At 51.8% G+C, this 57,671-nt stretch carries 52 protein-coding genes, 1 tRNA gene and 1 other RNA gene (2 of these 54 cut by a window edge); 23 read left to right on the top strand and 31 right to left on the bottom strand.

The window, feature by feature from the left end:
- The 4 genes from glyQ to ACEW81_RS09630 form a co-directional block, all read right to left on the bottom strand.
- Positions 1-658, bottom strand: partial view of a glycine--tRNA ligase subunit alpha gene (glyQ, locus tag ACEW81_RS09645; protein WP_373532772.1) — the 5' portion only. It extends 236 nt beyond the left edge of the window; 658 of the gene's 894 nt are visible here — the first part of the coding sequence; it begins with the start codon at positions 656-658; its stop codon lies beyond the left edge, outside the window.
- A gap of 203 nt (positions 659-861) precedes the next feature.
- Positions 862-1,743, bottom strand: a complete 882-nt coding sequence (locus tag ACEW81_RS09640) for a glycerophosphodiester phosphodiesterase (RefSeq protein ID WP_373532771.1) — start codon at positions 1,741-1,743, stop codon at positions 862-864.
- A 209-nt stretch (positions 1,744-1,952) separates the two neighbouring features.
- A complete protein-coding gene (locus tag ACEW81_RS09635; RefSeq protein ID WP_373532770.1) occupies positions 1,953-4,706 on the bottom strand; it encodes an ATP-dependent helicase in 2,754 nt (917 codons plus the stop codon).
- Positions 4,703-7,927: a PD-(D/E)XK nuclease family protein gene (locus ACEW81_RS09630; RefSeq protein WP_373532769.1), complete on the bottom strand. Its 3,225-nt coding sequence runs from the start codon at positions 7,925-7,927 to the stop codon at positions 4,703-4,705. Before ACEW81_RS09630 ends, ACEW81_RS09635 begins: the two co-directional genes overlap by 4 nt.
- 204 nt (positions 7,928-8,131) lie before the next feature.
- On the opposite strand from ACEW81_RS09630, the gene ACEW81_RS09625 reads away from it, so the two are divergent.
- Both ACEW81_RS09625 and ACEW81_RS09620 read left to right on the top strand, forming a co-directional pair.
- Positions 8,132-9,151: a polyprenyl synthetase family protein gene (locus tag ACEW81_RS09625; RefSeq protein ID WP_373532768.1), complete on the top strand. Its 1,020-nt coding sequence runs from the start codon at positions 8,132-8,134 to the stop codon at positions 9,149-9,151.
- A gap of 84 nt (positions 9,152-9,235) precedes the next feature.
- Positions 9,236-9,637: a DUF6812 domain-containing protein gene (locus tag ACEW81_RS09620; protein ID WP_373532767.1), complete on the top strand. Its 402-nt coding sequence runs from the start codon at positions 9,236-9,238 to the stop codon at positions 9,635-9,637.
- Positions 9,638-9,653: 16 nt separating this feature from the next.
- Here the strand turns inward: ACEW81_RS09620 and ACEW81_RS09615 are convergent, their stop codons facing one another.
- Genes ACEW81_RS09615 through der form a run of 3 tightly spaced genes read right to left on the bottom strand, consistent with a single transcriptional unit; the run spans position 9,654 to position 12,649 of the window.
- Positions 9,654-10,670, bottom strand: coding sequence for an NAD(P)H-dependent glycerol-3-phosphate dehydrogenase (locus tag ACEW81_RS09615; RefSeq protein ID WP_373532766.1), 1,017 nt, complete (start codon positions 10,668-10,670; stop codon positions 9,654-9,656).
- A complete protein-coding gene (plsY, locus tag ACEW81_RS09610) occupies positions 10,670-11,251 on the bottom strand; it encodes a glycerol-3-phosphate 1-O-acyltransferase PlsY (protein ID WP_373532765.1) in 582 nt (193 codons plus the stop codon). Before plsY ends, ACEW81_RS09615 begins: the two co-directional genes overlap by 1 nt.
- Positions 11,252-11,263: 12 nt before the next feature.
- Positions 11,264-12,649, bottom strand: a complete 1,386-nt coding sequence (der, locus tag ACEW81_RS09605; protein ID WP_373532764.1) for a ribosome biogenesis GTPase Der — start codon at positions 12,647-12,649, stop codon at positions 11,264-11,266.
- A gap of 245 nt (positions 12,650-12,894) precedes the next feature.
- On the opposite strand from der, the gene ACEW81_RS09600 reads away from it, so the two are divergent.
- Entirely contained in the window at positions 12,895-13,761 is an 867-nt protein-coding gene (locus ACEW81_RS09600; protein ID WP_373532763.1) for a BtpA/SgcQ family protein, read from the top strand.
- A 166-nt stretch (positions 13,762-13,927) separates the two neighbouring features.
- Positions 13,928-15,457, top strand: coding sequence for a carboxypeptidase M32 (locus ACEW81_RS09595; RefSeq protein WP_373532762.1), 1,530 nt, complete (start codon positions 13,928-13,930; stop codon positions 15,455-15,457).
- An 88-nt stretch (positions 15,458-15,545) separates the two neighbouring features.
- Here the strand turns inward: ACEW81_RS09595 and ACEW81_RS09590 are convergent, their stop codons facing one another.
- From ACEW81_RS09590 to argF, 3 genes are all read right to left on the bottom strand, one after another.
- The gene (locus ACEW81_RS09590; protein WP_373532761.1) at positions 15,546-16,385 is read right to left on the bottom strand and encodes a Fe-Mn family superoxide dismutase; all 840 of its coding nucleotides are present in this window, start codon (positions 16,383-16,385) and stop codon (positions 15,546-15,548) included.
- Between the two features lie 194 nt (positions 16,386-16,579).
- Entirely contained in the window at positions 16,580-17,356 is a 777-nt protein-coding gene (surE, locus tag ACEW81_RS09585) for a 5'/3'-nucleotidase SurE (protein WP_373532859.1), read from the bottom strand.
- Between the two features lie 402 nt (positions 17,357-17,758).
- Positions 17,759-18,721 carry an ornithine carbamoyltransferase gene (gene argF / locus ACEW81_RS09580; protein ID WP_373532760.1) on the bottom strand — a complete coding sequence of 321 codons (963 nt, stop codon included), beginning with the start codon at positions 18,719-18,721 and terminating at the stop codon, positions 17,759-17,761.
- A gap of 187 nt (positions 18,722-18,908) precedes the next feature.
- On the opposite strand from argF, the gene ACEW81_RS09575 reads away from it, so the two are divergent.
- From ACEW81_RS09575 to ACEW81_RS09550, 6 genes are all read left to right on the top strand, one after another.
- Positions 18,909-19,277 (top strand): hypothetical protein, encoded by a 369-nt coding sequence (locus ACEW81_RS09575; RefSeq protein WP_373532759.1) that lies wholly within the window; start codon positions 18,909-18,911, stop codon positions 19,275-19,277.
- Positions 19,278-19,351: 74 nt separating this feature from the next.
- Entirely contained in the window at positions 19,352-19,798 is a 447-nt protein-coding gene (locus tag ACEW81_RS09570) for a hypothetical protein (protein WP_373532758.1), read from the top strand.
- A gap of 162 nt (positions 19,799-19,960) precedes the next feature.
- On the top strand, positions 19,961-21,934 hold the full coding sequence (thrS, locus tag ACEW81_RS09565; RefSeq protein ID WP_373532757.1) for a threonine--tRNA ligase: 1,974 nt from the start codon (positions 19,961-19,963) through the stop codon (positions 21,932-21,934).
- A gap of 4 nt (positions 21,935-21,938) precedes the next feature.
- A complete protein-coding gene (locus ACEW81_RS09560) occupies positions 21,939-23,159 on the top strand; it encodes a family 8 glycosyl hydrolase (RefSeq protein ID WP_373532756.1) in 1,221 nt (406 codons plus the stop codon).
- A gap of 152 nt (positions 23,160-23,311) precedes the next feature.
- Positions 23,312-23,689: a hypothetical protein gene (locus tag ACEW81_RS09555; protein WP_373532755.1), complete on the top strand. Its 378-nt coding sequence runs from the start codon at positions 23,312-23,314 to the stop codon at positions 23,687-23,689.
- A gap of 294 nt (positions 23,690-23,983) precedes the next feature.
- Entirely contained in the window at positions 23,984-24,184 is a 201-nt protein-coding gene (locus tag ACEW81_RS09550) for a hypothetical protein (RefSeq protein WP_373532754.1), read from the top strand.
- Positions 24,185-24,285: 101 nt separating this feature from the next.
- On the opposite strand, the gene ACEW81_RS09545 is transcribed toward ACEW81_RS09550, so the two are convergent.
- The 6 genes from ACEW81_RS09545 to ACEW81_RS09520 form a co-directional block, all read right to left on the bottom strand.
- Positions 24,286-25,584, bottom strand: coding sequence for a TolC family protein (locus tag ACEW81_RS09545; RefSeq protein WP_373532753.1), 1,299 nt, complete (start codon positions 25,582-25,584; stop codon positions 24,286-24,288).
- Positions 25,585-25,784: 200 nt separating this feature from the next.
- The gene (locus ACEW81_RS09540) at positions 25,785-26,951 is read right to left on the bottom strand and encodes an ABC transporter permease (protein WP_373532752.1); all 1,167 of its coding nucleotides are present in this window, start codon (positions 26,949-26,951) and stop codon (positions 25,785-25,787) included.
- Positions 26,944-28,029, bottom strand: coding sequence for an ABC transporter ATP-binding protein (locus ACEW81_RS09535; protein WP_373532751.1), 1,086 nt, complete (start codon positions 28,027-28,029; stop codon positions 26,944-26,946). The genes ACEW81_RS09540 and ACEW81_RS09535 overlap by 8 nt, the downstream gene beginning before the upstream one ends.
- 74 nt (positions 28,030-28,103) lie before the next feature.
- A complete protein-coding gene (locus ACEW81_RS09530; protein WP_373532750.1) occupies positions 28,104-29,264 on the bottom strand; it encodes an HlyD family secretion protein in 1,161 nt (386 codons plus the stop codon).
- Between the two features lie 235 nt (positions 29,265-29,499).
- On the bottom strand, positions 29,500-30,186 hold the full coding sequence (locus ACEW81_RS09525; RefSeq protein ID WP_373532749.1) for a sigma-70 family RNA polymerase sigma factor: 687 nt from the start codon (positions 30,184-30,186) through the stop codon (positions 29,500-29,502).
- A gap of 30 nt (positions 30,187-30,216) precedes the next feature.
- Positions 30,217-31,290, bottom strand: coding sequence for an EscU/YscU/HrcU family type III secretion system export apparatus switch protein (locus ACEW81_RS09520; RefSeq protein WP_373532748.1), 1,074 nt, complete (start codon positions 31,288-31,290; stop codon positions 30,217-30,219).
- A 368-nt stretch (positions 31,291-31,658) separates the two neighbouring features.
- Between ACEW81_RS09520 and ACEW81_RS09515 the strand changes: the two genes are divergently transcribed.
- Together ACEW81_RS09515 and ACEW81_RS09510 are read left to right on the top strand one after the other, a co-directional pair.
- Entirely contained in the window at positions 31,659-32,024 is a 366-nt protein-coding gene (locus tag ACEW81_RS09515; RefSeq protein WP_373532747.1) for a hypothetical protein, read from the top strand.
- 98 nt (positions 32,025-32,122) lie between these two features.
- Entirely contained in the window at positions 32,123-33,964 is a 1,842-nt protein-coding gene (locus ACEW81_RS09510; protein WP_373532746.1) for an aminopeptidase P family protein, read from the top strand.
- Positions 33,965-34,000: 36 nt separating this feature from the next.
- Here ACEW81_RS09510 and ACEW81_RS09505 read toward each other — a convergent pair whose 3' ends face one another.
- The 4 genes from ACEW81_RS09505 to ACEW81_RS09490 all read right to left on the bottom strand — a co-directional run bounded on the left by ACEW81_RS09505 (position 34,001) and on the right by ACEW81_RS09490 (position 38,411).
- Positions 34,001-35,665, bottom strand: coding sequence for an amino acid permease (locus tag ACEW81_RS09505; protein WP_373532745.1), 1,665 nt, complete (start codon positions 35,663-35,665; stop codon positions 34,001-34,003).
- A gap of 196 nt (positions 35,666-35,861) precedes the next feature.
- Positions 35,862-37,331 carry an aspartate ammonia-lyase gene (locus tag ACEW81_RS09500; RefSeq protein ID WP_373532744.1) on the bottom strand — a complete coding sequence of 490 codons (1,470 nt, stop codon included), beginning with the start codon at positions 37,329-37,331 and terminating at the stop codon, positions 35,862-35,864.
- A 226-nt stretch (positions 37,332-37,557) separates the two neighbouring features.
- Positions 37,558-37,896 (bottom strand): cupin domain-containing protein, encoded by a 339-nt coding sequence (locus tag ACEW81_RS09495; protein WP_373532743.1) that lies wholly within the window; start codon positions 37,894-37,896, stop codon positions 37,558-37,560.
- 233 nt (positions 37,897-38,129) lie between these two features.
- Positions 38,130-38,411 carry a hypothetical protein gene (locus ACEW81_RS09490; protein WP_373532742.1) on the bottom strand — a complete coding sequence of 94 codons (282 nt, stop codon included), beginning with the start codon at positions 38,409-38,411 and terminating at the stop codon, positions 38,130-38,132.
- 186 nt (positions 38,412-38,597) lie between these two features.
- Here ACEW81_RS09490 and guaB point away from each other — a divergent pair, with 186 nt between their 5' ends.
- Positions 38,598-40,127 carry an IMP dehydrogenase gene (guaB, locus tag ACEW81_RS09485; protein WP_373532741.1) on the top strand — a complete coding sequence of 510 codons (1,530 nt, stop codon included), beginning with the start codon at positions 38,598-38,600 and terminating at the stop codon, positions 40,125-40,127.
- 111 nt (positions 40,128-40,238) lie between these two features.
- Here guaB and ACEW81_RS09480 read toward each other — a convergent pair whose 3' ends face one another.
- Together ACEW81_RS09480 and truB are read right to left on the bottom strand one after the other, a co-directional pair.
- A complete protein-coding gene (locus tag ACEW81_RS09480; protein ID WP_373532740.1) occupies positions 40,239-40,553 on the bottom strand; it encodes a hypothetical protein in 315 nt (104 codons plus the stop codon).
- A 97-nt stretch (positions 40,554-40,650) separates the two neighbouring features.
- On the bottom strand, positions 40,651-41,568 hold the full coding sequence (gene truB / locus ACEW81_RS09475) for a tRNA pseudouridine(55) synthase TruB (RefSeq protein WP_373532739.1): 918 nt from the start codon (positions 41,566-41,568) through the stop codon (positions 40,651-40,653).
- A 221-nt stretch (positions 41,569-41,789) separates the two neighbouring features.
- On the opposite strand from truB, the gene ACEW81_RS09470 reads away from it, so the two are divergent.
- The 4 genes from ACEW81_RS09470 to ACEW81_RS09455 all read left to right on the top strand — a co-directional run bounded on the left by ACEW81_RS09470 (position 41,790) and on the right by ACEW81_RS09455 (position 43,943).
- Positions 41,790-41,865 (top strand) — tRNA-Gly (locus ACEW81_RS09470).
- A gap of 164 nt (positions 41,866-42,029) precedes the next feature.
- Entirely contained in the window at positions 42,030-42,515 is a 486-nt protein-coding gene (locus ACEW81_RS09465) for an FKBP-type peptidyl-prolyl cis-trans isomerase (protein WP_373532738.1), read from the top strand.
- A 268-nt stretch (positions 42,516-42,783) separates the two neighbouring features.
- Positions 42,784-43,214, top strand: a transfer-messenger RNA (tmRNA) gene (ssrA, locus tag ACEW81_RS09460).
- Positions 43,215-43,355: 141 nt separating this feature from the next.
- Positions 43,356-43,943: a pilus assembly FimT family protein gene (locus tag ACEW81_RS09455; RefSeq protein ID WP_373532737.1), complete on the top strand. Its 588-nt coding sequence runs from the start codon at positions 43,356-43,358 to the stop codon at positions 43,941-43,943.
- Between the two features lie 542 nt (positions 43,944-44,485).
- Here the strand turns inward: ACEW81_RS09455 and ACEW81_RS09450 are convergent.
- From ACEW81_RS09450 to ACEW81_RS09435, 4 genes are all read right to left on the bottom strand, one after another.
- Positions 44,486-44,893, bottom strand: a complete 408-nt coding sequence (locus ACEW81_RS09450) for a DUF1398 family protein (protein ID WP_373532736.1) — start codon at positions 44,891-44,893, stop codon at positions 44,486-44,488.
- Between the two features lie 41 nt (positions 44,894-44,934).
- Positions 44,935-45,057, bottom strand: a complete 123-nt coding sequence (locus ACEW81_RS09445) for a hypothetical protein (RefSeq protein WP_373532735.1) — start codon at positions 45,055-45,057, stop codon at positions 44,935-44,937.
- A gap of 81 nt (positions 45,058-45,138) precedes the next feature.
- Positions 45,139-45,396 (bottom strand): MarR family winged helix-turn-helix transcriptional regulator, encoded by a 258-nt coding sequence (locus ACEW81_RS09440; protein ID WP_373532734.1) that lies wholly within the window; start codon positions 45,394-45,396, stop codon positions 45,139-45,141.
- 117 nt (positions 45,397-45,513) lie between these two features.
- Complete coding sequence (locus ACEW81_RS09435; RefSeq protein ID WP_373532733.1) at positions 45,514-46,797, bottom strand: sensor histidine kinase; 1,284 nt, start codon at positions 46,795-46,797, stop codon at positions 45,514-45,516.
- A gap of 341 nt (positions 46,798-47,138) precedes the next feature.
- Here ACEW81_RS09435 and ACEW81_RS09430 point away from each other — a divergent pair, with 341 nt between their 5' ends.
- Positions 47,139-47,645 carry a YcxB family protein gene (locus tag ACEW81_RS09430; protein WP_373532732.1) on the top strand — a complete coding sequence of 169 codons (507 nt, stop codon included), beginning with the start codon at positions 47,139-47,141 and terminating at the stop codon, positions 47,643-47,645.
- A gap of 46 nt (positions 47,646-47,691) precedes the next feature.
- Here ACEW81_RS09430 and ACEW81_RS09425 read toward each other — a convergent pair whose 3' ends face one another.
- Positions 47,692-48,474: an aquaporin gene (locus ACEW81_RS09425; protein ID WP_373532731.1), complete on the bottom strand. Its 783-nt coding sequence runs from the start codon at positions 48,472-48,474 to the stop codon at positions 47,692-47,694.
- 130 nt (positions 48,475-48,604) lie between these two features.
- The gene (locus ACEW81_RS09420) at positions 48,605-49,591 is read right to left on the bottom strand and encodes an acyl-CoA desaturase (protein WP_373532730.1); all 987 of its coding nucleotides are present in this window, start codon (positions 49,589-49,591) and stop codon (positions 48,605-48,607) included.
- Positions 49,592-49,905: 314 nt separating this feature from the next.
- On the opposite strand from ACEW81_RS09420, the gene ACEW81_RS09415 reads away from it, so the two are divergent.
- The gene (locus tag ACEW81_RS09415) at positions 49,906-50,265 is read left to right on the top strand and encodes a hypothetical protein (protein WP_373532729.1); all 360 of its coding nucleotides are present in this window, start codon (positions 49,906-49,908) and stop codon (positions 50,263-50,265) included.
- Positions 50,266-50,461: 196 nt separating this feature from the next.
- Positions 50,462-50,896: a hemerythrin domain-containing protein gene (locus tag ACEW81_RS09410; protein ID WP_373532728.1), complete on the top strand. Its 435-nt coding sequence runs from the start codon at positions 50,462-50,464 to the stop codon at positions 50,894-50,896.
- Between the two features lie 11 nt (positions 50,897-50,907).
- Here ACEW81_RS09410 and pseI read toward each other — a convergent pair whose 3' ends face one another.
- The gene (gene pseI, locus ACEW81_RS09405) at positions 50,908-52,002 is read right to left on the bottom strand and encodes a pseudaminic acid synthase (protein ID WP_373532727.1); all 1,095 of its coding nucleotides are present in this window, start codon (positions 52,000-52,002) and stop codon (positions 50,908-50,910) included.
- Positions 51,986-52,495, bottom strand: a complete 510-nt coding sequence (locus tag ACEW81_RS09400; RefSeq protein WP_373532726.1) for a GNAT family N-acetyltransferase — start codon at positions 52,493-52,495, stop codon at positions 51,986-51,988. The genes pseI and ACEW81_RS09400 overlap by 17 nt, the downstream gene beginning before the upstream one ends.
- 298 nt (positions 52,496-52,793) lie before the next feature.
- Here ACEW81_RS09400 and pseB point away from each other — a divergent pair, with 298 nt between their 5' ends.
- Genes pseB through ACEW81_RS09385 form a run of 3 tightly spaced genes read left to right on the top strand, consistent with a single transcriptional unit; the run spans position 52,794 to position 55,719 of the window.
- The gene (gene pseB / locus ACEW81_RS09395) at positions 52,794-53,780 is read left to right on the top strand and encodes a UDP-N-acetylglucosamine 4,6-dehydratase (inverting) (RefSeq protein ID WP_373532725.1); all 987 of its coding nucleotides are present in this window, start codon (positions 52,794-52,796) and stop codon (positions 53,778-53,780) included.
- Between the two features lie 26 nt (positions 53,781-53,806).
- On the top strand, positions 53,807-54,976 hold the full coding sequence (gene pseC / locus ACEW81_RS09390) for a UDP-4-amino-4,6-dideoxy-N-acetyl-beta-L-altrosamine transaminase (RefSeq protein ID WP_373532724.1): 1,170 nt from the start codon (positions 53,807-53,809) through the stop codon (positions 54,974-54,976).
- Positions 54,973-55,719, top strand: a complete 747-nt coding sequence (locus ACEW81_RS09385; protein ID WP_373532723.1) for a cytidylyltransferase domain-containing protein — start codon at positions 54,973-54,975, stop codon at positions 55,717-55,719. The genes pseC and ACEW81_RS09385 overlap by 4 nt, the downstream gene beginning before the upstream one ends.
- An 80-nt stretch (positions 55,720-55,799) precedes the next feature.
- On the opposite strand, the gene ACEW81_RS09380 is transcribed toward ACEW81_RS09385, so the two are convergent.
- A protein-coding gene (locus ACEW81_RS09380; protein WP_373532722.1) for a tetratricopeptide repeat protein crosses the window boundary here: on the bottom strand, positions 55,800-57,671 show its 3' portion. Its footprint extends 177 nt past the window's final position; the window shows 1,872 of its 2,049 coding nt (coding positions 178-2,049); the start codon falls outside the window, past its right edge; its stop codon occupies positions 55,800-55,802.

Here is a 57,671-nt window from a genome sequence, read left to right as displayed (position 1 = left end):
CCCGATACAGATCAAACAACTGCATCAGCGTTTGGGGGTTAGACACCTCAAAATTGTATTTAGACTGCTCAATTTCATTTTGCAGATAAATATCCCCGTAGGTCAGGGTATCGTTCCACTTTAGCTTGTACACGCTGTCTACATCTTGCAGATACATGGAAATACGCTCGCAACCGTAGGTAATTTCCACGGCAGTGGGGGAAATATCCAGCCCGCCTGCCTGTTGAAAGTAGGTGAACTGGGTAATTTCCATGCCATCCAGCCACACTTCCCAGCCCACGCCCCAAGCGCCCAGGGTGGGAGATTCCCAGTTGTCTTCCACAAAGCGGATGTCGTGATCTGCAATTTTAATGCCCAGCACTTCCAGACTGTTCAGGTACAAATCCTGAATATTATCTGGAGAAGGCTTCATGATGACCTGATACTGAAAGTAGTGCTGCAAGCGGTTTGGATTTTCCCCGTAGCGGCCATCCGTAGGGCGGCGGCAAGGGTCCACATTTCCCACATTCCAGGGTTCAGGCCCCAGCACTCTTAAAAAAGTGGCCGGGTTCATGGTGCTGGCCCCTTTTTCCATATCGTAGGGAAATTGCACCACGCAGCCCTGTTGGGCCCAATACTGGTTAAGGTTGGCGACGAGTTCCTGAAATGTGAGTGCCATGATGTCTGAATCTTTCTTTAGAAAACAGGGAAACGAATGCGTAAAGCCGATGGCTGACCAATCTCTCCGGGGACGACCGGGATTTTTCCTCAAAAGAGAATCCCAACGCTGGAAAGCAGGGCCAAGTGCCAACAGTGTAGCACAAGCCAACGTTTACGCATGAGGATTCTTGCCTTGCGGGGCGGACCCCGGTTCAGCCCGGTCTAATCGGGTTGTTTTTTAATAACCTCGTTCAGCAGATCCACGGCGTTGGTAATCAAGCCATTCACCCCCATGGCCAGCAATTTCGGAAATTTTTGGCGCTCTTCCTCACGGGTTTCACCGCTGGCCCAGGCCACCAAGGGCATACCCGCCGAACGTGCCGTTTGAACCAGCCCCGGTGTAACGTCGGAATAAGAGGGCTGTATGGCGTTGGCCTTTGCCAAACCCTTTGCGTAAACATTCACAAAGCCTTTCAGCAGCAAGGCGTTCTGCTTGATGAAGGGTGGAATGTCCACGTTGAGGGCCGTGTGGATTTTGGGGTTGTGCCGTTTGATTTTACGCAGGCTGACCGGCGAAAAACTCAGCACCGTAACCCGATCCTCCAGCTTTCTTTCCTGAATAATGCGGGCCACCTTTTTTTCCAAATCACCATTGCCGAAGGGGGCCACTGTTTTTAGCTCTATATAAAACCGGGCCTCGGGCAAGCGGTCTAAAACAGCCTCCAAGGCCGGTACCTGAAGCTTTTCAAAGGCCTGTGGACTTTTATAGGGGGTTGCCGGGCCCATTAAGCGGCGAATGGAGCGCTCGTGCTCTTTGGCGTTGAATTCAGCGTACTGCAATTCTTTCCAGGTGGTATTGCGAACTTTTTTCTGCACGCTGGGCAGCCGAAACATCCGGCCGGTCTTAAAGTCGTGATGTACCACCACCTTGCCATCTTGTGTGGACATCACATCCAGCTCAATGGCCGCCCCTTGCCGGTGCGCCTCTACAAAGGCGGGAATGGTATTTTCAGGCATCACTCGGGCGGGTTCCCGGTGGGTAGTGGCCCCCCGATGCCCCACCACCGAAACAGCGGGGCGGGTTGTCTCAAAATGTCCAAGCATGAGCTTTTCTCCAGATGAATCCGGCTTTCAGGCGCAGATAAGCGACTTTGCCGGTCTTGAAAGCACCGGTTCGGAAAGCCTGTTTTGTAAAATAAATGATTGAAACCCTTCAGGGCAAATCATATCCCAGTCAGGTTACAGTTTGATGAAAAAAAGGGGCGCTCAAAAATTGATGACGAACAAAAAATAAAAACAGTAATCCGGTCAGGCTAAACGGAAGAAGCGGCTGGCTCCTTGGCCTGCAAAGCCGCCATGGCCTGTCGAATCGGCGCCTTATCCGCCAGCCAGTAAGTGATAGACAAGTGATGCTCATGCTGAACCTCTGACAATGCCTCCACCCACTCGGAGGGATACTCCGCCGCTGCGGTCCAGTCGGCGGACTGATCGCTGCGTAGTACATACAGCTTACGCATAGCCCGTGTCAGGGCCACATAAAACACCCGCTGGGCTTCGGTGGCCGAACGAGGTCCCATCCAGCTTTTTTGATACACCTCTTTTTTCAGGTTATCCAGCCCGTTCAGCTTACCCAACACCAGCCCGAAACCGGCCTTGCCTGCATATTGGGGATCAAACAGCAGCAAGGTGTCATCCCCGCCCCGGGTTCCGCTTTTATCGGCGTAGGCCACAAACACCACCGGAAATTCCAGCCCCTTGGCCGCAAACACGGTCATAATCCGCACGGCGTCCTCACCCGATAATTCTTCTGACACCGGCAATTCCTGATTGGGGTTGGCCTCATACTGGTTCAAAATATCCAGCACCTCATCCAAAGTAGGCTGAATGGGCTTGTTTTGGCCAAACAGATACAGCAGCTTTTCAAAGGTTTTTAAGCGAATGCGTTGCTGCTTTTTCAACCATTCCGGCGTTTCAGGCGCAATGAGTCCCACCACCCCAGCCAGGGCCAAAAATAGCTGCACTGGCGATAAGCGGGCCTTGCGCTTGCGAATGGCCAGCAGTTGAAAGGCCAAATCGCCCACCGCCTCGGCCACCCCAGCCGATAGTTCCGGGCAGTGGGCAGGGTTGGATTTCAGGCTCAGGCAGGCGTCAAACAGACTGGGCCTGGCATGCCCCGGCGAATGAGGCAACCTTTTTTTCAAGGCCATTAAGGCCAGCAACTGCCGGTGATTCAACTTAACCTGCAAAATGCGGGTCAGGGAAAGCTCATCGCTCAAATCGCACATCAGGCGCAGCAGGGCCAGCGCGTCTTTAATCACCGATTCCTGAAAAAAGCCCAGCGTTTTGGACTTGATGGACGGAATGCCCAAATCCGCCAAGGCCCCCTGAATTTGCTCGGCTTTGGCGTGAGATTTCACCAGAATGGCCATATCGGAAAAGTGATAGTCTCCAGTCTGGGCCAGTCGGGCGATTTCTATGGCGATAAACTGGGCCTCTCGCTCTTTTTGCAAGGCAATGGGCTTTTTAGCCAGAGAACCATCGTCTTTTTCCACCGGCTCATCAAAACTCAGCCAGGTGACCAGAGGGGCCTGATGTGGGGCGTTCTTCTCGCTGGGGTTCAAGCGCTGATTGGGATAGCGGGTAATCTGATCGGTTAAATGGTTGGCCACCCCCAACACCGGCGGATAAGAACGGTAGTTGGTTTGCAGGTTCACCGTTTTATGGGGGTGATTGCCAAAAATAAGGCGTAAATTTTCGGGCTGGGCAAAGCGAAAGGCGTAGATAGACTGCTTTTCATCGCCCACCACCGTTAAATTGCGGGAACCCTCCCGAACCACCAGGCTCAGCAACCGCAACTGGCTACCGTTGGAATCCTGAAACTCATCCACAATAACCGCCTCAAACTGGTTCTGGTAGCGTTGGCGCAGGTCGGGGCGCACTTCCAGCAGCCGAATGGTATGGTTGATCAAATCATCAAAGTCGCAGGCCCCTTCTTTCAGCAAGCGATCCTGATACAAGGCGTAAATGGCGCTAATCATGCCTATCAGCTGCAATTCCACCGAGAGCAGGATATCCATCCCGCCGGTTTCAGGAAAAGCGGGCTCAAACGTTTTGGGCACCAAATAAAATTTGGCCAGCCCTTCCACCGGGGCCTTATAGTCGCTGGGGGTCAGTTTTTTTCCTTTTTTTTCGGCCTTGCGCTCAACATCAGCAATGGGGTTCCAATCCGCATGCGCCCACGGTTGTAGCGCAGACACCCATGCCTCCAGCTTGGCCAGCATATTATCCAGCTTGTCGCTGTCTTTATAGTGAGGGGTGGGCAACTGTTTCAGCGCTTCCGTTAAAGCGGCGGACTGGGCGCACGCCGTTTGGTAAAATTCCAGCGGAGACAATCCGGCGGTTTTAATGCGGTTAATCAGCCCATACACCCGCTGGGGCGATAAAGTACCTTCCACGTCCTCAATGCCACAGGCTTCTAAACGAGGGAGGGACAGCACATCATCGGGCAATACCTTGTTTAGCCGAGTTTGGGCCAGCAGGGCCGTTAAATCCCCGTTTTCACCCAGCAACACGCCTTGCATAACCCGGTTGAAAATCACCTGCTGCTCAAGCTGATTCAAGGTCACAAAATCAGGCGGCAGGCCCACTTCCCAGGCATGCAAACGCAGCAAGCGCATACAAAATTGATGAAATGTACTGATCCAGGCTTGCGGCCCCAATCCGCTTTCCCCGCTCTCCAGCAACCGGCCATGAATCCGCTCCCGCATGCCTTGGGCGGCATCCTTGGTAAAAGTCACCACCAAAACCGATTCTTCCGGGCGGGCAAAGCCCTTGTGGCGCAAATCCTTCACCAGCTTTACAAACCGCCGGGAAATCAACTCGGTTTTGCCGGTTCCTGCTCCGGCCAAAACCTGTAAGGGCATATCAATGGGGGTCATTACGGCATCTTGTTGCTGGGGGTTGAGGCCCGCCAAAAAGAGGGCGCTCTCCGCCGTGGCCGTTAAAGATTGGGCGGTGGCGGTCACAGGCTCCGCATCCGGGGCGTCAAACAAATCTAACTGGCTCAAGCGGGTTCTCCCAAGTCATCAGCGGTCTGACCCATTTCACAAATGCCAGCGTAAGCGCAGTAATCGCAGGCCCCCACCGCCGGGGTGGCCGCAAATTGCTGACTTTCCAGAATGGGGTTCACAATATAGGTTTGAATATCCTGAGTGAGCTGGGCCTGTTGGGCCGCCAGCGCCTCAGCGGAAATACCGAGCCGAATGGCGCCTTGCTCGGGATTATCCGGGAACTGAGGGCGAACCAGTTGCAGGGAAACGCCCGCCAACTGATTGCCATAAGCCGGATCACCCAAACAGGCCAGATAGTACAACGGCAACTGATAATCCAGAGGATAACTGCCATTCATCTTCTCCGCAAAGCGCTCCGCATGCGGCATGGCCTCCTCATCCGGCAAGGGGGCCAGCGTTTTCTGGAATTTCTCTTCGCACAACGCCCAACGGGTGCCGTATTTGCCGGGACCATAAGTTTTATAATCAATCACTTCCCACAGCCCGTCGGCCCGTTGAATGACCGCATCCACCTTACCTTTGAACCGGCAGCGGGCAATGCCCTCAATGGTCACCGAATTGAACGCCTTCTCAGCGTGAACCGCTTTCAGCGTGCCATAGCGATCGAAGTAGCCTTTTTCTTTTAAGTCCTCGATGGAGGCCAACAAACGAGATTTCAGAGCGCTTCGGCTCAAAGGGCTCATTTGGGACAACTCCCGCATTTCCCGCTCCCCAAAGCCGGACAGGTAGAAGTGATCGGGGTTCGTCTCAAAATCGAACAAGGCTTCCGCAATGTCAATCAGACGCTGGGGAGTGTATTCCCCCACCGGTGTTTGACTGTTGAAGACTTCCATGACCTTATGCACCAGCGTTCCCAAACTGGCGGCAACATTTCCGGCTTCTGGCAAACCCAGCAAGTGCTTGTAATAAAACTGTCGGGGGCATTTCATGTAATTACCAATAGCGGTGGGACTGGTAATCAGTTCAAAATCAGGGACAAACACCGGTTCATCCGGCTGGGATGGTAAGTCTGCCCACCGGGAAGACCCCTGATACGTCTCCTGAGGGCGTCTAGTTTCAACCTCAGCCTCAGCCAGCGGCGCCCAACTGCAAGCGTCCACTTCACAGGCTTTCCTGCTTTTGCGCTCGCCCCCCGTCTCACACCAACACACCACGGACTGAGAGGGCCGATTGAGCAACCGCCGCTTTTCAGCCAGCATGGCCGTATAAAAGGAGGAGGGCAGGATTCGCTCCGTTTCCACCTGCCGATGGGCGCTTAACAACAGTTGATGGGTGGCCCGACTGGCACCCACCGCAAACAGGCGCTTTTCTTCGGCTTCTGTTAATCCCCCGTTAAAGCCAGCGGGCAAACAGGCTTGTTCTGTCTGCCCCAGTAACTCGGGAGCCTCTCGCCCATTGGGAAATTCATCGCTCACCAAAAAGGGAATGGCCACCCACGCAAAGCTTTCCCCCTGAGCCTGGTGAATGCTCAACAGGCGAACCCCCTTGGCCGCTAAGCCTTTCGATCCCAAAGGCGATCCCGAGGGTTGCCAAAGTGTTTCGTATTGGCCCAGCAAGGTGGCTAATAAAATGGGCTTGCCGGTGGCCTGCTGGAATCGTTCCGCCAGTTGGCTCAGTTGCTCCTGAAATTGGGTGAGTTCCTCGCCCAAGGCAGCATCCGGGCCATCCTCACCGGGCAGTGCTTCCGAGGTGAGCGCCTGAAGGGCCTGCCGGGTGAGGGCCACCGGATCCCGATGGGCTTGCCAGCTGGCGTACATGGCAATTAGCGCCCGCAAGGCGGCCACAATATCGGGTGGACTGTCGGAGGCCTCCAGCCATTGGGGCAACTGCCATTCAAAATCGGCGGGCTTGGAGGCTTTTAAATGCTGAATGGCCTGATTTTTAGATCCCTCTTGCAGCACGGATTCCAGCCAGCGGGTGAGGTGGCGATTATCCGCCTGCATGAAAGCGGCGGTATCAGGCGTGGAAAGGCCACACTGCGCCAAATACGCCGTGAGGGTTTGACGGAGCGTAAAGTGTTCCGGTTGCAGGCCCAAACGCTCCCAGCCTTCAAAAACGTGCAGCAGGGAGTAAAAATCCCGCTGAAAGTGCCGGGAGGCTTCGGAAAGGGCCTCATCCCAAAAGGGAATGTTCTTTTGCCGCAATGCGGTTCTCAGCGGCTCCCGGTAATGAGAGGAACGCAGCAAAACGGCGCAGTCTTCCCAAGTGGCCGGTCGATTCCCCACCGATTGCTGAGCGACAAAGGCCGCTATTTGCTCGGCCAAAGCCAGCGCCTCAGCCTCAGGATCCCGGTAATAGCCGAATTGAACCAAGGCGTCGAGTTGCGCCAAGTCCGGGGCCTGCTCTTCCCATACCGGCTGGGGCAAAAACGCGTTTAGCAGGGATAGAATGGCGGTATTGCCCCGCATACAGGCTTGCAACACATGAGAAGTAACCGGTCGCTGACACGATTCAAAATAGGACTGAAACGCCAGCGGCTGAGCGCCACGATGGCTTCGCACGCTCAATTTTTCATTCCCAGCCATCACCAAAGCCAGCGGCAACTGGTTGAAAAAACGGTAATGGGCCTCAGACAGCTCTTGCGCCTCATCGATTAATATCACCTGGGGTAAAATACCCTGAGGCAAATTAATCAGGGCTTGGAGATCCAGCCCCGACACCTGATGAATGAGGGCCGGATAGGTTAACAAGCGGGCGGCTTGGCACTGGGCCTCAAACGCTTCATAAACCCCAGCCAGCCACTGCAAGCGGGGGGATTCGGCGGCCTGTTGCTGTAAATCATGCGGGGTCAGGTTTTGCAACTGACACTGTCGGATAAATCCGGCCACCATTCGGCTGAATGACGGTTGATGACTGGCGTAATACAGCGCATCGGCGGCAGTCATCCGCCCCCGGATACTCTCACCGAGGATGGCCTGAGTTTGCAGATCGCTGAGCAGTCTCCATTGGCTCTCTGCGGGCTGGCCCTGATTGATTAAGCCCAGCAGCCATTCATCCAGCGTATTCACAGCAATACGCAGGGCTGGTGCGTTGGCCAGTTTTGCTTCCTGAGACAAATCAGCGGTTAAGCGATGTTTATTGCCGCCACTCACCCCTAAAAGCAATACGCTGGAGGCTGAAATCCCCTCCTGCACCACCAGCCGGATGGCCTCACGGGCTAAAAACCGACTTTTTCCGCTGCCGGGGGGGCCTTCAACTCTGGTAATCGAAAATGGCATGGGCTTCAATTTCTTTTTAAAACGGGCTTTTTTACGGAAGACAATGCGGAACCCCTGACTATCAAGGCTTGCAAGGTCTTTATTGTCCCCTGATTCAGCCGGTTTGTAAAACCCGCATGTTTGACGTGGCCCCGGTTCTTTCCGATAATGACCCTAACCAACCGAAAAAAAGCAATTTGCTGCCGGAAGGAATTCAGTTTACCCATGCCTCCCTTGTTGTCTCCTGCGGTCCAAGACGCCTTTGATTTAGCCATAACCCCGTTAAGCGCGGTTAAAGAGAGTTTAAAAGCCATTATCCCCCCCGATTCCATGGCGTTGGCTGAAACGGTGGAATACTCGCTGGTAGGGGGCGGTAAGTACCTGCGCCCGGTGGTTACCCTGCTGTGCGGCCAAGCCAGCCAAGCCCAGGATGAAACCGGGGTTCACCAAACCGTGGAAGTGGCTGCCGTGGCCGAAATGATTCACGTGGCCACCCTGTTGCACGATGATGTGATTGATGGCTCCGAGTTGCGGCGGGGTAAAAAAACGGTGCGGGCCCAATGGGGCAATAAAATTTCGGTGCTTAGCGGCGATTATTTACTGGCCCAGGCCAGCGTAAAACTGGCCAAGCTGGGAAACCCACGGCTGGTTTCCATTTTTGCCCATGTACTGGCCGATTTGTGCGATGGCGAAGTGGAGCAGATGCACACCAGCTATCAACTGGAAGCCTCCTGGGACAGTTACTACAAAAAAACCATTTGCAAAACGGCGAGCCTGTTTTCCGCCGGTTGTGAATCCGCCGGGGTCATCAACGGGCTGCCCGAAGCGCAGATTCAATTGCTGAAGGCTTACGGCCACCACTTTGGCATTGCCTTTCAAGTGATGGATGACTTGCTGGATTACACCGCCACCGAGCAAGAAATGGGCAAACCGGTGCTGGATGACCTGCGAAACGGCCTGCTGACCGCCCCCATTTTAATTGCCATGGAATCACAAGCCTTGTCCGCCGAAGAACGTGCCGAGCTTCGCCAACTGGTGAGCGCCCTGTTTGAAGCCCCCGCCGAGGAAAGCCTGATTGCCCGCATTCAGGGGTATCTGGCTAAAAGCGCGGCTATTGAAGAAACCCGGCAACTGGCCAATGGCTATGTTGATCAAGCCAAAAAGGCTCTGGATTTCGTCAGCCCCGGCCCTGCCAAAACCGCCTTAATGGCCTTGGTGGATTTCATTCTGGAACGGCGCAGCTAAGTTTTGAAACCCCATTAAACTTTTCCTCACCTTGGCCGATAGCCCCAATATCCGCCGGATTTGAGTGTGAGGAAAACAGCCATTATGACAGCCGATTCCGCGCAGCCTGAAAGCAGCGCCAAAAGCAAACGCATTACCAGTAAAGATGCCGCCATTCCCATGGAAGTGGTGATTTTAACGCAGGATCACGAGGTGCAGGGCGTGATTCACGTCTCTCGCAACACCCGGGAAGAGCGCCGCATCAGCGATGTGCTGAATGACCCGGAACGCCGGTTTCTGGCGGTAACAGACGCCAAGCTGGTCAATCGCAACGGCCCCAGTTCGCCCCGCATTTACAGTTTTATGCAGCTGCACATTGATAACATCATCATGATCCACCCTTCCGCTCAATCGGTGCTGAGAAACACGGAGTACAGCAAGGATGAAGCCTTGCGCTTTGATGGCTTGCGCTCCAAATTTACCCGCACCGCAGGCAGCGCATCCTAAAAACAGGCCAAAGTCCTTAGCCGGACTGACTGGTTTCTTTTTGCTCGGATTTCAGCTTGCGGGTCATCAGGCTTTTCACGATCATTTTCTCTGAAAAAGGCCCGGAGAGACACATTTCAACCATGTCCACAATGGGGGTATCTAGTCCAATTTTGCGAGAAAGCTCGTAAACGGCGTGGGTGGTCTTCACCCCCTCGGCCACCACTTTTAAATCCGTCAAAATTTCGCTCAGCGATTCCCCTCGGGCCAAGCGAGCCCCCACCTGAAAGTTTCGGCTTAAGGGGCTGTTGGCGGTGGCCAGCAAATCGCCCAGACCGCTCATGCCATACAACGTTTTTTGATCGGCACCCAGGCCCACGCTAAAGCGGGTCATTTCAGCCAGACCACGGGTAATTAAAGCGCCCACGGCGTTATCGCCCAGCTGTTTTTCTTTCATATAGCCGCTGGCAATGGCAAAAATATTTTTTAAGGCCCCGCCCAGCTCCACCCCGGTTACATCGGTGTTGGAATACAGGCGAAACAAATCATGGGATAAATCTTGTTGAAGCCGCTCGGCAATTTCCAAATCCTGACAGGCAATGGAGCAGGCGGTGGGCAACCCGTTCAGAATTTCCAGTGCCAAGGTGGGGCCGGATAAAACCGCATACGGATTTTCCGGCAATTCTTCGGCAAACACTTCCGACATGCGCTTGAGGCTGGGGAATTCAATGCCCTTGGAAGCGTTGACCAACACCACTGTTTTGGGCAGCTTGATTTCATCTCGCAAGCGGTGCAGCACCTCACGGGTACCGGACACCGTAACCACCAGTAAAATCACGTCCGCATCCTGCACCGCCTCTGCCAAAGACGCGGTGAGGTTCAATTGTTGAGGCAACAAAACCGGCACCGGAAACAGCACCTTGCGATCCCGTTGCATGGCCTCTACTTTAGCCGGGTTGCGATCCCACAGCCACACGTTATGGTGACTGCCGCCAGTTAGCCAGGCCAGTGTCAGTCCCCAGCTTCCCGCACCCAGAATGGCCAGCTTTTTCATCAAATACGGTTCTCCGTGCCTTTCAACAGCCGTTGGATATTGGCCTTATGCAAATAAATAACATAAATGCCCGCCACAGCGGCATAAATCTGGTAAGGCACAGGGGCTTTAAAAATAATCAGCATTATGGGAGACAACACACTGGCCACCAGGGAACCTACCGATACCATGCGGGTGACCCGCATAATGACATAGGCAATCACCGCCAGCAGTAAACCCGCCACCGGATCCAGCCCGACAAAGCCGCCCAGCCCGGTGGCCGCCGATTTGCCCCCGGCAAACTTCAGGTAAATGGACTTGCTATGCCCCAGAACCGTGGCCAAGGCCACCAGCACATGCAACCAGTGCAAATCCGGGAACAGGAACCTACTGATCAGCACCGGGATGGTGCCTTTCAAAAAGTCAAACAGCAGCACAAACAGAAATGGCTTAAAGCCCGCGGCCCGCTTCACGTTAGTGGCCCCAACGTTACCGCTGCCGATTTGCCGGATATCCTGACCCGTTAACTGTTTCACCACCAAATAAGCGGTGGGAATTGAACCAATCAGATACCCCAGCAGGGCCGCAACCAGATAAACCATCGTATCTACCGCCTATTTTCCCTTCTTTTGCATTCTTTCCTTTTTCTCTTCACGAGAGCGAGGCACAATCACAATCGGCGTCCCGGAAAACTCGAAGTTCTCACGCAGCTTCTTCTCCAGATAACGACGATAGGAATCCTTCATGAGTTTAGCATCATTGACGAACACAATAAACGTGGGCGCGGCCACCCCAACCTGAGTGGCGTACAGCAATTTCAGGCGGCGCTGCTTAATGGGAGAAGGCGGAGACAAGGTAAACGCCTCGGCCATCACCTCGTTGACCAAGCTGGTTTTGATACGGCGACTGGCGTTTTCAAAAACGGTTTTGGCCAAATCAAAAATATTGTGCAATCGCTGGCCTTTGGCCGCACTGGTAAACAGCACCGGGGCAAAAGCGGCAAACGGCAACTCCTGATACAACTTTTTCTTGAACTCATCCACGGTTTTGGAGGTTTTATTGGGGATTAAATCCCACTTGTTAACCACCAGCACCAGCCCTTTGCCAGCCTGGTTGCTCATATCAATAATTTTTTTATCCTGATCGGTGACCATCCCGGCGACTTGGCTTTGAATGTTTTCGGTAGCGTCCAGCACCATGACGGTGACATTGGCGTCTCGAACCGCCCGGATGGAGCGATCCACGGAAAACATCTCAATGCCGTAATCCACTTTTCCTTTTTTACGAATACCGGCGGTATCCACCAGCACGTACTCTTCATCCTGATAGGTGACCGGAACGTTCAGCGAGTCACGGGTAGTGCCGGAAATATCGCTGACAATGGAGCGCTCTTCACCCAGCAGGGCGTTCAAAATGGAGGATTTGCCCACATTGGGACGACCCACCAGCGCTATATGGATGCGGGTATCCTCTTGCACGTCTTCCGGGGGAACCGGCAGGCGCTTGATGATTTCATCCAGCAAATCGCCCACGCCCACGTTGCCGTGCAAGGCCGACAAAGAGTAAGGCTCGCCCAGAGACAGGGCGTAAAACTCAGCGGCCAGCGATTTTTGATCGTGGCGATCAATTTTGTTAATGGTTAGCAAAATGGGCTTGCCACTGCGACGCAGCTGCTCGGCAATATCCGCATCCACGGCGGTAATGCCCGCTTGGCCATCCAGCAGAAACACCACCAGGTCGGCTTCTGCCAGGGCCACTTCTACCTGCATGTTGATTAAATCGGCGAACGGATGCTCCTCCAGATCCGCACCCGGCATCACCCCGCCGGTATCCACCAGCGTAAAGGCTTTCCCTTGCCAATCGGCGTCGTAGTAGGAGCGATCCCGTGTGACCCCAGGCGTATCGTCTACAATGGCCTTTCTGGATCCAATAATGCGGTTCACCAAAGTGGATTTACCCACGTTCGGGCGACCAATAATAGCGACAGTCGGTTTTTTCATGAGCTTATGTCCATTCTTGTGGGGAATCCGTTTCTCCAATAAAAAGCGGAGCGGTTTCCGGTTTGCGTTTTTGGCTCAAACCGAGCCTGTTTGGAAAAGATCAGGGTTTGGACGGGCGAACGCGAGGGCGGGGGAGGGTTGGTAATCAAACTAACGTAAAAAATAGAGGGTGGGTCGACGAGTCTCCAAAATATTTTCTGCGGGGGAAGCTGTGAACCAAAAAACTTCCGTATTAGAATATGGCTATGTTATCGGAAATATTTCAAAAACCCAAACCTATTATTGGAAGCGTTCAATTGCTGGCCTTACCCGGCTCCCCCGACTGGGATGGCCATTGGGATAGCCTGACCGCCCGAGCCGAGCAGGAAGCTACTGCGCTGGCCACCGGCGGCGTGGATGGGTTGATTCTGGAGAACCGGCACGACACACCTTTTAGCCGGGGCCGCATGGACGTGGCCGGAGCCATTGCCATGGCCCTGTTAACCCGTCGCTTAAAGCAGTTTACCAATTTGCCCATCGGTATTTCCGTTTTACAAAATGATCCTGAAACCGCGCTGGCCATTGCCATGAATACTGGGGCCGATTTTTTGCGCCTGTCGGTACTGAGCGGGGCCCTGATGACCGAAAGCGGGGTTATCAACAGCCGCCTGAACGAGCTTTTACACTATAAAAACCGCCTTAAGGTGGCATTGCCACCCATACTGGTGGATCTCTCCCATCAGCACCTATCCACCGGCGGCCCCAGTGTGGCCAACCCGGAGGAACAACGGCTGGCCCATTTGCTGCGGGTGGCGGAAACCTTGCCTCAGTCCATCCAGCGGCTCTCGCTGGTTATTTCCGATCAGGCCCTCAGCCCGGAACTGCTGCCCATTTTTATGGCCCAAGTGGCCTTTCCCGTTCTGGTAGTTCATCAAAACCCGCTACAAGCGCCAGATGCCTTGTTTGAGCAAGCCCATGGCCTGATTTTAGAAACCAGCATTCGCAAAGCCAGCGCCCTGCAAGCGCATGTGCCGCCCACCATTGACATGCCCAAAGTGGAAGAGGTGGTTAACCGCTTGCGAGGCATCAAATCGGTGGCCGAAATGGACCCCGATTTGTTTTTAAAGCGCTAGCATTCTTTTTTTGAAGTGCCGGCCATTATCCCGGCCATTGCGTTCAACATTGCCACTGGGCCGTTGACTCAATTCCCGCTACAATGGAAATCATCAGGGGATATCAGGGGCTAATTTTCTAATACCAAATTTTTTTAAAACGATTTTTTAAAACGAAGGAGAGGCAATGCAGACTTCCACCGCTACCACGGCTTCCATTATGGCGTTTCAGGCGCTGGTGAATGAAATCCACGACATTCAAGGCACACAAGCCCTGCTGGGTTGGGATCTGGAAACCTACATGCCGGAAAAAGGCGGCGCCTTCAGGGCCAAGCAAATGGCCACCCTGGCCAAAATTTCTCACAACTTAATGACCAGCCCGGAAATGGAAGATCACTTGCGGCACCTGCGCCAACCCGGCGTACTGGAAAAACTGGATACCATGAGTCAGGCCTTGGTGAGGGAAGTGGGCCGGGTGTTTGATAAAAGCAAGAAAACCCCCATTGAGCTGCTTCAGGAAATGGTGGAAACCACAACCGAGGCCCATAAAATCTGGGTAGAGGCCCGTAGCAATAAAAACTTCAAGCAGTTTGAGCCGGTGCTTCGCAAAATCATTTCCCTGAATCAGCGCATGGCCGAGGCCCAGGGCTATGAGGAATCGCCCTATGATGCCCTGCTGGATGAGTATGAGCCGGGATTAACCGTAAAGCAGCTAGACCCGGTTTTCGCCAAGCTAAAAGCTGATATTGTGCCGTTGCTGCAAGCCATTCAACAATCGGGGCACACCCCGGAAACCGGCTTTATCAACGAAGGCTTTTTCCCCGTGGAAAAACAGCTGCAATTTTCTCAAATGGTGCTGCGGGAAATGGGCTTTGATTTTGAGGCCGGTCGGCTGGATTTGGCCCCCCACCCCTTTTCATCCGGCTCCAGCACCATGGATGTACGCCTGACCACCCGTGTGGACGAGCGGGACGTGTTTTCAGCCCTCTCTTCCTCCATGCATGAGGGCGGACATGGCATGTACGAGCAAGGGGTCAACCCGGCCCTGAACCGCACCCCCCTAGCGGAAGGCACCTCGCTGGGCATTCATGAATCTCAGTCCCGGCTGTGGGAAAATCAGGTGGGGCGCTCCAGGGCCTTTTGGTCGCATTATTTGCCCAAGCTGCAAGCCACCTTCCCGGAGTTGGGAAGCGTGTCGCTGGAGAAGTTTTATAGTGGCATTAACCGGGTACGGCCCTCCTTCATTCGGGTGGAATCGGATGAAGTGACCTACAACCTGCACATTATGGTGCGCTACGAAATTGAAAAAGCCCTGATTGAAGGCACCATGAAGGTGAACGAAGTGCCAGAAGCCTGGGCCGCCAAAATGCAGGACTATTTAGGCATTACCCCGGCTCATGACGCCGAGGGCGCTTTGCAGGACATTCACTGGTCTCACGGCTCCTTTGGTTATTTCCCCACCTATACGCTGGGCAATTTGTATTCCGCCCAGTTTTTCCACACCGCCAAACAGCAAAACCCGGCGCTGGAGAGCCAGATAAGCCAAGGCAATTTACTGGCCCTAAAAACCTGGCTGAATCAGGAAATTCATGCCGTGGGCAAAATGGAATCGGCGGCCACCATTGTGCAACGCGTCACCGGCGAACCCCTGAACGCCAGCTACTTTGTGGATTACCTCTGGCAAAAATACGGCGAAATTTTTAACATTCAGCGTTAGAAAGCAAGCCTTGAGAAAAAACCCCGGCAACCTGAAAAGATGCCGGGGTTTTTGATCTGTTTTTATTAAAATTTCAGTGAATTCATTTCTATCCGTGCAGGATCATGGTTTTTAGGCGATCATCGACCACGGCCCAGTTTACGTTGTTCATGAAGGCTTCCAGGTAGGCGGGGCGCTTGGTGCCGAAATCGATCATGTAGGCATGCTCGTACACATCCAGCACCAGCAGCGGAATGACATTGACCGGCACCCCCTGATTGTGCAGATCCAGCCCGTAGTTATGTATGCGGTGATCGCGCATATTATAACCGGTCAAAGCCCAGCCCCGAGAGGATTTCCCCACCGCCAGCAGGTGATTGACGTAGTTATCCCAAGTGCCGAATTCCTGAGTAAAAATTTTGTGAACCATCTCGGTTTCAGTGGCTTTTTTCTTGGCGCCGCCAATGTTCTCAAAATAGTATTCGTGCAAAATGACCCCGTTCAGGGCGTAGGTTTGCTCGGCATGCAGCTCCCGGTAAGGGCTGTAGGTGGCGTTCATTTTTTCCAAATCGGGCTGCATGGCGTGAATTTGGGTTTCAATGTCGTTGATTTTACCCACATACCCTTTGTACAACCCCAGATGCTGTTCCAGCTGGTTTTGGCTAATGCCTTCCACCGTGGATAAATTGGGGAAGGTTTTAGCCTGAATGGCTTCCTTGGCATCATAAGCATGCATGGGGTGATCTGAGGGCATGATCAGGCCTTTGGCAGCGGGTTTGGCCGGGGGCTTAACGGGCGGGGCGGCATGGGCGCTTAACCCAAACTGGCTGAGGGCCAGGGCGCTTCCCCCCACGGCAGCGGCCATTTTCAAAAAATCCCGGCGAGCGATGGGTGGGTTGGGGGCCAACGGGGACGGATGGATACCGTTGTTGTCACTACTCTGTGTCATACAAACACTCCTCTACTCTTTCAACAAAGCTTTTTGCTGTGGGTCGAATACTCTCTGACTAATTTGCCATAAGCAACCAGAGAGATTAGCGCTATTTTGCAACAAACCCGGCCAACTGCCTATGCGCCAAAGCACACTCCAGCTCAGCCATAAAGCCAACCTTGCCGGTGAGGGCCAGTTGAAGGGGTAAGCGGTTACAGCTTGCCCAACACTTCCAGCTTCTCTTTCAACAGGGTGAGGGCGCTGTAGTTAGACAAATTGTAATGCACCGGGGACACGGACACCATGTTGTTGCGAATGGCCTCTACATCGGTGCCTTCGGCTTCGCCGGTTTCAATTACTTCGCCAGCCAGCCAGTAGTAAACGCCCCCACGGGGGTCTACCCGACGCTCGTAGCTATCCGTATACATCCGGGTACCAAGTTCCGCAATTTGCACCCCCGCAAAATGATGCCGGGACACTGCCGGAATATTCACGTTCAAAATACTTTTGGCCGGAATGCCCACTTTCATGGCCAAGGGTAAAAACTCGGCAATGAACTCCGCCCCATGGCTAAAATCGGCCAGCTTATCCGAGCCATTCACCAGCGAAACCGCGATACTGGGAATGCCGTGAATGGCCCCCTCTAAGGCGGCGCTGACCGTGCCTGAATAAATCACATCGGAACCCAGATTGGGGCCATGATTAATGCCAGAAACCACCAAATCAATCTTCACATCCAGCAAAGCGTTCAAGGCCAGTTTCACGCAATCGCTGGGTGTTCCACTGGTGGAAAACGCTTTGGCCACCGGAAACTTCATTTCAACTTCATCAATACGAATGGGCTTGTGCAGGGTCAGGGCGTGCCCCATGGCGCTGCGCTCCCGATCGGGGGCCACCACGTACACTTCGTACTGTTGGGATAATTTAGCGGCCAGTGTTTGCAGGCCCGTGGCAAAAATGCCATCGTCATTGGAAATCAGAATTTTCAGCATAACCCTAGTGTAATACGGCAAGGGCCTGCAAGGGAAGGGGAAAAAAGCGCCCTGCCTGTATGAACCCATTTGAGTGAACCAATCGTGAATCCATAAAGAAGTTAACGGATTTAAAACCGACCCATTAGTAACTGAAGTGAATCAACCATTTCAAACGGGTTCTCACCGATTGGCCTCTGCAAGTGAAAAAGTAGTTTTGAAGTTGATTGATCATAGTCATATTAACGTCCCCTTTGGCTTGGGTGGAAAACTGATACTCTCATCGTAACCAATTCGCCCGCCCCATTGCAGAGCCACATGGTCAAACCTGACATAGACCATCAGGTGAATCCGCATTGGAAAATCAGAAAAAGGCCATCGTATTCTGCAATACAATGGCCTTTTAAACACCCTTAAAGGCTACTTGATAATGGCTGCCAGCACCGCTTTTTGGGCATGCAGCCGGTTTTCGGCCTGCTCAAAAATAATATCGGCGTGTTTTTCCAGCACCTCGGCGGTAATTTCCTCGCCCCGGTGCGCTGGCAAGCAGTGCAGCACAATGGCTTCCGGCAAGGCCAGGGCCATGTTTTCCGCATTCACCTGATACTCCCTGAATACCTTCTTGCGGGCCTCGGCCTCGGCCTCTTGCCCCATGCTGGCCCACACATCGGTGTACACGGCAGAGGCGTTTTTCACCGCCGATTTCACGTCATCGGAAATCACCACAGTGGCCCCACTCACGGCGCCCAGTTCCTGCGCCTTTTTGGTAATTTCCGGCTGAGGCTGATAGCCCGAGGGGCTGGCAATGGTGACATCCATACCCACCATGGCGCAACCCAGCATCAAGCTGTGGGCCATGTTGTTGCCATCGCCAACGTAGGTGAGTTTTCGACCCTTCAGGTTGCCGAATTTTTCCTGCACGGTCAGCAAATCCGCCAGAACCTGACAAGGGTGATAATCATCGGTCAGCCCGTTGATAATAGGCACATCGGACCACTGGGCCAGTTCTTCCACATCCTGATGGGCAAAGGTACGAATCATGACGCAATCCACATAGCGGGCCAGGGTACGGGCGGTATCGGCGATGGTTTCCCGCACTCCCAAATTAATTTCCTCTTTCCGCAACATAAAGGGGTGAGCGCCCAAGTCAAAAATACCAACTTCAAAGCTAACCCGGGTGCGGTTACTGGGCTTTTCAAAGTACATGGCCACGCTGCGGCCTTCCAGCAGTTTGTGAGGGGTTTTGCTGCGCTTGAGTTGCTTGAGTTGCGCCGCTAAGGTTAATAACTCCTGAAGTTCCTCCGGGGAGTATTCCAGAAAATTGAGAAAATCCCGACCTTTCAGGTACGTGGGCAACACCGGGGCATCCAGGATGGCAGACATAGCAGCAGAAACTCCTCTCTCAAACAAAGGCCCCTTTCATGCAGGGACAATAAGGGCATTTTACCCGAAATTAGTGGGAAACAACGAAAATCCGAATCTCAGAAAACAAAACGTGAAAAACAAAGCATTCCATTAGACAATAAACTCGAACCTCATTTTCCCCATTGCCAAAGGAGCTTCTCGCCCGATGAAAAAAGCACTGATTGCCCTGAGCGTGGCCTTGATTTTACTGGGACTGTATCAGCAATCTCAAATCGCCAGCCTGAAGCAGGATTATAAAATGCTGAACACCGATCGACTGAATTTGCTCAGCCGGGTGCGGGCGCTGGAAGCCCAAAATCAGCAGGTACTGACCACTCTGGAACAAATGGATTCCCGAGTGGGGTATATGGACAGCAAGGTAAAAGGGGTGATTGATACCAACGCCCAAAGGCCACAACATGCGCTGGAGCGGGTCAATGAACCCAATCAACCGGCAGACCCGGTCGATCCCACTCAAGCCCCCGATTCGGAAGAAGGTGGCGTGCTGAATACCTTGCGCCGGATTTTCCGCTAAACACGCAGCACAAATTGGTGAACGCCGGGGTTTTCATTCAGGGTAAAATACAAGCAATAACAGGAGATCTTTCCATGCCCGACCCACAACCCTTCACCGAAACCACCGCCAGCAATCTTAACCCGAACCCCAGCGCCCAAACCGTAACACCCACTGCCTACGCTGCCAACCCGGATCTCAAACAGGGTTTCCCTAGCAAAGCCATGCAACCCTATCTGGTGGGAGGCGTTATCGTGGCCCTTATCCTGTTTCTGGCTTATCAGCAAACCCAAATCAGCCATCTCAGCTCAGAGTTATCCACCGTAACCGATAGCGTAAAAAGCAGCGATGTGAAAACCCGGCTGGAATCGCAAGAGCATACGCTGGATGAACTGAACACCCGGCTGGCTTATCTGGATTCCAAAATCAACGCCACCGACCAAAAAGCGCAAAGCGCCCTCAGCCGAATTAAGGCCCACGAAGACAGTGATGTCATTGGCAATATGATTAAGGGCCTTAAACAAAGCCTGGGCATCAAATAGAGCGTTCTCAAGCGGGTTGGCCCACCGGTGCGAGCTGTCTGCTTCACCTTTGCAAGCGGGTGAGCCTCGGCATATAATGGCACTGATAGACCCCATGTAAGTCCCCAGTATCAAGTCTCCCGTGTGAAGTCCTCCGTATTCAAGGCAAGCGATTAGATTGGAATGAGTATGATTACCGTAAAACTCCCCGATGGTACCGAGAAATCCTTACAGGATGGAGCCACCACCGAGGATCTGGCCCAATCCATTGGCGCAGGGCTGGCCCGTGCCGCCATGGCCTCCGTTGTAAACGGTGTGGTAAAGGACTTGCGAACCCCTTTAAGCAACGGGGATACGGTTCGTATTTTAACCAAGAAAGATGCCGAATCCATTGATGTTTTGCGCCACTCGGCCGCCCATATTCTGGCTCAGGCGGTTCAAAGCCTTTGGCCCGGAACCAAAGTGGCCACCGGCCCTTCCATTGAAAACGGCTTTTACTACGATTTGGACATTCCCGAGCATAAACTCAGCCCGGATGACTTTCCTAAAATTGAAGCCGAAATGCAGCGCATTGCCAAAGAAGCCCAGCGCTTTGAGCGCTTTGTGATTCCCGATGTGGAAGCCCGCATTGCCGAATTTAAAAGCACCGGCGAGCGTTATAAAGCGGAAATTCTGGAAAAATATAAAGACGCCCCCGAAAGCACCCTGTACATTAATAAAGACGCCAAAACGGGCGAAGATCTCTGGTTTGACTTGTGCGAAGGCCCCCACTTGCCGGACAGCTCATGGCTGAAGGCCTTTAAAATTCTGAGTGTGGCGGGCGCTTACTGGCGAGGGGATGCCAATAACCCCATGTTGCAACGGGTCTACGCCACCGCCTTCTGGGATCAAAAAGAAGTGGACGCCTACCTGCACCAGATGGAAGAGGCCGATAAACGGGATCACCGCAAGCTTTCCAAGGAATACGACCTGTTCAGCATTGAAGAGGAAGTGGGTTCCGGCCTAATTTTGTGGCACCCCAATTTAGCCACCGTGCGAGAAGAGCTGGAAAATTACTGGCGCAAGGAGCATCGCAAACGGGGCTACGATTTGGTGTACACCCCGCATATCGCCAAACGGGACTTATGGGACATTTCCGGCCACACCGGCTTTTACATGGAAAACATGTACACCATGGAAATCGACGATCAGGAATATATCGTCAAACCCATGAACTGCCCCATGCACGTTTTAATTTACAAGGGCCGCATTCGCAGCTACCGGGAATTGCCGTTGCGCCTGAGCGAGCTGGGTACCGTGTATCGTTACGAAAAATCGGGCACCATGCACGGATTGAGCCGGGTACGGGGCTTCACGCAAGATGACGCCCACCTGTTCTGCCGCATTGATCAAATTCGCAGCGAAGTAGTAGAAGTGATTCGCTTTGTGGATGACACCCTGAAAATGTTTGACATGAGCTTTGAAGTGGAGCTGTCCACCCGTCCTGAAAAATGCATTGGCGATATCGCCATCTGGGATCAGGCGGAACAGGCCCTGAAAGAGGCGCTGGAAGAATACGGCCTGAAGTATGAAGTGAACGCAGGCGACGGCGCTTTTTATGGCCCCAAAATTGACTTCAAGCTGAAGGACGCCATTGGCAGAACCTGGCAATGTTCTACCGTTCAGCTGGATTTCAACCTGCCGGAACGCTTTGACCTGAAATACACCGATAAAGACGGACAGGGCAAGCGCCCCATTATGATTCACCGGGCTATTTTTGGTAGTCTGGAGCGCTTTGCGGGTACCCTGATTGAGCATTACACCGGCGCGTTCCCCGCATGGCTGGCCCCCCAACAGGTGGCCATTCTGCCCATTGCCGATCGCCATGTGGAATACGCCCAACAAGTGGAAGCCAGCTTACGGGCCGAAATGGTGCGAGCCAAAACCGATTTGGCCAACGAGGGCATCGGCCACAAAATCCGTCAGGCCCAACTGGCTAAAATTCCCTACATGCTGATTATTGGGGACAAAGAACTGGAAGCCAATCAGGTGGCGGTGCGTAGCCGCTCGGAAGGCGACTTGGGCGCAGTGGCGGCCAGCGAGTTTATGGCCCAAATCAAGGCCGAAATTGAATCCAAGGGCAAGCAGATGGTACACGTCCCTCAAAAGGTAGGTTAGCTGAATGCTGCGTTGGTTGACCCGAACCCGATGGTTCCCACTCCTGCTAACCCTGTTGCTATGCCTGCCCAACGCCTTTGCGGCGGGTAGCCTGAGTGATTTGGAAGTGCGGGCCCTGCTAAAAGGCAGTTGGCAGCAGTACAAGGATACCTTTGTGCAAGCCGACGGGCGGGTGATCGACTACAACGGCAACATCAGCACCTCGGAAGGGCAGGCTTACGCCATGCTGCGGGCCTTTTGGCTCAGAGACAAAACCACTTTCGATAAAACCTACCAGTGGGCCAAGGACAATTTGCAAATTCCACGGGGCGATCATTTGTTTTCATGGAAATGGGGACAAAAGGCCGATCAAACCTGGGGCGCTTTGGACACCACCAGCGCCACGGATGCCGATCAGGACATTGCTTTGGCCTTGCTGCTGGCCCATAAGGAATGGAACGATCCGGCTTATGAGCAAGACGCCCAGCTGATTTTAGATGAAATCTGGGATCGCCTGACCATCAACGCCCCACTGGGTCGGGTGCTGCTGCCCGGAGACTGGCCCAAAAAGGGGCGCACCTACCAGATTAACCCTTCTTACTTTGCCCCCTACGCTTACCGGGTGTTTGCGGAAGTGGATGACGATCATGACTGGACGCTGCTGATTGATTCCTCCTACGAAATTATGACCCGTTCGGTGGCCCAGACCGATACCGGCCTGATACCGGATTGGGTGGAAATTTCCATGGATAACGACAATATCCGGCTTTATCAGGACCCTGCCGATGAGCGCAGCGATTTTGGCTATGAAGCCATTCGGGCCTATTGGCGGGTGGGGCTGGACGCCCTGATGAATCCGCTGGAAAAGCGGGCCACCTTGCTTTTAAAACAAAAAAACATGCTGCCCCGCTACTGGAAAATCCGTAAGGATATGCCGGTTTCCATTACCTGGGATGGCATTGTGCGGCACCCTCAATTACAATCGGGGGCCATTTACGGGGCGGTTTTCCCCAGCATGTACATTCAGGATCAGCGCCTGGCCGAAGAGATGCTGCAAAAGAGAATTGTGCCTAATTTAAAACCCGGTGGGGAGTGGAACACCAAAAACGATTACTATGCCCAAAATTGGCTGTGGTGCGGACTGGGGCTTTATAACGTGTATCTGGAGCCGCCCCGCTTCAGTCGAGGCTCTGCCATTGGCCGCCTCACTCGTCTGCTGTCGCTTAGTCCCACCGAGGTTTACTAAACACAGGCCCTAAGCGGTTTTTGGTAGCTGAAGCGCTGCCATGTTTCTAATTGTTAAAATCGCGCATTAAAACCCTCAACTTCTCAGGCTTTCTGCCGATACCCAGTTATTACCTGTTTCCGCCTGTCAAATCGTTGGGAGCTCACTCGCCTATGCAACATCGCTGGTACGATAAAAACCCAACGCTTTCTATGGCCATCAGCCTGCTGCAAAACGCCTCTCATCTGCATCAGGAAATGGCCGCTCAGTATTTGTTTTCGGTCATGAAAAACCAGGGCATCCTGGATTCAGCGGCCCTCAGCACCCAAACCGGGCGCATTCAGTTTTTATTCCCTACTTTTCGGCGCAACCGCTTTGAAATTCATGCCAGACATTTGGTAGAAGTGATTAAGCATTTATCCGATGAGCATCAACAGGATCTGGCCGTCCAGCTCATTAATTATATTTATATGCTGGATTGCGGCATGAGCGATTTTCCTTTACCCGAGCGGGAAGAAGCCCTTTCTATTCAGCAGCATGAATTGGGGTAATAAAGCCCAGCCAGAATAGGCGTTGGGACAGCCTTTGATTGGCCCCCAGCGTTATTGAATCAAAAAACCAGAGCCTGATTGAATGCAATCAGGCTCTGGTTTTTTGTTTGGGGAAAATCATGGGGGTTCAAACGGTTCTGAGCGTGGGCAAAATGCCTTGCGTGTCGCTTCGTAACAAGATCGGGAATCGAGGCAATTCCTCTCTTTTGTTTGTTTTTTTATAAATATAACAATCGAGATGAGTGTATCAGCATCTTGCGTGATTGTCTCTGGACAGAAAGAGAGAAAGACTCAATGACTGAAATTGAACTGTCTTTAACATTAGGATTAACCATAGAGCCCGAGCAAAACAAAGTACAGATGGACCCCCTCATTCAGGCTGAAATTATGTACCTGAAGCACATTTTTATGATCAACAAAATGCAGACTCTGGAAGTGGGTCGTGCTAACCCCGATTTCTGGGCCGATTTGCTCCCCTGGCACAGCGCCAACTAGGCTTCAATCGCTTTATTTTGCAGCATCCGCCCAAGCCGTGGATTTTAATATCAAAAAAACAGCTCGCCGAGTATGCGAGCTGTTTTTTTGAAGCCTGCTTTTTACAACGCGTTGAGCGTTAAGGGATGAGAGGGTAAATCCTCTTGCAACATGCCCATTTCATAGGCCAGCTGGATTTGAGCCAGATTGCTTTGCAAACGAGATTCAATCAGAGCCGAGTTGGCTTTGGCCAGCTCTTTTTGACCGTCCAGCACATCTTTGGCGCTACTAAACCCGGCCTTGTTGCTAACCTCCAGCTGACGAACCAGCTCTAACACCAACTCATAACGCTGCTGAGCCAGCTCCAGAGTTTTTTGCGACGTCTGGAACTGGGCATAGGCCCGTCTGGTGGCTACCGAAACCAGCGCCAACCCTTCTTCCCCCCGCATTTCCAACTGGGCCAATTCGGCTTCGTGCTTGCGCTTGTCATTGCCAAAGCTGGCCTTCACCAACTTCAACAAAGCCTCTTTGCGAAATTTAAATTCCTGAATATCCGGGCGAGACAAAGCGGCCTTCTGAGCCATGGCCAGCGTGACCTGAGCAGGCAGTAACCGGAGGCTAGGCACCTTGTTAATCTCATTGCGCAAACTAACCTCTTCAGGCACCAGGGCTTGATCCTCAGAAAGGCCCAGATGGTTGGCCAAGGACAGAGATGCCGTATAGTAGGCGGCATCCGCGTTTAAATAAAGTTGATAGCGATCAATCAGCGCCATTTGGGTCTGGGTCAATCCAAAGCGATCGGATTCCCCGCTCAAAAAACGACGCTCTTCCAGATTGAGCTGGTTCCGTCCCTGCTCAATGGCCTCAAAGGCCAAATACTTGGCCAAATAAGCCTGCGTAAGAGCCAAATACCGATTGGCCCCTTCCAGCAGCGCCTGCTGTTGAACCACTTGCACGTGAGACTTAGCCGCCTGAACCTGAAAGGCTTCCGCCTGCTTTAACAGGCCCAGTTGAATAGGGTTTAACAAAAGCAAAGGGTTCGATTCCAGCAATTCACGGGCCTGAGTCTCAGCCTCTGTCACCTGGGTTTTGGCCTGCATAATAGAGAGATTACCCGCTGCGGTGGTTTTAAATACTTTGTCCAGCCCTATTTTTTGTAAGTCGTCTGATTTTCCGTAAAGCGGGGCGGGCTGCCACTTCAGGCGCAATACCTCAGCCATGGCCGGGGAGTTTTGCAATTCAGGCATTTCCCGATTTTTAACGCCAAGGCGCACCGACTTGACCGACTCAGGCTGATTTTTGGCGGGAGAGGACTTAAAAAAATCCAGCGGCATGGCCAAAGCCTGCTGCTCCTCTCGGGGGGACACTTGGGGAGGCAGGGGATCCGCCGCCGCCGCCAGCCCACTAAAACCAAGGGTCATAGCGCTCACCAGCAACCCACCTAACCAATATGCTCTCTGATTCATCAAAAGTCCGCTCATATCTCGCCTTACCAAAATTCAATCAGGGTCATCATTCGTAATCATCGTATTTACATTCACCACAGGAACGCCGCTTCTCATTTTACCGCCTGTGGCCCAAATTCAGAATAGTACGCTTCGCAAACGGGTTTGCGGCAAGGTTAATTAATCTGCTTGTTAAAGCGCAAAATACTGGCCCCCAGCATCCCAATGGCCATGGCCAGCAAAATAACGGTTTGCAGCATTAATTCGGCGCCCCCCACCCCTTTGATAACCACCCCCCGGATAATTTCCAGATAATAGGTTAAGGGCAGGGAATAACTGACAATTTTAATGAACCAGGGCATGGGTTCCAGCGGAAACACAAAGCCGGTGAGTAACAAACTGGGCAGAAAAATGGCCATGGTCAGCTGAATGGCCTGTACCTGGGTTTTACACAACACCGAAATCAGCAAGCCAATGCCCAAAGAGGTCAGGATAAAAATCATGGAGGCAAAACATAAAAAGAAAAAGCTGCCCGAAATGCTGATATTAAAGAACCAGACCATCACCCCCAGGGTCAGCATCATGTCCAGAAAGCCAATAAAGGCATAGGGCAACACCTTGCCCAGCATCAAGTCAGGCACCTTCACCGGGCTCACCATCAATTGCTCCAGCGTACCCGATTCTCGCTCTCGCACCACCGCAAAACTGGTGAATAGAATGGTAAGCATGTGCATCACAATGGCCAAAATGGCTGGCACCAAGTAATAAGCCGATGACATTTTGGGGTTGTATAACACCTTGGCATTCAGGTTCACCCCGGCTCCAAAGCCGCTCTCGCCCACCTGTAAGCCTGCGTTATACAGGAGTTTGCGGTTGTGGTTCAACACCACCTGGCTGGCCCCATCCACAATGGTTTTGGCAATGGTCCCCTGAGTGCCGTCCACAATAATATTTAACTGGGGGGCCTCAGCGCCCGACAGCGCTTTTTCCGAGTAATCGGGCGGAATCACAATGCCCACCCGGTAACTGCCATTGCGAATTTTTTGCATCATGTCCTGATAAGAAGCCGCCTGATCCAGATCAAACAGGGTGCTGTTCTGAAAATCAGACAGCAGCTCACGAGAGGCGCTGCTTTTGTCGTAATTCACCACCACGGTGGCAATGTGCTTTAAGTCGCGCTGCACCGCCAAACCAGTAACCATCAGCTGAATAACCGGCAAGGCAATGATAAACATCACCAAATAGGGGTCCCTCAGCAGTTGAATGATCTCTTTGCGAAAAATAGACTGAATGCCCGCCCAGCTCAGCCCCAAAAACTCGCCCCGTCGCAACGCTTCAAGCATTGGAATTTGCCTCCCGTTTGGATTCATCCGGCTCGTCATCGTCAAAACCACTGGCAGACACTTTACTGGCGGCACTCAAGGCCCGCTGACGACTCTCATCCTCAGCCATACTGGCCTTGGTCAGAGTCACAAACACGTCTTCCAGCGAAGGCTCAATTTCACGAATTTGCTGCACCTGAACCTCGGTTCGGGCCAAATCGTAGCCAATTTTGCTCAAAACGTCCCCGTCTTCGCTCACCACATGCAGCGCTTGCCCAAAAATGGTGACATCCTGAACATAGGGCAAGGCTTTAATTTGGTTAAAGGTTTTAACCAAGGGCTTACACAGCACTTCTAATCGAATATTACCTTGTCCCACCACGGCTTTGGCGTGTTTTAACTCTTCCAGCCCGCCACTCACAATGAGTTTGGAGTTATAAATATAGCCCAAACTGCTGCAACGCTCGGCTTCATCCATATAGTGGGTAGTCACAAACAGGGTAACCCCGTTGCTGGCCAGGGTAAACAACAAGTCCCACAGGCCACGACGGGCCACCGGGTCCATAGATGCCGTTGGCTCATCCAGAAAAATAATTTCGGGCTGATGCACCAGGGCGCAACAAAGCGCCAAGCGCTGCTTCCAGCCCCCTGATAGCTGACGGGCCAAAAATCCCCGGTAATGCCCAATGCCCACCAGCTCAATCACTTCATCTTTGCGCTTTTTGGCCCCCGGGCCTTTTACCCCGTAAAGCTGGGAGTAGAAATCAATATTCTCTTTAACCGTTAAATCCTCGTAAAGGCTGAATTTTTGGGGCATGTACCCAATTTTGCCCCGAATCCGCTCAGGGTCCCGGCGCACATCAATGCCACTCACAATGGCCTTGCCGGAAGTGGGGGTCAGCAATCCGCACAGCATTTTAATGGTGGTGGATTTCCCGGAACCATTGGGACCCAGAAACCCGAAAATCTCGCCCTGCTCAATTCGCAAATTCAGATGATCCACGGCCACTTTGTCGCCAAAGGTACGCACCAGATTTTCTGTAATAATGGCAGGCTCAGCCAGAAGGGTTCGAGGTTGAGTTTCGGCAGAAAGGGTCATGGGGTTATCAAAGCCTATGGCTAGCGGACGGAGACTTGCCCTGACAGAGGGAGCATCAGCGTCTGGCAGAAAACTTACGGGTTAAAGTAGACATCCACCTTCATGCCCGGATACAGCATGGTTTTCCCGGATACATCCTTGTTGGCGATGTTGATTTTGAGCCGAAAGGTGGACTCTTCGCTACTGCTATCGCCACCGCTGTTGGGCACAAACTCGCTTTTGGGGTTGACCACCGCCACACGGCCTTCAAAGCGGGTGGTTTTACTGCTTTGGGTGACCACCGAAACCGGCGCTCCCGGCTGAATGGACAAGGCCACCAGTTTGGATTCCGGCATATAAACATCGGCCCAAAGCCGATCGTAATCAATAATGGTCACAACCGGGCGTCCAGCGGGCACCAGCTCGCCGGGGGTAACCGCCACCACGCTGACATAACCCACCGAGGGGGCCTGAATGTTCAATTCCCCCAACTGGGCTTCTAGCGCCTTTAGGTTGCTGCGGGCTTTTTCCACATTGGCCGAAGCAATGCTGAACTCTTCCGGCTCGGCGCCTTCCAGCAATTGCCCATATTGGGCCTTGGCGGCGGAAAGCTGAGCGCTGGCAATGCGTTTTTCCTCGCTGCGCCCACCGCTTTTCATTAAACTCAGGGCCGCGTTGGCAGCGTTTAAATTACTTTGGGCGGTTTCAGCGGCAATGGTCAGGCTTTCATATTTCTGGCGAGAAATAATGCCTTCTTCCAGCATCGTTTTGGCGTTTTCAACCGCTTTGCGTGCTTGATCCAACTGATTTTCAGCGATTTGAACCTTGCTTTGGGCCTGAGCCACTTCCTCGGGCCGCCCGCCAGATGACAGCATTTTCAGGCGTTGCTGGGCCTGTTGTACCCCCGCCCCCGCTTGTCGAACCTGACCAATATCAGCACCCTTGGCCAATAATTTTTCCTGAGCCAGCGCCTGGGCCAGTGTGGCCTTAGCATCCGCAATTTTGGCATCCAGATCAGAGCCTTCAAAAATAACCAAAGGCTGGCCCTGCTTCACCATTTGGCCTTCCTGAACCAGAACCTTCAACACACGCCCCCCAAACCGGGAGCCGTTGCGAAATTCTCGGGCTTGTACTTCGCCAGACAGCTTGAATGCGGGCTTGGCAGGCCAGAAATTGAAGAATAGGACCGTGGCGGCAATTAAAACAACCACCACAACCACGCTTGCCACCAATTTAAAGTAGAAAGGCTTAGACATGAAGGTACAGTACTTTTCCAAATTACAAGTTGCATCAATTATACCGAAAGCGGCCCGGAATCGAACCCCTTTTGTGACAATTGATGTTCTGTACCAGAAAAAACACCGCTAGAAAAGGCCACTGCCCTTTTTAAACAGCCGTGCTTCAGTCAAATCCGTGCGCAGGCAAGTTTAAGCCCAAAGACTTTTTGCTCAAAAAAATTAAACCCAACCGGCAATCCGCAAAGCGGACGGCTTATTCCAGATGGTTGTTATCCCGCAAATAGTCTCGCACCTGATTGAGCGAGGCTTGCACAATGCGGGTAATCCGGGAGCTGGATAAGCCCACCATGGCGGCGATATCTTTGACCTGCATATTGCGGTAAAAGCGATATTCCATAATGGTTCGATCTTTGGGAGACAGGCTTTCAATGGCCTTTTTAATGGCCCGACCCAACTCCACAATTTCAAGACTTTCTTCGGGCGTGGCGGAACCATCGCTGATGAAATCGTAGGAAGCGTCCCCATCATGGCCTTCCTGAATGCCCTCGATGGATAGAATGGTTTCATAAATGGCTTCCCGCACATGCTCCTGAGAAGGGGCCGCCGGCGCTACGCCGCCTTCAGTGGTGGGGGGCGTCACTTCTTCTTCCTCGCTGCTTTTGGCATGCTTGAGTGTGTACCACTTGTAGCGAGAGCGTAATTCATTGCGAATGGCCCAACGGGTGGCCGTGGCCATGTAAGAAGTGTTCAGCTTTTCCACTTCCTCGGCGGTTTTGTTTTTAAGCAAAGCCTGAATGGCAATGGCCCCAATGCTGACCAATTCCTCGTAATCCACCATATGCGAAGGAATACGACGGTACTCCACCTTTGCCACCCGCTCCACCAAGGGAAGGAACTGGGTAATGTTCACTTTTCCGGGAACTTTTCTGGGTGATGACACGTTAATTCAGTCCAGCCATTGCGTTGTAAATTAGGGTTGTAAGGGGGGCGTTTTGCCTTTGGTTCGCCAAGCAAACATCAGGATTTCGGCTACAGCTTGATACAAATCGGGGGGAATTTCCTGATCAATCTCGACCAACCGGAACAGCGCTCGGGCCACCACCGGGTTTTCCACCACGGGAATGCCATGTTCACCGGCCAGTTTTTTAATGCGCTCGGCAAACAGTTCAGTACCCTTGGCAACCACTCTGGGGGCTTCCATTACATCTGCATTATACTTTAACGCGACGGCGATGTGTATGGGATTGGTCGTAACTACATCAGCTGTAGGAACCGCCTCCAGCATACTTTGTTGCAGCATCTGCATACGGCGTTGGCGGATGGCATGTTTAACCATCGGATCGCCTTCGGAGTTCTTAAACTCATCCTTTACCTCTTTAAAGGACATTTTTTGATCCTGCATAAACTTCCAGCGCTGATACAGAAAATCGGCCATGCCCAAGGCCAGAAAAGCCCCACCGGCGTAGAAAATAAACTGCATCAACACTTCGCTTAAAATACCCAGAATGGCAAAAATGTTTTCGGTTCCACCCACCGCCAGCAAGTGGCCCGTGTATTTTTGAAACACGATCCAGGCCATCCAGCCCAGAATAACCATTTTGATAATATTCTTGACCAGCTCAATGACGGTACGCTGGGAAAAAATATTTTGAAACCCCTTGACCGGGTTCAGTTTATCAAACTTAAGGCTCACCGACTTGGTTGAAAAAATAGGCCCCACCTGAAAAAAATCGCCCGCAATGCCCAGCAAGGCCGCCGCCAGGATAAAGGGGCCAATTAAAAGCACCACCGACTTGATCGTTAAAAAGGCCAGATACTGCCAGCCAATGGCTTCAATGCTTTTATTGGGAATTTGCTCAAACACCAGAATGAACAGCGAGGCGATTTCATTCCAGATGAAAGGGGCCATGCCAAACAACATCATAAACATCAGCATCAAAAACACGGCAGTGGACAGATCTTTGCTTTTAAAGACCTGACCCTCATCCCTGGCTTTTTTCAGCTTCTGGGCGGATGCCTCAAACTGCTTATTCTCATCGGCCAACGCCGAACTTCCTTATGGTTAGGGGGTATTTCAAGCGGGGAAGGTGGATGGATTTCAGCCATCGGGCGAACGGGGAAACAACAGCCCCAACCCAATGGGTGCTTTTATTATAATATCCGCCTTTTGGAATTGCGAAACGCCCCGCCTGCCAATGCAGCGCTTGCCAACCACAACAGGCACCCCAAAACCCCTTGCCGGACAGCGGGATTGAAACCGCCAGGCAGTCAGCGCCACAACACTTTTGCGCTTTACAGAGCTTCACCCAAGGGGCATGTTTTATCGATTATTTCTGTTTATTCATATAAGTAAAGCAAACCGATTGCTGACCCCTAAAGCCCTTTTTAACCCCCATGCGCCTCAGGAGTCTCATGAAAACGGAGATGAACCCCTTCCCAGTTTTCTCATTTCGCCTTTCCAAATACGGGGCTGCTTTGGGTTATCTGGTGGTTTCCACCGTTTTTTCGCCACTGGGGTGGTTATTAAATATCGCTTTAAGCCCTTACCTGAACGAGGCCGCGTTAAGGCCCAGCGTTCTCTCCCCCGGAGCCTTTGCCCAAGTTATAGTGGCCATGTCTCAGCAGCTTAGGGAATTAGGCCCTGTTGTGTTGCTGCAAGAGGTATTGCCTTTGCTGGTGCTGTGCCTTGCCCTCAGTGTTGTTTATGGGCTGATTCTGGGCTGGCTTTTCCAAAAAGCAGTTCAACACCTCACAAACCGCTTCTCTGCCACCAGCTAGTCAAAAGCCCCGTATAGGCTCATCCCCATCCAGAAGCCATTGGCACACGCTATAATGGCGTTAACGTGTATGGGTAATGAACGACGAGAGGGAGCGCCATGACCGCAGTGAGTAATTCCCAAGCCCAGAAGGCCGCCACCGGCCAAAAGCTGCAGGCATTGCGGGAGGCCATGGCCCTCCACCAGCTAGACGCTTACCTGATACCTTCTGCCGATGAGCATATTAATGAATATTTGCCCGAAAACAAGCAGCGCCGTGCCTGGATCAGCGGCTTTACCGGCTCAGCGGGCGATTGCCTGATTGGCACCTCAGAGGCCTGGGTGTTTGCCGATTCTCGGTATTACGAGCAAGTGGAAACCGAGGTGGACGCCGCCCATATTCACATCAGCAAGCTGGGGCTGGAGGGCCATCCATCGGTGACCGAAGCCATCAAGCAAATGGCCGAAAATCTGGAACCTTTTCGACTGGGCTTTGACCCGTTTACCTTAAGTGTGCAGCAATTTCAGGGGTTCCAAAAGGCGTTGAAAGAAACCGCCGTTACACTGGTGCCGGTGACGGGCAATTTGATCGATCCCCTGTGGCAAGATGCCCCAGCCGCCACCTTATCAGAAGTATTCGCCTTGCCCGATAGCGTGAGCGGCCAAAGCAGCGCCGAAAAAATTGCCGCAGTACAAGCCAAACTGAAAACGCTGAAGGCGGATTTTTTACCGGTGACCAAGCTGGATCAAATCGCATGGCTGTTTAACTGGCGGGGGCAGGATATTCCCTACAATCCCGTTTTTACGGCTTATGCGCTCATTGCTCAAAACAACGCTTATTTGTTTATGGAGGCCAGCCGCATTCAGCCCGCAGCCTTACAAGCGCTGAGCAATCAGGTTGAAATACAGCCTTATGAACAGTATGCAGCTATTTTAAAAACGCTGGCCGCTGAGCAAACCGCACTGATTGATCCCAAGCACACCACCTGCGGCACCTTCACCCTCATTCAGGCTCACAATGGACAGATTAAAGAAGCGGAACACCCCATAGAGCGGATGAAAGCCATCAAAAACCCGCTAGAAATCGCCGGGATGAAAGCCGCCAATTTGAAAGCCAGCCGGGGGAAAATTCGGGCCTGGGCGTGGCTGGATCAACAAATCAGCACCGGCAAACCCGTGACCGAAGAAAGTTTTAAGAACGCCATTGAAGCCTTTTACGCGGAAGAAGACGGCTTTTTTGGGCTGAGCTTTAACACCATTTCCGGGGCGGGGGCCAATGCCTCCATTGTGCATTATGGCACCCCCAACCCCCATAAAACGCTGGAAGCGGGGGAGTTGTTTCTGATTGATTCCGGCTGCCAGTTTATAGGCGGCACCACCGATGACACCCGCACCTTGTTAATTGGCCAGCAAGCCACCCCCACCCAGCAATTGCGCTACACCGCCGTACTACAGGCCCATATCAACTGTGCTATGCAGCGGTTTCCCAAAGGCACCGATGGCATTCGACTGGATGGCATTACACGGGCCGCCCTGTGGCAACACGGACTGGATTACGGCCACGGCACCGGGCATGGGGTGGGCGCCTTTTTAAATGTCCACGAGGGGCCAAACGGCATTCATAAAATGGCCCATCAGCCACTGGAACCGGGCATGATCACCAGCGTGGAGCCGGGCTTCTATGAACCGGGCTGGGGCGGCATTCGACTGGAAAATTTATACCTGACCGTAGACCGAACCACCGATACGGACACCGACTGGTACGGCTTTGAGAGCCTGACCTACATTCCTTTTGATCAAAAACTGATTGACTGGCAAGCCCTGAGCCGCCCCCAACTGGACTGGCTAAGCGAATACTATCAGCAAATTTTAAATCAAATAGGCCCCACCCTGTCCGGGGAAGAGGCCGCATGGTTGCAGGCTGCCTGCCAGATACCGAAGGCCGCCAACGCTTCCAACTAGCTAGCGGATAACAAAGACGCAGGCCCGCTGGCCAGCCTAAAGCCGGGGAGATTCGTCTGGCTTTTGGGCCAACTTGCTGTGCTGTTGGCCATACCCAAAATACAGCACCAAACCGGCGCCCAGCCATACAATCAAACGAATCCAGGCGTCTATATTCAGATTGACCATCATATAAATATTCCCCGCCATGGCCACCACAGGAACCAATGGCACCCACGGACACCGAAAGCCGGAAGGAATATCCACTTGCTTCCAGGTGAAAAGGGCGTACAAGGGCTTGGCCATAATCAACAGGCCCGCCAGCATTTTCAGGCATTGGGCCAAGCTCAGCGCCACCGGCCCAAGGGATAGAGATTGCAGGAAAAAAGCAGGGGTGGGAATAGACCAGCCCATCACTTGCACCGGCTGGCTAAAATCGTGGGCCAGGCCAAAGCAAAACACAATCAGCCCCACCGACAGTTGCAACACGCTCATCACGCTTTGCTCCGGGGCTTCTTCGGTTTTGTAGCGCATAATTAACACGCTGCCAGAAACCACCACAAAGGCAAACAAAGTCCCAATGCTCACCATATGGTGTAAATCCGACATGGGAACGGTGGCGGCCATTACCGCCGCAATCAGGCCGGTTACAATGCTGGCGTTAATGGGGGTTCTGAATTTAGGGTGGATTCTGGAAAACCACGGCAAAATCAGGCCATCTCGAGCCATGGCGTAATAGATCCGAGGCTGGGACATCAACAAAATCAGCACCACAGTGGTAAGGCCCACAAAGCCGCCCAGTCCAATCAATTTTTGAGCCAGCGTGTTGCCCACACTGCCAAAGGCGGCGGCCAGGGGCGCCCCGGCGTCAATTTGGGCAAAGGGCACCATGCCGGTAATGACAGCCGAAGTAGCCACATACAACAGGGTGCAAATTACGAGAGAAGCGATAATACCAATGGGCAAGTCTCGCTGTGGATTTTTAACCTCTTCAGCGGCGGTGGATACGGCATCAAAGCCAATGTAGGCAAAAAAGATCAGAGCCGCCCCCTGAAACACGCCCTCAAAGCCAAAAGGGAAAAAGGGCGTCCAGTTAGCGGGCTTTACCCACGGAATGCCCGCGAAAATCACAAACAGCACCACCGCCAGCTTAATCAGTACCATTACGGCGTTAAACCGGGCGGATTCCTTAATGCCAATGCACAACAAAGTGGTCAGCATAGCAATCAGGGACACGGCGGCCACGTTCACCTGAAAAGGCCCTACCGGCAGGGCCAATAACCAGGTTGGCACCGTGAGGTTAAACCCTTTCAAAAATTCACTCAGGTAATGCGTCCAGCCAATGGCCACCGTGGAAGAGCCAATGGTGTATTCCAGAATCAGATCCCAGCCGATGATCCAGGCAAATAATTCCCCCACGCTGGCGTAAGCGTAACTGTAGGCAGAGCCGGAAATGGGCAGCCGAGTGGCGAATTCCGTATAACAAAGGGCCGCCAGAATGCAGGTAAACCCAGCAAATACATACGAAAGCATAATGGCAGGCCCAGCGGCGTCTCGGGCGGCGGTGCCGGTTAATACAAAAATGCCCGCCCCAATAATGGCCCCCACCCCAATGGCGGTTAAGTCCACGGCGGTTAAAACCCGTTTCAATCCGCCTTCTTTGGTTTCGGCCTCTTTTAAAATCTGGGCCACCGGCTTGGTACGCAACAGAGCATTCTTCATAGCACCCTCACTTATTCCTGAAAAGGGATCCAGACCCAGATTCAAACGGGATAAGCTTCTATTTTATACTCATTTCCACCGGAAAAAGACAATCAGCACTCCCCCGCCCGCTTTTCCCTCAAGCCCGCCCCAACCCAAAAGCGCCTGATTGGTTTAAATCAGACGCTTTGGAGTTGAAAATAGCCAGCGGGCCGGTTTAAGCCTTGGGAGGCTCGGTCATGGCCTCTGGGGATAAAATGGCGGACAGGCTTTCCCGAGTCAGCAGGTTTCCCTGATGATCCTTAATGCCCAGCGCCAGCACGGCATCCGGGACGCTTTGGCCTTCCTTGTTCACTTTTTTGGCCACTTGAGCCGCCTGCTCGTAACCAATAATGGGGTTCAGGGCGGTGACCATCTGGGCGCTGTTTTCCAGGCGGTACTGGGCGATTTCCTGATTGGCCTGAATGCCCTCAATTAATTTTTCGGCGAATACCGGCAAAGCGTTGGTTAAAATGCGCATGGATTCCGTCATTTTCAGCAAGATGGTGGGCATCATCACATTCAACTGCAACTGTCCATTTTGCACGGCCAGCGAAATGGTGTGATCGTTGCCTTGCACGATGTAAGACAACTGATCCATCAACTCCGGGTAAATGGGGTTTACTTTGCCAGGCATAATGGAAGATCCGGGCTGCCAGTCCGGGATGGTGATTTCTCCCAATCCGGTGCGAGGCCCCATGGAATACAACTTGATATCGTGCGCGATTTTTTCCAGCTCCAGCGCAGTACTACGCAAGGCGGCGGAATAATCTCCAAACAGCCCGAAACTGCTGGTGGCCTGAAAATAATCCTTGGCCTCCAACAACGGAAAACCGGAAATCACCGACAGGTTTTTAGTCACCACATCCCGGTACTGAGGGTGGGTATTCAAACCGGTGCCCAAAGCAGAAGCCCCCAAGCCGATAAAGTGCAGCCGTTTGCTGGCATGCTCCACGTTTTCAATGGTATCGGCAATGGCGTGGGCATAGGCCCCAAATTGCTGGCCCAGCGTGAGAGGAACCGCATCTTGCATGTGGGTGCGACCCGGAATTAAAACACTTTTAAAGGCCACGCTTTTTTGACGCAAGGCGCTTTCAAATTTTTTCAGGGATTCAATCAACGGCCCGTGCATGGATAGAAAGGTCAGCCGCATCACGGTGGGGGTGACATCGTTGGTGGACTGGCCGTAGTTGGCGTGATCGTTGGGATGCACCTTGTATTCGCCCAGCTTGCCGCCCAAAAACTCGGTGGCCCGGTTGGCCAGCACTTCATTGGCATTCATGTGGTTGGAGGTTCCGGTGCCGCCCTGATACACATCCACAATAAACTGATCGTTGAACTGGCCCGCAATCATCTCATCGGCCGCCTTCATCAGCGCTTGGCCAATGGCTTTGTTGTGGGCCGCATCGGACTGATCCAGCAAGCCCAGTTCCATATTGGTTTTGGCGGTGGCTTTTTTAACCCAGCCAAAGGCCCGGATTTGCTCAGGCATCATCAACGCCACGGACAGCCCGGAGATGGGGAAGTTCTCAAAGCCTCGCAAGGTTTGAATGCCATAGTACACATCGGCGGGAACGTCCTTGTAACCCAAAGAGTCCTTTTCCTGCCGGGTGGCCGGTGATGATTTCGATTCGGTAACGGTTGCCATAATACAGGTATCCTCTATGCAAACCCTATCAAACAAAGCTGAACGCAAGACAAAGCGAGCATACTTTGCCTTGCATGAGCGCTCATTAAAATTCCACCCTATTCTACCCGAAAAGCATAGGGACCATTAAAATCCGGTAAAAATCCGGTAAAACCCCAGTAAAACCAAAGACAAGACCGAGTCAGTACCCAGAGGGTAGGCCCGTGTTTTTTAAAGAAGCAGTGGCTCAGCACTCCCCTTCGGAAACAGCGCCCATAATGCCCACCAAAAAAACGCTGTCTTCCTCAGCGAAAATGGAATGCTCAGCCCCTTTGGGGATTTCCACAAAAGAACCGGCCACAACCGCATGAGATTTACCGTCGATGGGAAACGTGGCTCGCCCTTGCAGCAGTACCGCAAATGCCGCCTGGTTTACATGATGGCTGGGCAGTTCATCGCCCGCTTTCAGCGCAATTTTAATGAAACTAACCCCTTGAATGGAAGCAATTTGACTCTTGGCGGGTTTCCCTGACACAAATTGAATGTTTTCAAGCAAATGAACCGTATCCTGAAGCGCCGTGGTCATGATGAATGTCCCCCTTCTGATTATGTGCCCTGCTTTAAAAAGCGCCCCCATTCTATCAATTAAACTATTTGTCTTAAATTAACTACCTGTCCTAACCAAGCCTTCATATACCTGACCTTAAAATCAAAGCAGGTTTAAACTTTTCTGACCAAAAACAGGCCAGTCATTGCATAAGCGACAAAGTAAGAATACAGACAAAGCTTAGCAATAGTGTCGGCTAGTGGCTTGGGCTATTAAAAGTGCAGCTTACCAGCAGTGCCTTTAATCGCATGTTTCACAACGGTGGCAACGCCTTTTCCTATTGACTTTAATAAGCCAAAAGACTTAACGCCAGCTATGGAAATAATTTCAACCGTTTTTTGTCCCGCAGAATTAAGCGCCATTTGTGTTTCTTTATTCACAAAATCAGCAGCAGAGTCAGCATTTTTTTTTCTACTTGCACTAATGCCTGCCTGATAAGCTTGATTTGTTAAAGTTTTTGCAGCGCTTCCGACAGTGCCTAAAGTAATTGGCATAATGTAGTACCTCTAAAATTCTAATTTAATCAGAACTGTAAGTTGATGAGATTAAAACGCAAGGCCCTAAAAACTTGTCAGCATTTTCCTTTTCAATCTCTTTTTTGCCTAAAGGGCGCTGCTATGGTAGGATACGCCCCAACTTCAGCTCTGCACCGCCTTTACCCCACAGAAAGGAACGCCTTTATGCCTTCCCCCACCCCAAACGCCTCCTCGGACTTTCCACTGCTTGACGGCATGAGCGCCCGCCGATTTTTTGAGCAAAGCACCGGCTACACTTACGATGACTTTATTTTGCTGCCGGGGCACATTGATTTTTCTGCCGATGAAGTGAACCTGGACACCCAGATCAGCCGCCGCATCAAGCTGAAAACCCCACTGGTCAGCTCCCCCATGGACACCGTGACCGAGGCGGACATGGCCATTAGCATGGCCCTGCAAGGCGGGATGGGCATTATCCATTACAACAATTCTATTGAAGAGCAACAGGATGAGGTTTCCAAGGTCAAGCGCTTCAAAAACGGCTTTATCACCAGCCCCTTAACCCTGCGCCCCGATCACACCATTGGGGATATTGATGACATCAAGAAAAAATTCAACTTTTCCGGGGTGCCCATTACCGAAAGCGGCAAAATGGGTTCCAAACTGCTGGGCATCGTCACCAACCGGGATATCGACTTTGTGCAGGATCGTCACTTGCGCCTATCCGAAGTGATGACCACCGAACTGATCGTGGGCAAGGAAGGCTGTACGCTGGAGGAAGCCAACCAGATTTTACGGGAAAGCAAGCGGGGCAAGCTGCCCATCGTCAACCAAAAGGGCGAAATCGTGGCCCTGATTTCCCGCAATGACCTGAAAAAGAACCGGGATTTCCCGCTGGCCTCTAAAGATCCGGTAAACAAGCGCCTGCTGGCCGGGGCCGCCATTGGTACCCGCCCCGAAGATCGGGATCGGCTGGATGCTTTGGTAGAAGCAGGGCTAGACTTGATTGTGCTGGATTCCTCCCAAGGCGATTCGGTTTACCAGATTCAGATGATCGAGTACATCAAACACAAGTACAGCGATTTGGAAGTGATTGGCGGCAATATCGTCACTCAGGATCAAGCCCGCAACCTCATTCAGGCAGGCGTGGATGGCCTGCGAACCGGCATGGGGGTAGGCTCAATCTGCACCACGCAGGAAGTGATGGCCTGTGGTCGTCCTCAAGCCACCGCCGTTTACAAAACAGCTCTGTACGCTCAGCAATTTGGGGTGCCGGTCATCGCCGATGGCGGGATTTCCACCATTGGGCATATCATCAAGGCCCTTTCCCTGGGGGCCTCCTGCGTGATGATGGGTTCCATGCTGGCGGGTACCGAGGAAGCGCCGGGTGAGTATTTCTATCAGGACGGCGTTCGACTTAAGAAGTACCGGGGCATGGGTTCTTTAGAGGCCATGAAAAAAGGCAGCGCCAAGCGCTACTTTAGCGAGGGTGACAAAATCCGGGTGGCCCAAGGGGTATCCGGGGCGGTGGTGGATAAAGGCTCGATTCAACGCTTTCTGCCTTATTTGGTGCAAGGCATTAAACACGGCTTGCAGGATTTAGGCACTCGCAGCCTGACCAGCCTGCACAGCAACCTGTATACCGGACGTTTGGCCTTTGAAATGCGAACCCACGCAGCCCAAGTGGAAGGCGGGGTTCACGGACTGCACAGCTACGAAAAATCCTTTGTGTAGAAAGCCCTACGGCAAATTTCATGCATCAAACGGGCCAGCGTCAATCGCAGGCCCGTTTGGCGTTTCAGGCATTCAATCAAACATCAACATTTCAGAGGCGCTACAAAAACGCTACTTGACCCGCGTTTGCACCGCGCTTTTAGCAGCGCCGCCAAAGGCGTATTTAAGGCCCACCACCGCCAAGGCACCGGCAAAAATAACACCGGCCCACTTTAAAGCCTGATCGGCCCAGGTTCGATTGGTTTGGGCGGATGGAACACCCGCTTTTTCAAAGCTGTCCTTGTTTTTAGCAGAAGGCACCATGCCCCCCTGCGCCAGCAGCTTTTCGATATAAAGCTCGTTCCCATCGCTGGCGGTGGGAGGCTCGGCCAACTGGCTATAAGGCATGTTGGCGGGCGTGGGTCCGCTCCACTGCACGTTCGGCATCAAAAAACTCCAAGCTGCTTGTAATCAAGCGGGGTCAACCTAACCGCATAAAAACAGGCAAGGCTAGTTTTGTGCGGAGGCTTCAGGCTCGTCGACTTTAAGCCCCTTCATCCAGATAGAAAATTTTGACCGGCTTTAGCAGATGGCTCACCGCTTGCACTACCCCTAGCGGCTTGTCCTGCCAAGTTACCACATACAAGGCGTTGGGCTTTACCTTCAGCGCCACCCCGGCCTCATCCAGCGGGGGGGAAACCTTCATGCCGTTCCATAGTTTCTGGGCATCCAGCTCATCCTTCAGGGCCAGCAGCGTCAGCCCCAAATAGGGCAGGGGATCTTGCAGGCTGGCTTGCGGCTCGGGGCTTTGCTGCAGGGCTTCCAGATCCACGCTGTCTTTCACCGAAAACAACCCATGCTCGGTCCGCACCAAGCCAGACATATAGGCACCGCAACCCAGCGCTTCCCCAATGTCTCGGGCCAATGAGCGAATATAAGTGCCTGATCCGCATTGAACATCCACGGTCAACACCGGGTGTTGCGGATTTTGCCGGTCGATGCTCACACAGGTTAGCTGGTGAATCACAGCCTCTCGTACTGGCAAGTCGGCGGTTTTGCCCTGCCGGGCCAGTTCATATAACTTTTTACCCCCCACATGCACGGCGGAATACAAAGGCACCTGCTGCATGATAGTGCCTCTGAATTGCGCCAAAACAGCTTCAAGGCTGGCTAGGGATAAGTCCAGAGCGCTGCAATCGGTATTGGACAGCTCCTCGCCCTCGCTATCCAGGGTGGTGGTGGTGCGTCCCAAGGTAATTTCAGCAGTATATCGCTTGCCACTGGGGAAATATTCAATGAGGCGAGTGGCTTGCCCAATGCAAAGCGGTAATACGCCTTCTGCCAGAGGGTCCAGCGTTCCCAAGTGCCCGATTTTTTTAATGCCGTAAACCCGACGCAGCCGGGAAACCACATCGTGGCTGGTAATGCCTTTGGGCTTGTAAATATTGATGGTGGCAAACATGGCGGGCAATTAAACCTATGGGGTTGGGGCGGGTAAAAGCGGGACAAGTGTTTTGGGGTTATGGACTGGGCTGACGTGGGAGGCGGCGAGAAGCTTGACATCCCAATCAGAGGGGAGAATAATTCTATTACCAATACGGCGTTTTGCCAGCCCCAAAGCCCAAACCAAAAAGCGGGCAACGCAATTAATGGCAGATATCAAGGCAAGTTCGTCAGCATCGTGCGGGTGTAGCTCAGTTGGTAGAGCGACAGCTTCCCAAGCTGTAGGTCGAGGGTTCGAGACCCTTCGCCCGCTCCATTTAATTTTTGGCAACGCTGACCCCAGACCGGAAGGTCAGATGGGCTAGGGCAGGGAAAGGGCAAGCAGAGGATTAGGACAGACACGGAGAAGTGAAAACCGCTTGATCTTCGCCATCGGGCTTGTTAAGGTGAACTGTCTTTAAGATCAATGAGGATTTGAACATGGTAGCCGATCTGGTTTCCCCCGATAAAGTCATTAAAATGAACTACACCCTGACTGATGCCACCGGCAACGTGCTGGACTCCTCTCAGGAAGAGCCTATGGAATACCTGCAAGGCCATCAAAATATCATTCCGGGGCTGGAAAACGCGCTGGAAGGCTTGAAACCGGGCGATAAAAAGCAAGTAACCGTTCAACCGGAACAGGGCTACGGCAACCATAATCCTGAATTGATTTTTGGCTTGCCCCTGGAACAATTTGGCGGCGAAGCGCCTCAACCCGGCATGGTGGTTCAATTGCAGTCTGAAGAAGGCGTGATGATGGCCACTATTGTAAAGCAGGAAGGCGAGCAGATTATTTTGGACGCCAACCACCCCTTGGCTGGGCAAGTATTGAACTTTGAAGTGGAAATCCTCGGCATTCGGGAAGCCTCTCCGGAAGAACTGACCCACGGCCATCCCCATGGTCCCCACGGTCATCACCACTAAGGTTTTACCCCCTATTGGGTTTTACTTTTACCACGTTACAAAAGCGGGCTGCCTTCAAAACGGCCCGCTTTTGGTGCGACACGCTAAAAAAACCAGGTCGCCTTGGGAAAAATTAATATTTTCAGGCGAACCTCTCCAAGTCCTGTTCGTCATGTGCTATAGTGCCATATACTGTAATGCTGTACTTTGACAACTGAGTACCTGATTTCCCCAAACGCTTGTAAAGCTGGGGTTTGGACTTTACCCAAAGTTCAAACCCCAGCTTTATGGGGCCGATTTGGATTTGACAGGGCGAATACGGAAGCAAACTGCGCGTCGAGGTGCTGTTCCTCGTAAAAACAAGCAATTTGACAAATGCCAAAAGCAATGTCATCGCCGTTGATTTCGGCGCTCGTGCTCTCAAAGCTGCTTAATAGCAGTCTTGTAGCATAAGCCTCGAATCCCCTCGACCTACTGAGGGTGGCCACCTTGTATCTCCAGCATGCCGAGATACCGGGTCCCCCACGTATGCTAGCGGAAACCCAATGATCATAAGGTGAATGCGAATTTCATGATCGAGCCTGGCGAGGCCAAACGCTTGGATTAGCCCTAAGGTCCTGGGAAGTGCCTTGGGTTGATTGACGATAACTCTTCCCTACACTCGTAGATGTTTGCCGGCGTACGTTCTGGACGAGAGTTCGAATCTCTCCGGCTCCACCATTTTCTTCTTCTTTGCCAATGGGCGACTAAGTGATGCCTACGACCTAAAGGTTAGGCTTCAAGTTTTGATAAACCTAGGCTATATTTGATAAACCTGAGCTATAATGGAGCAATACACTTGAACCACTAGGCAAGCAGGATATGAGTGCGTTACCCCTCGACCAGAAAGGCTTCACCTTGGCCGAGCTGTTGGTTGCTTTAGGTATCTTGGGCGTTATTACCACCTTTACTATTCCTAAAATACTGGTGGTGCAGCAGAATGAGCAATATAAGGCAACAGCAAAGGAGGCCGCTTCTGCAATTGCCAGCGCTTATCAACTTTATAAACAAACTGGTAACTTATCTGCAAGCACAACGGGTGGAGATTTTGTTAATTACTTTAACAATGTCCGTCTAGATACAACAGCCCAGGTTGATTCTTACTATGGAACTTCCACTATTTGGCAGTGTTCAGGCGCAAATACCTGCATACGTTTGCATAATGGTGCGGTTTTACTCCCAACCGCTTGGTCATTCGGGGGGACAAACCCAACAAACGCCATCACATTCATGTTTGACCCCGATGGGGCCTACTCAAGCACAACACAGACACCTGCTAAAAGCATTGCTTTCTGGCTATATTATAATGGGAGAATTACTTCCCGGGACAAGATCACACCAAATAGTTGCCGTTCTGATGGTTGTCAAAATCCAGCAAGTATTTATGACCCACCTTGGTTTAGTTGGTAATACCGAACAGAATAGGTAATTCTGGTTCAAACCTATTCTCTCTTCAAACTAAACACCCTTTATTTCTCTTAGAGACTATCCGGCAAGTGAACTGAATTGTGGCTAGAGCGTCTTTCTAAAGGCCGAGCGTCACGGGAGGGTAATGACAATGGCCGAGAGTAGAAAGCTTTACAACAGTGATTTGAGTAGCGAGCAATGGCGGCTTATTAAGCATATGATTCTCACGGCGGGAAGTCATGAGGAAGGCCTCTCAGCCACCCCATGCGGGAAATCGTGAATGCCATTTTGTATCGGCTTAAAAGCGGGGGCGTTTGAGAAGACCTCCCTCATGACTTCCCGCCCCAGCAGAAAGCGAACTGGATGACTTAGATCATCACTAGATTTAAAGATTTAGAAAAGTTACATAGCCACTCCCTCAGCGCCACCATATTTTCTTCTCCCTTGCCAATGGGCAACTCAGTGATGCCTACGACCTCACGGTCTAGGACTCCCTTATTTCCATCTCCGACGCCACCATTTCTTTTTGTATTTTATTACTTTTATTAATTGCGCCCCGGAAAATGCTCGACATGTGTCTCGGCAGTGCGCCCAAAGTAAAGTACTCGCCGACCCAGAAATGAAACGACGTACCCGGCGCATCCAGCTTGCGTCAGTTTTGTGCAAAAGCCTGCGTAAGAATATCCAGGCGCCTGTTCCTGTGCCTCTCTGACAGCCGCTTGAATCGCAGAGGCATTGAATGTGGCTTCAATTTCGCCCATCGCTTTATTCAAGGAGAACTCGATAGTTTCGCCACCGGGGCAATAATAAATGCTGACGGCACGACGAAAATCGATGTTGTACCCTTCAAACCCCGCATTCATTAGCGTTTCGACAATTTGTGGAAACGCCTGAGAATTATCCTCGGCGGCTCGTAAGCAATTTTGAGCAATGGTTTTTAGCGATGTATTCATACGGCACTCCTTTTTTGTAACTCGTCATGCAGCGTATCGGCTTATTCCAGAGGAATATGCTTGAGGGCCTTTTTTTCGATAATGGCTTTCAAAATGCGATCCATCTGATGGCGCTCCTCCGTCGATAACCCTCCAAAAAACACCCGATCATTCTGATCAGCCAAGTCCGCCAAAACAGGGACTAAACGGGTTCCGCCACCTGTAAGGGCAAGTCGTTGAATTCGACCATCTTTCGCATCAGCGCTTCAGGTGACTAGATTTTTGGCAATCAGACGGTTAGCCAGCTTGGTAATTGCGCCTCGGGTCATCGTCATCTCTTTTGCCAAATGCGTTGAGGGCATGGGGTCTTTCTCGTAAAGCATACGCAGCATTACCCATTCAGCCACGGTTACACCTTTTCCCGATAACTGACGGGCAAAGGCAAAAGAAACATGATTAGAAACAAATCTGAGCCAATAACCGAGGTGACTTTCCAAATGAGAGATAGCAGTAGGCCGTGGCATCGCATGAGGTCCTGAAGTCTAGCACTTCAACTAACAAAAATCAACGAATATCCTTCTCCACAGCTAGAAATAGCCAACTGCGCACGTTAAGAGACTGCAGAACGCTCATGCCCTCGCTTACAGGGGAAGAGTTACCGTGAACACGGAACCCTCGCCGGGCACGCTGGTTGCTGTAATATCGCCGCCGTGTCGCTCCGCAATGCGCTTGCAAATGGCCAACCCCACGCCAGAACCTGGAAATTGACTGACCCCATGTAAGCGGGCAAAGGTTTTAAAGATATGCTCGGCATGCGCCTGATCAAACCCAATGCCCTTGTCTTCCACAATAATATGGCAAACCTGCTCGCCACAGGTTGATGAAATACGAATTTGCGGTACGGCTTCTTTGGCATGGTATTTCAGTGCGTTTTCAATCAAATTTTGAAACAATTGCTGCAATTGAGAGCAATTCCCAAAAACCACAGCCAAGAGTTCTATGCGAATAACCGCCTGCTTTTGAACAATTTGATCATCCAGTTTAGAGATCACCGCACTCATCACTTCCGAGAGATCCACGGGTTCAAAACGTTCGTGATAAGAGACTCTGGCCAGCGCCAGCAAGTCATTAATCAAATCCTGCATGGATTGTGCGGATACACGAATACGTTGTAAGGCGTCGCGACTGTCATCCGTCAGCCTGTTTTCGACTTCCTGCTCTACCAGCTCGCTAAAAATCCTGACTTTTCGCAACGGGGCTTGCAAATCATGAGAAGCAACGGTTGCAAACTGATCCAGATCCTTATTAATCACTTCCAATGAGCTGGCATACACTTTTAACCCGCGGGCGGCCGCAAGCGCTTTGTCTCTGGCACGTTCAGCTTCCGCACAAGCTTGCTGACTTTCGGCAATGGCAATTTCGGAATTCCTGAGGGCAGCTTCCGCTTGGGTTTTGGCCTCTTCGGCTTTGCGTTTCACCTCCAGCGCTTTTATGCGGGCCTCTTCTTCACTGCCCCGAATTTCTTCCGCTTCGGTTCGGGTACCTTCCGCCCCAGCCCGAGCGTCTTCAGCTTGATTTCTGGCAGATTCCGCCAAAAACCGGGCTTCTTCCGCCTTATTTCTGGCACATTCAGCCTGACTTCGGGCCGATTCCGCAACCTGAATGGCTTCTTTGGCCTCAAGAATGGCGTGTCCTGCTTGCGCTAGAGGCTTTTCCTCATTAGAAGCAACGAACTGGTTAGAGCTTTCAGCACTTTTGGCAGCGTTTTCAGCTTTTTCAATGGCCTCTGAAGAAGAGGTGTTAGCCGTCTCAGCATTAATGATAGCCTCAGCGGCATCATTTTCAGCAACTTGTGCCCGAGCCTTTGCTTCCAAGGCATCTTGTTCGGCATTTTGCACACTACCTGTGCCTGGTTTACAGCTCATGTCGGTTTCTTGGCTCCTTGTAAAGCGCTTATTTAAATCCAGAGACGATTGGAATGCTGACCCGTTCCTACACCAGACTGGAGACTCAGGCTAACTTGAGCTGCGCTAAAGCCCATCAGGCAGGCACAAACTTTAGTTATCCAAACGCTATCGCCCACCCTCCAGCTTTAAAGCCTGCGGTTCCAGAAGTTACCCTCATTTTTTTAAGCCTTCCTATCAATGGGCAAAGAGGCATTCTTATCAGGTTAAACGTATCCTAGCATTAAAGGATGTGGCTGATGCGAATTGCTCGATACAATCAAATCAATAACGTCAAAAACAGCCCCAAGGACTTTTAAAGTATGGATTATGAAATTTCCGTGGAATATACTGATCAGCTGCTAAAAGCAACCGCTTTCAAATCGAGTTTAAAACAAAGCTTGAGGTGCTTGGTTTTAATTGGCTTTTACTCGGCTCTAGCTTTTATATTAACAGGACTATTTGGTAGTATAAATGGTGTTTCGTGGCATTTCATTTTACAAACAGGACTCTATTTTATATTTGTAATTACCCTTATTTTTGGAGCGACCTATCGGCGTTCACTGGCTGAGGGTAGAAAACTCAAAAAAAAACTGGGGGAGAAACCCTTCTTAATTCGATTTTCTGACGAATTTGTTATGATCAACTCTGAACTTGGGAACTCTGAATTAAAATGGAAAGCCTTTGAAAGGCTATGGCGCTTTAAAGACTTTTGGCTTTTGTTTAATACATCCTTAACCGCTTTTATTTTGCCTAAAAAAGCGCTTTCTACAGAATTAGAAAACTTTATTTTAGAAAATTTAAAGGCAAATCATATCAAAATTGACTAAGGCAAACACAAAGGCGCTCTTTGCAAAAATATGAACGGCAGCGGCCTTAATGAGGCTGTGGCTTTACGCCGGTAAGTTGTGGGCCAAAAGCAGGATCTTCCGCAAGGAGATAACGGGACAGCAGCCCGCCAATCAATCCAGCGGCGCTAGGCACAAACAGAAATAACCACAGCTGAGCCATGGCCTTTCCGCCCACCAGCAAGGCAGGGCCTAAGCTTCGGGCAGGGTTAAGCGAGACCCCGGTAATGCTGATGCCCACCAGGTGAATGGCGGCCAAGGTCAAGCCAATGGCTAGGCCCGCCATCTGCTTGGGGGCTTCCTTGTGCTGGGTTGAACCCAAAATAACAATTACAAAAAGCAAAGTGGCTATAAATTCAAACAACAGGGCGGAAACCTGACTATACTGACCCAGATACCCGGCACCCCAGCCATTTTGGCCCAACCCCTCCGTGGATAAATTAAACCCGCTTAACTGCCCGTTTAGCAGCGTTAATAAAACCACCGAAGCCAAAACGGCACCGGCGCACTGGCCTAGGATATAACCGGGCAAATAACGGCCCTCCATGCGACCTGCGGCATACACCGCCAAACTCACCGCCGGGTTAATATGGCAACCCGAAATAGGGCCAATGCCGTAGGCCATGGCAATCAGGGCCAATCCAAAGGCCAAAGCAATGCCAACCATGCCCACTTCTTCGCCTGCAATAACCGCTGTGCCGCAACCCACTAAAACCAGAGTAAACGTACCAATGAACTCAGCAATATACTTTTTCATGGCCAAACTCCTCTCCCAATGCCTTTTTTTGGCTATGGGAACAAAGAATAGCATTGATTGTTTAAAATGGCATTAATCAAGCTGGTATTAATCAAAAAAGTTAGAATTGAAACACAAGCGCTATCCAGCAAGGCCAGCACTTGTGTTTCAATTCAATGATGTTTTTTAAGACCCACCAGCAGCGTTAGGACACCAAAACGGACTGGGCCTCTTGAGCCGCAGGCTGGGCTGGTTGATGAGGAGCACCGAGCTTGCTTTCCGCTTCGCTCTTTCTGGCGTCGTTCTTTTTGGCTTCATTCTTTTTAGCTTCGTCCAGGGGAGAACCCACCACATGGGTGGCTATGCCCAAGCGGGCCAGCAAGGCGATAATCCAGTAGGTAACATCCAGCTCGTACCAGACAAATCCCATTTTAGCGGAGCGGGCATGGGCATGATGATTGTTATGCCAGCCTTCGCCCCAGGTTAATAAAGCCACCCACCAGTTATTACGACTGGTATCGGGCGTTTCATAGCGACGGTATCCCCACAAGTGGGCAGCCGAGTTTACGAACCAGGTCACGTTTAGCCCAAAAATAATGCGTAAAAACCCACCCCAAACCAGAATGGACAGTCCCATTTTCAAACCGCCACCCAGGGTGTACCCCAACCCAAACAACAAGCCCAAAAACAGCACGTTGATTAAATTGTAATGTTTTTCCAAAAACTGCAAACCCGGATCCTTGCATAAATCCAGCGCAAGGCGCCGCACATTTTCCTGAGATTCATCGAGCTGGGGATGCCAGAAAAAGGGCCATAAATAGTGGGACCATAAAAAACTGTAGCGGGGCGAATGCGGATCCCCTTCCCGATCGGTTTTACTGTGATGTAGCCGATGGGTGGCGCTCCACCAGATTGGCCCCCGTTGAAAGGCCAAACACCCTAACAGTGCCAGAAAATAAGTGAGCGGTTTTGGCAGTTTATAGCTCTGGTGGGCCAATAGCCGGTGATAGCAAAGGGTAATGCCCAAGCAAATGGTGCAAAAATAAAGCACCAGCAAAACGGCTAACCCTTGCCAGCTAAACGTATAAAAGCCAGCAAGTGCAACAACATGCAACAGAACATACAGGGAAAACAAAGGCACATTGAAACGCTCTCGGGTCGCGTATGCGGGCATGAAAGTGGATTTAGACAAAGGAACACTCTCTATCTGAGTTGTGAGGGGACTGATGAGCGGATAAGAAGACCTTATCATAAACTTAAAAACCAGTGGCTGACAGGGCGGGGATCCGCAGCCCTCAAAACACTTTTACATATTTACATAAAGCCACTTGGAATCAAAAATGGCTGTGACAAGCCTTTATTATGACATCATCCAGATATTTATTGTCAATCAAAATCAATCGGTGATGGCCTCAGCAGGCGTTCAACTTGCATGGCATTTACTTTTGAGATAGAAAGAAGGGCTACCTCACTTCAAAAAAATAAAAAAGATTGGAAACCGCCTAAATGACAGACCAGGGCAATCAAAAAGAGCTTTTAGAAGCGCTCAGCAACATCACCAACGAATTAAAACGCATCAACCAGACCTTGGCAGGATTGGGCGGGCAAGCGCAAACATCCAGACCTCCAGCACCCGGAGCCAGAGGCCCTATTTCCAGAGGCCCATCCCCACGTGGCCCCAAGCCCGCTTACGGCAGACCCCGTAAGGAAGGCTATGGCGCTGCCGAATCAAGCGATGAAGAGCGCGGTGCCGCCCCCCGTTTTGAAAGCAAACGCCCTTCTATCAGAACTGGCGTAAAAGGCAGACCCTCCAAAGGGCCGACCTCCTTCAAGAAAAAAGAAGGCTACCCCAAGCGCCCCAAGTAAGAAAATACTGACTTGATAAAAGCCTCACAAGTTAAACTTGTGGGGCTTTTTTGCGGCTCATAAACAAGCCTTGAATTGCCCAATGGAGCCAGAGGCTCTTCAACATCCGACCTCTGGCAATGACCTGCCAGCCTAATTGAATGTTTTTATAATAATTATTATGCTAAAAACCGTCACCTGATTGGAGGCCACACTGATGAATTTCTTAACCTTGCTTAAAGAAGATCATAAAGCGGTAAAAGACCAATTTCAAAGGTTATTAAAACAAAATCCAGTGGATAAAGACGAAGCCGCAGTCCTGTACGAAAAGCTTCTGCTGCACATGGCCATGGAAGAAAGATATTTTTACCCGGCCATTCAAAAAATTCAGGAGGCCGAAGGCATAACCCTGCAAGCAAACCTTGACCACGAAGGGGCTAAAACCCAAATTCAGGCATTACAGCAGAAAAAAAATCTGGACGAAATTTCCTACAAAGTAAAGCTGGACATCCTTCAAATGGAAATCATGCACCACATCGATCAGGAAGAATCTGAAGTATTTCCAGTGGCAAAAAGCCATTTATCGGAAGAGGAATTGCAAGCCATGGGGGTTGCCATGATGGCCCTGAAAGAAGCCGAAACTCAAAAATAAAGCCTATCGGGTTAATCCGGTTCCGACTCAATCAAATTCCACTGAAGCGCAGTGCCTCGCTTAATGGCCGTTTTAGCCCGTTTGCCCAGTAAGTCATCCCAATATTTGGGGGGCAGTCCATAACCGGGACGAATGGCCCGGATGTTATCCACGCTCAGCAAGCCGCCCGCCGGAATATCGGCCACTGCGTACAAAGAGCGACGAAAGCCCAGACTTTTTTCCTCATTGCCCGAAGGGCCAAGCGACACCGTGCCTAAAGCCCGGTGGGCCAACCGTGTCTCTTCCACCAAGCGTTTTAATTCATGAGGTTCCAGCGAGAAAGCGGAATCCACCCCGCCTTCGGCCCGAGAGAGGGTAAAATGTTTCTCAATGGCCACAGCACCCAATGCCACGCTGGCCACAGCCGCAGCGGTACCCAGGGTGTGATCGGACAAGCCCGTGTAAACCCCAAACGTTTGCTGCATGTAGGGAATGGTTCGCAAGTTGCTATCCAGCGGATCCGCCGGATAACTGCTGGTGCATTTCAGTAAAATCAGTGGGCCACAATTTGCGGCACGGGCAGCCTGCACTGCCTCCCAAATTTCGGCCTCCGTGGACATCCCGGTGGAAATAATCATGGGCTTTCCGGTGGCCGCCACCTTGCGAATCAGCGGAATATCCACAATTTCAAACGAAGCAATTTTAAAGGCAGGCACATGTAAATCCTGCAAAAAATCCACCGCAGTGGCGTCAAAAGGAGAACTAAACCCAATCATCCCTTTTTCCCGACAGCGATTAAAAATAGGCTCATGCCACGCCCAGGGGGTATGGGCTTTTTCATAAAGTTTATACAGAGACTCCCCTTTCCACAGGCTGTCAGGGTCCTCTATAAAAAATTCACCCTCGCTAATATCCAGAGTCATAGTATCAGCGGTATAGGTTTGTATTTTCAAGGCATCGGCCCCAGCGTCGGCGGCGGCATCTACCAGCTTTAGAGCCTTCTCCAGCGAGCCATTATGATTGCCCGACATTTCAGCAATAATAAACGGCGGATGCTCCGGCCCCACTGGCCGGTTCTCAATTTGAAAAGCTGGGAAGTCAGCAGGAAAATCAGAGGATATATTCATAAGTTAAAATACCTGATTGGGGTTGCAAAAGTGCTTTTTGATAACCAGCCTTTTCAAAGGCACGAATGGAAGCAGGGTTGTCTGGAAAAATTTCCGCAAGCACTGGGCTTACAGCGGGATACTCGCCCTTCAGCCATTGATTGCCCGCCTTTAGCAGCAAAGCTCCCCAGCCTTGCCCCATACGTTCTGGCACCAAATAAACCGAAATAAGGGCGGAATGATCCTCATGGAGATCATAACGCAAAACCCCCACGGGGCCGTTTTCATTTTGACCCAACAGTAAAACGCGTTGCGGGTTTTGCAAGGTTTGCTCAAACCATTGGCAATGAGCGTCCCAGGAAATTTCATCCGTATGAATGGAATGTTGCCGAACACTAGGGTGATTGCGCCAATGAAACAGGGCTTCCCGATCGTCCGAAATCACCCGCTTTAACTGAATACTATTTTCGCTATTGTTCACGGCAAAACCGGCTGTTTTTGGAGCGGGCTCCATTCACCGGGCCTATTTTTGTTCCACAAACGGCAATCCTCAAACCTGTCAGCGATACCACACCCGTTTTTACCGTGCTTAGGTTCTTTAAGCAGTGTAATCAAGCTGTTTGAGTTTAACATGTTCCCAAAATTCATCAAACAGGGTAAGTCAAGCAAAATGAGGTCAGCTTGTCATTTTTGACGTCTTTTAGAGTAGGATAACTAGGATAGCGTCATAGGGATCCCCCCTATCCTGTTAAAACACGGTTTAAAATAATTTTTGTGCTTGGCGTAGGCAGTTCAGAGCGAGGTTTGAGACATTGTTTAACGAGAAAACCATTTTAATTACCGGCGGTACCGGATCCTTTGGGAAAGAAGCGATTCGCACCATATTATCCCGATTCAAACCCCGTCGTTTGATTGTATTCTCCAGAGATGAATTCAAGCAGTTTGAAATGCAGCAAACCTTTAACGATCCAGCCATGCGCTACTTTATTGGAGACGTGCGGGATCAGGAGCGCTTAAAACGGGCCATGGACGGGGTGGATTTTGTGATTCACGCCGCAGCCCTTAAACAGGTGCCTGCCGCTGAATACAACCCGATGGAATGCGTCAAAACAAATATTCATGGTGCCGAAAGCGTGATTAACGCCGCCATTGATTGCAACGTGGAAAAAGTGATCGCCCTTTCCACCGATAAAGCCGCCAACCCCATTAACCTGTACGGCGCCACCAAGTTGGTGTCAGACAAGTTGTTTGTGGCGGGCAATAGTCTGGTGGGTCCCCGCAAAACCCGTTTTGCGGTGGTGCGATACGGCAACGTGGTGGGATCTCGTGGTTCGGTGATTCCATTTTTCAAAAAAATGATCGCCGAAGGGGCCACAGAATTACCCATTACCGATCCTCAAATGACCCGCTTCTGGATTACCTTGCCTCAGGGCGTGGAATTTGTATTGAACTCCTTTTTAAGAATGCGGGGGGGCGAGATTTTTGTCCCTAAAATTCCCAGCATGCGGGTTACCGATTTGGCAGAGGCCCTGCATCCGGGCATTCCTCATAAGATGGTGGGCATTCGACCGGGTGAAAAACTGCATGAAGTGATGTGCCCGGCAGATGATTCTCACCTGACCCTGGAATTTGACGATCACTTTGTGATTCAGCCCACCATCCACTTTGCGGAAAATACAAACTATACGGAAAACAAACTGGGACAAAAGGGCAAGCCAGTTCAGCCGGGGTTTGAGTACAACTCCTTCAATAACCCCGACTTTTTGAACTCGGACCAGCTTCGGTTAATGGCTGAATAATCCACCCCCAAAAAAAGAGAGGCAGCATGAGCGGTTTTATCCCTTACGGACGGCAAAACATCAGCGAAGAAGACATTCAAGCGGTGGTAGAAGTCCTAAGGTCGGATTTTGTGACCCAAGGCCCTGCCATCGAGCGCTTTGAAAAAGCGGTAGCCGATTATTGCGGAAGCCGCTATGCGGTGGCCGTGAGCAACGCCACCGCCGGACTTCATATGGCCTGCATGGCCTTGGGGCTAGCCTGTGGCGAGGTGCTATGGACGGCCCCCAACACCTTTGTGGCCTCCGCCAATTGCGGGCGATATTGCGGCGCTCAGGTGGATTTTATCGACATTGACCCGCAAACCTACTTGCTGGATGTGTCCCAACTGGCGCAAAAACTGGCCGAGGTAAAAGCAAGTGGGGGCATGTTGCCCAAAATTGTCATTCCGGTGCAGTTTGCGGGCCAGTGTGTGGAAATGGATCAGCTGGCCAAACTCGCAAAAGCGTATGGGTTTGCCATTATTGAAGATGCGGCGCATGGCATTGGCGGGCAGTATCAAGGCAAGCCTATTGGGGGCTGCGATTATTCGGAGATGACCGTCTTTAGCTTTCACCCGGTCAAAATTATTACCACCGGGGAAGGCGGGCTGATTACCACCAATCGGGAAGACCTGTATCAAACCCTATTGCGGTTGCGCTCCCACGGCATTACCCGAGATGCCCAATTTATGAAAAATCCCCCCGAAGGCCCTTGGTACTATGAGCAAATAGAACTGGGCTACAACTACCGAATGACGGATATGCAGGCCGCCCTTGGCCACAGCCAGATGAAACGGCTGGATGAATTTGTGGCCAAACGCCACCAGCTGGCCCAGCGCTACGATGAACAACTGGCGGACTTGCCGGTGATTTGCCCCAAGCAACACCCGGACAGTTACTCCGCCTTGCACCTGTACCCCATTCAGGTGGACGCCAAACAAACCTCCAAAACCAGAAAACAGGTGTTTGAGGCGCTTCGAGCCAGAAACATCGGGGTCAACGTGCATTATATGCCCGTTTATTTGCAGCCCTATTACCGGGATTTGGGCTTTAAAGCAGGCCACTGCCCTCAGGCGGAACACTATTATAATCAGGCCATTACCCTGCCCCTTTACTACGATTTAACCTTTGAGCAGCAGGATCAGGTGGTGCAAGCGCTTCGGGAAGCGCTTGCATGAGTTGCGTCCTGATTGTGCAGGCCCGCATGACCTCCACCCGATTGCCGGGAAAGGTATTAATGCCGGTGCTGGGGCAACCGCTTTTGGCTTATGAACTAGCACGGCTGCAACGCTGCCAGCTGGTAGACCGCTGGATGGTAGCCACCACGGTAAACGCCAGCGATGACCCGGTTGCAGCGCTGTGTCAAACGCTCGAAATTCCGGTATTTCGGGGATCTGAAAATGATGTACTGGGCCGGTATTATGGAGCCGCTTTACAAGCCAAAGCGCAAACGGTGGTTCGGGTCACCGCAGATTGTCCGCTGATCGACCCGACGGTGATCGATGAGATTATCCAGCATTTTCAGGCCGCCAATTTTCAGCCTGACCAGAAAGCGCTGGATTACGCCTCCAACACCCTCACCCGAACCTTTCCCAGAGGGCTGGACGCTGAAGTGTTTTCGTTTAGCGCTTTAGAAATGGCCCATCGGGAAGCCACTGAAGCGCTGCACCGAGAGCATGTAACGCCCTTTTTCTACCAGCAGCCAGAACGCTTTCGCTTGAGCGCCATTGAAGCGCCCACCAACCACAGCCAACACCGCTGGACGGTCGACACCCCGGAAGATTTTGAGTTGATTCAACGGATTTTAGAGGCTTTATACCCACGCAATCCAAATTTCACCACGCAGGATGTGTTGGCCTTACTCGCTCAACACCCCGACTGGGCGAAATTAAACGCCCATATTGAACAAGTAAAGGTTTAAACCGCCGCGCCCAGCATTAAGCCCGTGGCTCAACGAGCAGAATTCCGCCAGTCGCCCACAGCAACAGGTTATGAAAGCCACTAGCGGTGCGTGAGCTTTAATTTTTTAGCGTTCTTTTCAGCTTTGCGACGCCAGTATTTTTCATCTTTGGGTTGGGTGGCGTATTGAGCCGCCAACTGCTGATGAATCAGAGCCAAAGAGGCATTATCCCGTTGCTCCAGCCCTTTGGCCACCAAAGCATGAGCCTTCCAGTAGCCATTGCCCACCCGTAAGGTTTCTATGGCCGCTTTTTGCCAGTACGCATCCGAAAGACGACCCGGCAACATGGAAAAAGAGTCCAGTTGTTCGGTCATGGCCTTCTGCGCTTGCTCAATTTGTTGTTTTAAAACTTGCGCCTGTTGCTTCACAGCGTCCGTATTATTTGCGGGTTCAGAAGACGCTGATTCTGAAGTAGAAACTGATTCTGAAATCACGGGCTTTGAAGGGGCGGAAAGAACGCCATTCACCAAGCTCAAAGCACCCCCGTAATCCCCCAGGGTATAGAGTTGGCTGGCCATGGACAAGCGATCAGGACTCACCTGGGCATACTGAAGCAGCCGCTCACTCAATAGATGATCTCCCTGCAAAAAGGCCACTTGCAGTGCAACGGAAAGCTGCGCTTCACGAGGGTGATACGTGGCGGGCAACCTGGGGAAATCCGCCAAAGGCTCAATCAAAAGGAGGTTCAACCGATTTTCAACATCGTAGCCGTTCATAGGCTCGCCCGTGGCCACAGCTTCTTTCAGTCGGGCTTCGGCAAATTGACAGGTTTTCAAAACGGCTGGTTCTTTCAGTAAATCCCGCCGGTTCAGCAAACCGCGACCATAGTGAAAAATGGCTCGGGAAAACAGATTGACAATGGCCTGTTGCTCAGTGCGAGTGCCATCCGGGTTGGCCAAAATTGGCCCCACCGTGGCTAAGCCCTGTAAATAAGCATCCTCCCACTTGGATGCATCCAACAAACGAGCCAGCAGCAACTTGCCGTAATAGGCCTGTCCCGGCTGATCTTTTAACAGGGTTTTCAACAGCAACACACTGCGATCCTGATGGTTTCGCTGATCATAAATTTTAATCAGTGAATCCACTGAATTGACATCGGAAGGGTTGAGAGCAATGGATTTTTCCAACACCTGAGCCGCATCTTCCGGCTTCATTTTAAGCTCATAGGCCTGGCTCAGCAGTTTTAACCCTTCCGCGTTTTCTGGCACCATTTGCAGCATTTGCTTCAGGTTAATAATGGCGTCATCCAGTTTATCGGCACCCATAGAGGCTTTGGCCAGCAACAAAAAAACCTCGGGCTCATGGGTGGTGGTTTTTTTAACCCCATACAACAACTGCAAAGCCTCTTCCGGTTTTTTCTGGGCCAGCAGCAATTCCGCTTCGGCCAGTTGCACCGTGATGTTATGAGGAGCCAGCCGCTTGGCCTTGGCCATCCACTGGGCGGCCTCTTTCAGCTGAACATTGGCCAACGCCACTTTGGTTAAACCCGCCCAGGCATAAAACAAATTGGGAGATAACCGGGAGGCTTGGCGAAAAAAACCGTCGGCCAAGGCCAACTCCGCTTCAAAGCCTGTAAAATCGCCCACTTGGCGAGCATGGAGCGCTTTTTTATAATGGGTCCATCCCAAGCCATTAAAGGCACCGGCCTTAACACTGGGGGAATGGTTTTTCTCCAGAATAGCCTCGTACTGATCCGTGGCCTGCTGATAACTGTCATCTTCTCGCAAAATTTGAGCCCGCATCATTTGCAGGGACAAATTATTGGGCGATTTTTTCAAGCGGGTATCCACCAGACGCAAGGCGTCATAGTAGCGATGCTCCTCCAGCAAAACCGTCAAAGGATCTCGAGGCTTGGCAGGCTTAACCCGCTCCACCGGAATGGTCTTGATGATGATCTGCTTAGCGCCGGGCAC

Source organism: Vampirovibrio sp. (genome assembly GCF_041737375.1).
GTDB lineage: Bacteria > Cyanobacteriota > Vampirovibrionia > Vampirovibrionales > Vampirovibrionaceae > Vampirovibrio.
The sequence above is the reverse complement of the archived record's forward strand: the minus strand, read 5'-3'. Positions and strand labels throughout refer to the sequence as shown.

Coding starts and splice junctions, on each gene's coding strand:
- ACEW81_RS09640 (WP_373532771.1), bottom strand. CDS start 1,743: ATGCTTGGACATTTTGAGACAACCCGCCCCGCTGTTTCGGTGGTGGGG.
- ACEW81_RS09630 (WP_373532769.1), bottom strand. CDS start 7,927: ATGCCATTTTCGATTACCAGAGTTGAAGGCCCCCCCGGCAGCGGAAAA.
- ACEW81_RS09625 (WP_373532768.1), top strand. CDS start 8,132: ATGCCTCCCTTGTTGTCTCCTGCGGTCCAAGACGCCTTTGATTTAGCC.
- ACEW81_RS09620 (WP_373532767.1), top strand. CDS start 9,236: ATGACAGCCGATTCCGCGCAGCCTGAAAGCAGCGCCAAAAGCAAACGC.
- ACEW81_RS09615 (WP_373532766.1), bottom strand. CDS start 10,670: ATGAAAAAGCTGGCCATTCTGGGTGCGGGAAGCTGGGGACTGACACTG.
- plsY (WP_373532765.1), bottom strand. CDS start 11,251: ATGGTTTATCTGGTTGCGGCCCTGCTGGGGTATCTGATTGGTTCAATT.
- der (WP_373532764.1), bottom strand. CDS start 12,649: ATGAAAAAACCGACTGTCGCTATTATTGGTCGCCCGAACGTGGGTAAA.
- ACEW81_RS09600 (WP_373532763.1), top strand. CDS start 12,895: ATGTTATCGGAAATATTTCAAAAACCCAAACCTATTATTGGAAGCGTT.
- ACEW81_RS09595 (WP_373532762.1), top strand. CDS start 13,928: ATGCAGACTTCCACCGCTACCACGGCTTCCATTATGGCGTTTCAGGCG.
- ACEW81_RS09590 (WP_373532761.1), bottom strand. CDS start 16,385: ATGACACAGAGTAGTGACAACAACGGTATCCATCCGTCCCCGTTGGCC.
- argF (WP_373532760.1), bottom strand. CDS start 18,721: ATGTCTGCCATCCTGGATGCCCCGGTGTTGCCCACGTACCTGAAAGGT.
- ACEW81_RS09575 (WP_373532759.1), top strand. CDS start 18,909: ATGAAAAAAGCACTGATTGCCCTGAGCGTGGCCTTGATTTTACTGGGA.
- ACEW81_RS09570 (WP_373532758.1), top strand. CDS start 19,352: ATGCCCGACCCACAACCCTTCACCGAAACCACCGCCAGCAATCTTAAC.
- thrS (WP_373532757.1), top strand. CDS start 19,961: ATGAGTATGATTACCGTAAAACTCCCCGATGGTACCGAGAAATCCTTA.
- ACEW81_RS09560 (WP_373532756.1), top strand. CDS start 21,939: ATGCTGCGTTGGTTGACCCGAACCCGATGGTTCCCACTCCTGCTAACC.
- ACEW81_RS09555 (WP_373532755.1), top strand. CDS start 23,312: ATGCAACATCGCTGGTACGATAAAAACCCAACGCTTTCTATGGCCATC.
- ACEW81_RS09550 (WP_373532754.1), top strand. CDS start 23,984: ATGACTGAAATTGAACTGTCTTTAACATTAGGATTAACCATAGAGCCC.
- ACEW81_RS09545 (WP_373532753.1), bottom strand. CDS start 25,584: ATGACCCTTGGTTTTAGTGGGCTGGCGGCGGCGGCGGATCCCCTGCCT.
- ACEW81_RS09540 (WP_373532752.1), bottom strand. CDS start 26,951: ATGCTTGAAGCGTTGCGACGGGGCGAGTTTTTGGGGCTGAGCTGGGCG.
- ACEW81_RS09535 (WP_373532751.1), bottom strand. CDS start 28,029: ATGACCCTTTCTGCCGAAACTCAACCTCGAACCCTTCTGGCTGAGCCT.
- ACEW81_RS09530 (WP_373532750.1), bottom strand. CDS start 29,264: ATGTCTAAGCCTTTCTACTTTAAATTGGTGGCAAGCGTGGTTGTGGTG.
- ACEW81_RS09515 (WP_373532747.1), top strand. CDS start 31,659: ATGAAAACGGAGATGAACCCCTTCCCAGTTTTCTCATTTCGCCTTTCC.
- ACEW81_RS09510 (WP_373532746.1), top strand. CDS start 32,123: ATGACCGCAGTGAGTAATTCCCAAGCCCAGAAGGCCGCCACCGGCCAA.
- ACEW81_RS09505 (WP_373532745.1), bottom strand. CDS start 35,665: ATGAAGAATGCTCTGTTGCGTACCAAGCCGGTGGCCCAGATTTTAAAA.
- ACEW81_RS09500 (WP_373532744.1), bottom strand. CDS start 37,331: ATGGCAACCGTTACCGAATCGAAATCATCACCGGCCACCCGGCAGGAA.
- ACEW81_RS09495 (WP_373532743.1), bottom strand. CDS start 37,896: ATGACCACGGCGCTTCAGGATACGGTTCATTTGCTTGAAAACATTCAA.
- ACEW81_RS09490 (WP_373532742.1), bottom strand. CDS start 38,411: ATGCCAATTACTTTAGGCACTGTCGGAAGCGCTGCAAAAACTTTAACA.
- guaB (WP_373532741.1), top strand. CDS start 38,598: ATGCCTTCCCCCACCCCAAACGCCTCCTCGGACTTTCCACTGCTTGAC.
- ACEW81_RS09480 (WP_373532740.1), bottom strand. CDS start 40,553: ATGCCGAACGTGCAGTGGAGCGGACCCACGCCCGCCAACATGCCTTAT.
- truB (WP_373532739.1), bottom strand. CDS start 41,568: ATGTTTGCCACCATCAATATTTACAAGCCCAAAGGCATTACCAGCCAC.
- ACEW81_RS09465 (WP_373532738.1), top strand. CDS start 42,030: ATGGTAGCCGATCTGGTTTCCCCCGATAAAGTCATTAAAATGAACTAC.
- ACEW81_RS09455 (WP_373532737.1), top strand. CDS start 43,356: ATGAGTGCGTTACCCCTCGACCAGAAAGGCTTCACCTTGGCCGAGCTG.
- ACEW81_RS09450 (WP_373532736.1), bottom strand. CDS start 44,893: ATGAATACATCGCTAAAAACCATTGCTCAAAATTGCTTACGAGCCGCC.
- ACEW81_RS09440 (WP_373532734.1), bottom strand. CDS start 45,396: ATGCCACGGCCTACTGCTATCTCTCATTTGGAAAGTCACCTCGGTTAT.
- ACEW81_RS09435 (WP_373532733.1), bottom strand. CDS start 46,797: ATGAGCTGTAAACCAGGCACAGGTAGTGTGCAAAATGCCGAACAAGAT.
- ACEW81_RS09430 (WP_373532732.1), top strand. CDS start 47,139: ATGGATTATGAAATTTCCGTGGAATATACTGATCAGCTGCTAAAAGCA.
- ACEW81_RS09425 (WP_373532731.1), bottom strand. CDS start 48,474: ATGCTATTCTTTGTTCCCATAGCCAAAAAAAGGCATTGGGAGAGGAGT.
- ACEW81_RS09415 (WP_373532729.1), top strand. CDS start 49,906: ATGACAGACCAGGGCAATCAAAAAGAGCTTTTAGAAGCGCTCAGCAAC.
- ACEW81_RS09410 (WP_373532728.1), top strand. CDS start 50,462: ATGAATTTCTTAACCTTGCTTAAAGAAGATCATAAAGCGGTAAAAGAC.
- pseI (WP_373532727.1), bottom strand. CDS start 52,002: ATGAATATATCCTCTGATTTTCCTGCTGACTTCCCAGCTTTTCAAATT.
- ACEW81_RS09400 (WP_373532726.1), bottom strand. CDS start 52,495: ATGGAGCCCGCTCCAAAAACAGCCGGTTTTGCCGTGAACAATAGCGAA.
- pseC (WP_373532724.1), top strand. CDS start 53,807: ATGAGCGGTTTTATCCCTTACGGACGGCAAAACATCAGCGAAGAAGAC.
- ACEW81_RS09385 (WP_373532723.1), top strand. CDS start 54,973: ATGAGTTGCGTCCTGATTGTGCAGGCCCGCATGACCTCCACCCGATTG.